Origin of the sequence: Lachnoclostridium sp. An169, assembly GCF_002160525.1 — a bacterium.
GTDB lineage: Bacteria > Bacillota > Clostridia > Lachnospirales > Lachnospiraceae > Mediterraneibacter > Mediterraneibacter cottocaccae.
Map to the genome: position 1 here is coordinate 114,950 of NZ_NFKT01000001.1, position 57,671 is coordinate 172,620.

Below are 57,671 nucleotides of genomic sequence, written 5' to 3' on the forward strand. Positions count from 1 at the left end.
GAGACCGCGGCGGGAAATCATCTGACAGATTACCTCCCTGCGGTGGTGCAGTCGATTGTCCGCCATATTCCGGGAATTTTTCTGCTTATGGTGATCCCCCTGGGATTCTATGCTGTCTGCGTGATTCTTCCCGGTCGGCGGAACAGAATGCGTGCCCGGGACAGCACTGCATCTGTGCGGAAAACGCCGGGAAATCACAGGAGTCCCCGGATCTTAATCGAGATCCTTGTCGAGAAGGCGGGATATTTCCTGAGAAAGAGGAGGATGAGAAAGGGGCTGGCATGTATCCTGCTTGCGTGTTTTATTCAGGTGGTGGGGCTTGGAATTATGAATCTGTTTCCCTGGAGCGGTGATTTCACTCCGGATATGCTGTATCAGGTGGATACCAATGCGGAGGATCAGGTGGAACAGCTCGGACTGGTTACCATGCTCCGCCTTGATATGGTACATTTTCTGCATGGAGGAGCAGACGTGACGCTTCCGGAAATTAACCGGGATGCCGCCCTTGCGGTATCCGGAGAGGATGTCTCAGACAGCGGTGACGGAAAGGAATCCGATGAAACCGGTGATGGTGCGGAGGAAAGCGGAGGGAAAAATGGAACCGGTAATGCCGGAGAAAAAGGAGAGGACGGCGGGAAAAAGGATAGGGTTTATCCCTACAATGCTCTGGACATTGATTTTGAGGCGCTGAAAGCTTCTGCACCGAATGAAGACTCCGCATGGCTTGACGAGTATTTTGAGAGTGTGGTTCCCACCAGACAGAATAAGTATACCGGAATGTTTGAAGGATATAATGTCATATTTATTACTGCAGAAGGATTCAGCGGCTATATGATCGATCCGGAGATTACGCCTACTCTCTACAGACTATCCCATGAAGGTTTCGTGTTTGAAAATTTTTATTCCACACTGCATTTTACCAGTACTTCAGGGGGAGAGTTTCAGAACCTTACCGGTCTGTATCCCAAAGCGGGATTCCCGGTGAGCATGTCGGAGACGGGAAAACAGGGGACAAGCCTTCCGTTTAACCTTGCATCCCAGCTCAACCGGCTGGGATATACCTCCATCGGTTATCATTATAATCAGAATATGTATGGGCGGGAGCTATCTCATCCGAATCTGGGATATAACTGGCGGCAGTTTACAAATTGCGCCGAGCCCTTAAGCCCGGAGACAAACTCCAACGGATATGTCTACTGGCCCCAGTCGGACGACTATATGATTGAGCAGACTTTTTCGGAATATGCGGACCGGCAGCCCTTCAATATCTATTACCTGACAATCAGCGGGCATCTCCCGTACGGATTTTCCGACAGCCAGATGTCTGCCAGGAATGAAGACGCCGTTCAGTCCCTTCCCTATTCGGAAAAGACAAAAGCATATATTGCGGCAAATCTGGAACTGGAAAAAGGACTGACCCGTCTGGTGAACTATCTGGAGGATGCGGGGATTGCAGATAAAACTGTGATCGTGATGGCACCGGACCATATCCCGTATTCTGATCTGGATGTACTGGAAGAACTCTCCGGACAGTCTTTTAATTCGGAGACACTGGAAAACCTGAATGAAAAGAATTTGAATGTAAATGTATACAAGAATACATGGATACTATGGTCCGCATCCATGGAAGAACCGGTAGTTGTTGACAAACCCTGCAGCCAGGTGGATATCCTGCCTACCGTGTCCAATCTCCTGGGGCTTCAATATGACTCGCGGATGCTTGCGGGAACGGATGTGCTCTCAACAAGCGATCCGGTGGTGATTTTCTACTCTCATTCCTGGCTTACGGAGAAAGGAATGTATGACCGGTATTCCGGTACATTTACTCCGGCGCAGGGAGTGGAGATGAGCCAGGAAGAACAGAATGTGTATGTGGAAAATACGAAGTATATAGTAGAAAGCAGGCTGAAGCTCGGACAGCTGATTATCGAAAATGACTATTACCGTCAGGCGGTTCCGTGGTGATGCGGTTTCCGGCGCCGGGGCTGAAAAGCTGCTTGACAGGTCCGTGCCGGGATAGTAAGATTTTTATGTTGGCCGGATATTAAGCTGTCCGGATGCGATGAGACCGGAATTTATGCCGCTCCGGCATTCTGAGTGGTGGAAAGAAATAGTTTTTGAAAAATACGGACTGGAAAGAGAGGTACTGACAATGGCGAATGACCATGGAGAACAGATAAGAATTGTGCAGGAGACTGTGGCGGGAAAAGAGATTACATTTGCACATGTAATGGGCGGCCCGGCTCCGATTATATATCAGAAGCTGGGACTGAATCCCCAGCTGGATTACCGTTCCTCGGCGATCGGGATTATGAACATGACTCCGCCGGAGTCTGCGGTGATCGCCTCCGATATCGCGGTGAAGAGCGGTAATGTATATCTCGGGTTTGCAGACAGGTTTACGGGTACCCTGATTATTACGGGAGAGATCTCGGACGTTACTTCGGCCCTGACGGAAATCGTGGACTACTTCCGGGATTCCCTTGGATATGTAGTGTGCGATATCACGAAGAGATAGAAGTGGGGAGTGCGGCGTATGGCTCGAATGACGAAAGAGGAACTGCTGGAGAAGCTGTTCCACGATGATTATGAACATCTGAAGGGAAAGAAACTTCGTATGACCCGGGTGCGTGTCCCGGGAAAAGAGGTCTGCCTGGCTCATGTGATCACTCCTGACCAGACCTGCATTTATCAGAACCTTGCCCTCCACATCGGGGTGCATGAAGGAGAGGACCACACGGGTGAATCCATCGGACTGATCCGTTTTACTCCGTGGGAATCGGTTGTGGTGGCAGCGGATGTGGCAGTGAAAAGCGCAAATGTACAGATCGGTTTTATGGACCGGTTCTGCGGTTCCCTGATCCTCACCGGCGGTCTGGCGGAGGTGCAGACTGCAGTGGAAGAAGTGGTAAAATTTTTCGACAGGGTTCTTGGCTTTAAAGTCTGTGAGATCCACAAAAGCTGAGAGAGACAGGTGGCAGAATGAAAAAGATATTTCTGATGGGAAGAAGCGAGGCGGGGAAGACCTCGCTGACCCAGGCGTTAAAAGGTGAAGAACTTCATTATATTAAGACACAATATACGAATACCCAGGACGATATGATTGACTCTCCGGGAGAGTATGCCGAATCCAAGCGGTTCAGCGTAGGGCTTGCCTGCTTTTCCTTTGAGGCGGACGTGGTGGCCATTGTCCAGGCCGCAGACGAGCCTTTCAATCTGTTCGGCGACAGCAGCAGGGCCTTTATTCAGCGGCCTCTGATCGGCATTATTACCAAGATTGACTCGCCTTATGCCAATATCCCCATGGTCAGACAGTGGATGCTCAATGCGGGATGTGAGCGAATCTTTCAGGTGGATAATGTGACGAGGGAAGGAATCGATGAACTGTTGGATTATCTGCGGGATGATCTTCCCCATCTGACGATGGAGCAGGCAATGTTCAAGCAGAGTCTGGGATTGAATGAGTGGGATCCGCTTCCGGAGGGAGTGGAATATCCAGAGGAGCCGTCCGGCGTTCCGGTTTGACCGGAGGATGCCGGACGGTTTTTAATATGGCGGATAATGGCGGATAATGTCAGCAACGGGAATTGACACAGGGAAGGATATAGGATACAATAGCGGGAGAACATTTGTTCTTTTGGTAAATCTGCAATAATCCGAACCGATGGGAGGGATGGGATGTGAAAAAGAAAAAGAGGCGGGGCGCTGTGGCCTGTGCCGGAATTGCTTCCTGTATTTTTATTGCCACCGCGGGTTACCTGGCCCTGCATTATCAGAATACATCCCCAGAGCGGCTGCCAGACAGGTTCGGGAAGAGGATAGAAGCAGTATACAGTTCTGTGGATAAAGATAATGACGGATATGACGTGTGAGAAACCTGCAGGTTTATTTTGAGCATACTGCGGTAAAGCTTACTACAGATATATCCGACACAGAACAGTGGCAGGGAGGGGATATTGTGGTATTTCACAATCATATCGGGATTGTCTCAGACAGAAGAAATGAAAACGGAGTTCCTTATGTTATCCATCATAACAGTCCCTGGCAGAAAAGATATGAGGAGGATATTCTGGAAAAGAGGAAGGATATCGAGGGGCATTATCGGGTGACATAAGGCGATTCGGAGCCTGATATCGAGCATCTCAAAAGTCACAAAGGATTACCCTGCGGTATACTGTTATATACTGAAAAGACGGGCAAAGCTGAGGAGAAGATTTTATATGGATCATTTTGAATTAGTATCAGAATACAAACCCACCGGCGACCAGCCACAGGCCATCGAGCAGCTGGTCAAAGGTTTCAAGGAAGGCAACCAGTGCCAGACCCTGCTGGGCGTCACCGGCTCCGGTAAGACCTTCACGATGGCAAACGTCATCCAGCAATTAAATAAACCGACATTGATTATCGCTCACAACAAGACTCTGGCGGCACAGCTCTACGGCGAGTTCAAGGAATTCTTCCCGAACAATGCTGTAGAGTACTTTGTGTCCTACTACGACTACTACCAGCCCGAGGCCTACGTCCCCTCCTCGGACACTTACATCGCCAAGGACTCCGCTATCAATGAAGAAATCGATAAACTCCGTCTCTCCGCCACTATGGCGCTGACAGAGAGGAGAGATGTAATCATTGTTGCCAGTGTGTCGTGTATCTACGGTCTGGGAAACCCGGTGGACTATCAGAATATGGTGATTTCCCTGCGCCCGGGCATGATCAAGGACCGGGATGAAGTGATGGCAAAATTGATCGAGATCCAGTATGACCGCAATGATATGGATTTTCACAGGGGAACTTTCCGGGTGCGCGGGGATGTGCTCGAGATTATACCTGCATACGAGAGTGAGACGGCGATCCGGATTGAGTTCTTCGGAGATGAGGTAGACCGGATCACGGAGATCGATATCCTGACGGGAGAGGTGAAGGACGAACTGAAACATGTTGCTATTTTCCCGGCATCGCACTATGTTGTGGATAAGGAGAATATAAAGAGAGCGGTTCATGATATTGAAGAAGAACTGGATGAGCGGGTGAAAGAGTTCAAGCGTCAGGACAAGCTCCTTGAGGCGCAGAGGATTGCGGAGCGGACGAACTTTGATATTGAGATGCTCAAAGAGACCGGTTTCTGTTCCGGCATTGAGAACTATTCCAGGCATCTTGCAGGTCTGGCGCCGGGACAGCCTCCGTATACACTGATCGATTATTTCCCGGATGATTTTATTATGATGATCGACGAGTCCCACAAGACGATCCCGCAGATCGGAGGAATGTACCATGGCGATCAGTCGAGAAAATCAACGCTGGTGGATTACGGATTCCGACTCCCCTCAGCGAAGGACAACCGCCCCTTGAATTTTGAAGAATTTGAGAGTAAAATCAATCAGGTGCTGTTCGTATCGGCAACGCCCGGACCCTATGAGGAGGAGCATGAGCTTCTGAGGGCTGAACAGGTGATCCGCCCCACCGGACTTCTTGATCCGGAGGTCAGTGTGCGTCCGGTGGAAGGACAGATCGATGATCTGATCGGCGAGATTAATAAGGAAGTGGCGAACAAGAACAAGGTTCTTGTTACCACCCTGACGAAACGGATGGCTGAAGACCTTACAGACTATATGCGCGAAGTGGGGATTCGGGTGAAATATCTCCACTCGGATGTGGATACACTGGAACGGACGGAGATTATCCGGGACATGCGTCTGGATGTCTTTGATGTGCTGGTGGGAATCAACCTCTTAAGAGAAGGTCTGGACATTCCGGAGATCACTCTGGTAGCGATTCTTGATGCGGACAAGGAAGGGTTCCTTCGTTCGGAGACGTCTCTGATTCAGACCATCGGACGTGCGGCGAGAAATGCCGAGGGCCATGTCATCATGTATGCGGACACCGTTACAGAGTCCATGCAGAAGGCGATCGACGAGACACGCCGGCGCCGTGAGATTCAGATGAAATATAATGAAGAACACGGGATCACGCCGCAGACGATTCAGAAGTCTGTCCGCGATCTGATCAGCATCTCGAAGAAGGTTGCTGCGGAAGAACTTCGTATGGAGAAGGATCCGGAATCCATGAGTAGAAAGGAACTGGAGAAACTGATCTCCGATTTGACAAAACAGATGAAGAAAGCGGCGGCAGAACTGAATTTCGAGTCAGCGGCAGAACTGCGTGACAAACTGGTGGACCTGAAGAAGATGCTGAATGACCTCGAATGAATCACGTGAAAATACAAGGAAGGATATACAATGGCAAAGAAAATGGACGCCCGGCAGTACATCAGGATCCGTGGCGCAAATGAAAATAATCTGAAAAATATCGATGTAGACATCCCGAGAAACGAGCTGGTCGTACTGACGGGGTTAAGCGGATCGGGAAAGTCCTCGTTGGCATTTGACACCATCTATGCGGAGGGGCAGAGAAGGTACATGGAGTCACTCTCCTCCTACGCAAGACAGTTCCTCGGACAGATGGAAAAACCGGATGTGGAGAGCATCGAAGGACTCTCTCCGGCAATCTCCATTGACCAGAAATCAACGAACCATAATCCCCGTTCAACAGTGGGGACAGTGACGGAGATCTATGACTATTTCCGTCTGCTCTATGCCAGGGTGGGAATCCCCCATTGTCCGAAGTGCGGACGGGAGATTGCAAAACAGACGGTGGATCAGATGGTGGATCAGATCATGGCACTGCCGGAGCGGACGAAGATTCAGCTTCTTGCGCCGGTCGTGCGCGGACGCAAGGGAACCCATGCGAAGCTGCTGGAGCAGGCGAAGAAAAGCGGTTATGTCCGGGTGCGGGTAGATGGGAATATGTATGAGCTGTCCGAGGAGATCCGCCTGGAAAAAAATATCAAGCACAATATTGAGATTATTGTGGACCGACTTGTGGTAAAACCGGGAATTGAAAAACGTCTGACGGATTCGGTTGAAAGCGTGCTTCATCTGGCGGAAGGGCTTCTGATCGTAGATGTGATCGACGGAGAACCGATGAATTTCAGCCAGAGTTTTTCCTGCCCGGACTGCGGGATCAGTATTGACGAAATCGAGCCGAGAAGTTTTTCCTTCAATAATCCCTTCGGCGCGTGCCCGGAGTGTTTCGGACTCGGTTACAAGATGGAATTCGCAGAGGAACTTATGATACCCGATCCCTCTCTTTCCATCAACGAAGGTGCGATTGCCGTGATGGGATGGCAGTCGTGTGCGGACAAAGGCAGCTTTACGAATGCCATTCTGCGTGCGCTGTGCGAGGAATATCACTTTGATCTGGATACTCCGTTTGAAAAATATCCCAAAAAGATTCACGACATTCTGATTTACGGAACCAACGGGAAAAGTGTGAAGGTACACTACCGCGGACAGAGAGGGGAAGGTGTCTACGACGTTGCGTTTGAGGGCCTGATCAAAAATGTTGAGCGCAGATACCGGGAGACGGGATCCGAGAGCGTGAAGGCGGAATATGAGACATTCATGAATATTACTCCCTGTTCGGCGTGCGGAGGCCAGAGACTGAAACCCGGCGCTCTTGCCGTTACAGTGGGGGATAAAAACATTGCCGAGGTAACGGCGCTGTCCATCGATAAACTTCAGATGTTCCTGGAAAAACTGGAACTGACGAAGACGCAGATGATGATTGGCGGCCAGATTTTAAAGGAAATCCGCGCAAGGATCCAGTTCCTCATGGATGTGGGGCTGGACTATCTTACCCTGGCGCGCGCCACGGCATCTCTTTCCGGCGGGGAGGCGCAGAGAATCCGTCTGGCTACCCAGATCGGTTCCGGCCTTGTGGGAGTGGCGTACATTCTGGATGAACCAAGTATCGGGCTTCATCAGAGAGACAATGACAAGCTGCTTGCCACACTGAAGCATCTCCGGGATCTCGGCAACAGCCTGATTGTTGTGGAGCATGATGAGGACACCATGTTTGCCGCGGACTATATCGTAGATATCGGCCCGGGCGCCGGCGAGCATGGCGGTGAGGTGGTCGCAGTAGGGACCGCCGAAGAAATTATGAAAAACGAGAATTCCATTACCGGGGCATATTTAAGCGGGAAAATCCGGATTCCTATTCCGGAGGAACGCAGAAAGCCGAACGGATTTCTGGAGGTTGTCGGCGCACAGGAAAATAATCTGAAAAACATTAATGTGAAGTTCCCGCTTGGTGTGATGACCTGCGTGACCGGTGTTTCCGGTTCCGGGAAGAGTTCTCTTGTCAATGAGATTCTTTATAAACGGCTTGCCCATGACCTGAATCATGCCAGAACAATACCGGGAAAGCATAAAGCGGTGAAGGGGCTGGAACAGGTTGACAAAGTGATTGCCATTGACCAGTCACCTATCGGGCGGACGCCCAGATCGAATCCTGCTACCTATACCGGTGTATTTGATCTGATCCGGGATCTGTTTGCGGCTACGCCGGATGCAAAGGCACGGGGATACAAGAAGGGCAGATTCAGCTTCAATGTGAAGGGAGGCCGCTGCGAGGCGTGCGCGGGAGACGGTATATTAAAGATTGAGATGCATTTTCTCCCCGATGTTTACGTGCCCTGCGAGGTCTGCGGCGGAAAGCGCTACAACCGTGAGACTCTTGAGGTGAAATATAAGGGAAAGACGATCTATGACGTGCTGAATATGACGGTCGAGGAAGCGCTAGAGTTCTTTGCCCACATTCCCAGTATCCGCAGGAAGATGGAGACTTTAAATGATGTGGGATTATCCTATATCCGTCTGGGACAGCCCTCCACGGAACTCTCCGGAGGCGAGGCGCAGAGAATCAAGCTGGCATCAGAGCTGAGCAGGAGAAGCACGGGCAAGACGGTTTATATTCTGGACGAGCCCACCACAGGACTGCATTTTGCGGATGTGCACAAACTGACGGATATTCTGAGACGGCTTGCCGGCGATGGAAATACGGTGATTGTCATTGAACACAATCTGGATGTGATTAAGACTGCGGATTATATTATCGATATCGGGCCGGAAGGCGGAGACAAAGGCGGCACGGTTGTGGCATGCGGTACGCCGGAAGAGATTGCGGAAAATGAAAAATCATATACCGGAAAATATCTGAAAGGAATCCTTAAGAAAAAATAAAAATACAAAAAGGTCTTTCCATTTTTTGAAAAGTCTATTATACTAGTGGTGCGGATGGACAACAGCAGCAGAAAATGTCCGTCCGGATTTACACGAAAGAGTGCCCCGCGTTTCGGGGAATATACGTTTCCGGTACCGGCAGTGATGCTGTGCCGGAAACGAGTGGTTTAAAGATTACAAAATGTATGTCCGGAGCGGGCCGGGTATATTTGAGAAAAAGGTTTATGCGAGGAACGCAAAGGGAGAAGAGTATAAAGAATTTTGGAAGGGAGAGTCATTATGTCGGTAGATCTTGGAATAGATTTAGGAACAGCCAGCGTACTGGTGTATGTGAAGGGAAAAGGTGTTGTGCTCAAAGAGCCTTCGGTTGTCGCTTTTGACAGAGATACGAATGTGATCAAGGCCATCGGCGAGGAAGCGCGCCTGATGCTTGGAAGGACACCGGGCAATATCGTGGCGGTGCGCCCTCTCAGACAGGGAGTTATCTCGGACTATACGGTGACGGAGAAGATGATCAAGTATTTTGTCCAGAAAGCTCTCGGAAAGCGCACCTTCAAGAAACCGCGCATCAGCATCTGTGTCCCCAGCGGCGTTACTGAGGTGGAGAAGAAAGCGGTGGAGGAAGCTACGTTTGCAGCCGGAGCCAGGGAAGTGCATCTGATCGAGGAGCCGGTGGCAGCAGCCATAGGAGCAGGGATTGACATATCGAAACCATGCGGAAACATGATTGTTGATATCGGGGGAGGTACATCCGATATCGCGGTGATTTCTCTGGGTGGAACTGTTGTCAATACATCCATAAAGATTGCCGGGGATGATTTTGACGAGGCCATAGTCCGCTATATGAGAAAGAAGCACAATCTTCTGATCGGTGAACGGACCGCTGAGGATATCAAGATCAAGATCGGTACCACCTATCCGCTCGTGGAGGAGGAGACTATGGAAGTGCGGGGAAGAAACCTTGTTACAGGGCTTCCCAAGACAGTGACTGTGACTTCTTCCGAGACAGAGGAGGCATTGAGAGAGTCTACAAGCCAGATCGTGGAAGCAGTCATTGCAGTTCTCGAACAGACGCCTCCGGAACTGTCGGCGGATATTCTGGACCGGGGAATTGTCCTCACGGGTGGCGGCTCGCTGCTTCGCGGGCTGGAAGAGCTGATTGAGGAAAAGACGGGAATCAATACCATGACTGCGGAGGATCCGATGAAGGTTGTGGCAATCGGTACCGGACAGTTTGTGGAGTTTATGAGCGGACGAAAGGATTTTTAGAGAAAAGCGGGAATGGGGTGTGCGTGAAGACTGCACCCCTTTTCTGCGTATTTGCGGGAAAAAGCAAGTGAATCTGTACGTGAGAGAGGGATAAAATGTGGAAGTAGTGACAGGCTATGTGGGGCATATCGTATTCCGCAACGAGGAAAACGGCTACACGGTATTCCATCTGGAGAACGATGACGGGGAAGTAACCTGTGTGGGAAATTTTAATTTTATAAATGAGGGGGAGCTCATGGAGCTTTCCGGAGAATATGTCAATCACAGTGTTTACGGAACTCAGCTGAAGGTGGCTTCCCACACGGTGAAAGAACCGGAGGATCTCGTTTCCATTGAGCGGTATCTCGGTTCCGGAGCCATCCGCGGAGTGGGGGCAGCACTGGCCGGCAGAATTGTCAAAAAGTTCCGGGAGGATACATTCCGGATTATTGAGGAAGAGCCGGAGCGCCTTGCTGAGATCAAGGGGATCAGCGAGCGGAAGGCGAGAGAGATCGCGGAGCAGGTGGAAGAGAAAAAAGACATGCGCAAGGCGATGATCTATCTTCAGAAGTACGGAATCTCCACAAAACTTGCTGCAAAAATATACCAGTATTACGGTATACGTGTATACAAAGTTCTGGAAGAGAATCCCTATCAGCTTGCAGACAATATAGAAGGCGTGGGGTTCCGGACAGCAGATGAGATTGCCGCCAAGATCGGTATTCACACCGATTCGGATTACCGGATCCGCAGCGGACTTTTCTATACGCTTCAGCAGGCCGTGGGCGAAGGACATATCTACCTTCCCCAGGATGTGCTTCTGAAACGTGCGGCGGCACTTCTGGAGATTGAGATTCCCAATATTGAGAAATATGTGATGGATCTCTGTATTGAACACAAGACCGTTATGAAAGAAACGGACGGGGAGATCCGGGTCTATCCGGCACATTATTACTATCTCGAGCTGAATACCGCCAAGATGCTCCATGATCTTGACATCGACTGCGAGATGCCGGAGGAGATGATGGAGAAGCGTCTGCGGAAAGTGGAAGAAAACGAGAAGATTCAGCTGGATCCCATGCAGCACAGGGCGGTGATCGAGTCGATCAAGCACGGACTTCTTGTTCTCACCGGAGGACCGGGAACGGGAAAGACTACGACGATCAATACGATGATCCGGTTCTTTGACAACGAGGGCATGAGTATTCTTCTTGCGGCGCCTACCGGACGCGCAGCGAAGCGGATGACAGAGGCTACGGGTTATGAAGCCCAGACGATTCACAGACTTCTTGAGGTAAACGGCAACCCGGAGGAAGAGGGAAATTCCGGCGGTTTTATGCGGAACCGGCAGAATCCCCTGGAAGCGGATGTGATTATCATCGATGAGATGTCCATGGTGGATCTTCCGTTGATGCACGCACTGCTGTCGGCGGTAGTGCCGGGGACACGTCTTGTCCTTGTGGGAGATGTGGATCAGCTCCCGTCCGTGGGACCCGGGAGCGTACTGAAAGATATCATTGCATCTCAGAGATTCCCGGTGGTTACGCTGACCCGGATTTTCCGGCAGGCAGGGGAGAGCGATATTATTGTCAACGCCCATAAAATCAACAATGGCGAGATGGTTGTTCTGGATAATAAAAGCCGGGATTTCTTCTTCCTGAAAAGACAGGATGCAGATGTGATTATCAGCGTGGTAATCACGCTGATTCTGAAGAAACTGCCGAAATATGTGGGGGCTTCGCCCAATGAGATCCAGGTGATGACTCCGACCCGGAAAGGACTTCTCGGGGTGGAACGGCTGAACACGATTCTGCAGAGATATCTGAACCCGCCTGATGCGAAGAAGACGGAAAGGGAGATCAACGGCAGACTGTTCCGGGAAGGGGACAAGGTCATGCAGATCAGGAACAACTATCAGCTTGAGTGGGAAGTGTGTACAAAATTCGGCCTGACTGTGGATAAAGGAATGGGAATTTTCAATGGCGATATGGGGATCGTTACGGAGATTAACGAATATACCGAGACAGTGGAAGTTGAGTTTGATGAATCGCGGAAGGTAAAGTACAGCTTTGATATGACGGAAGAACTGGAACTGGCATATGCCATCACGGTACATAAGTCCCAGGGCAGTGAGTATCCGGCGGTTGTCATCCCGCTTCTGCCCGGGCCGCGGCTTCTGTACAACCGGAATCTTCTGTACACGGCAGTGACAAGGGCAAAAAGATGTCTCACGATAGTTGGGAGTGATCAGACATTTCAGGAAATGATACAAAACAAAAACGAACAGTCCAGATATACCAGCCTGGCGGAACGCATCAGGGAATTCTGATCCGGGGATTCCTGAATCTCCTTTATCCGCCGGTCTGTCCTTTCTGCGGGGAGATTTCGCAAAACGGCATCTGCCCGGCCTGCAGGAAGAAGATTGTCCCCGTGGGCGGCGTGTGCTGCATGCACTGCGGAAAGCCGCTGGAAGACGAGACGGAGGAATACTGCTCAGACTGCAGGAAGAGGAAGTCTTATATTACCCAGGGAAAGGCCCTCTGGCTGCACAGGGATCCGGTGCCGGCGGCTGTTTACCGGTTCAAGTATAAAAACAGGCGCAGTTACGGAAAAGTATTTGCCCGGGAAATGATGGAACAATATGAGAAGCAGATCGGGCGCTGGCGGGTCCGGGAGATTATTCCGGTTCCTCTGCACCGCTCAAAAAGGCGGGAAAGAGGGTATAACCAGGCGGAGATACTGGCAGAAGAAATCGGTGCCCTGACCGGAATTCCTGTGAGAAAAGATGTGCTGTTCCGGATTCGGAAGACGGTTCCCCAGAAAAAACTGGATACAGAAGGAAGAAAGAAAAACCTGCAGGGCGCCTTCGCTGTTTCCGGAAAGTGGAGACCTGTGAAAAATGTTCTTCTGGTGGATGATATTTACACCACAGGGAGCACAGTCGAACATGCGGCAAAGGTGCTGAGAAAGGCAGGAGCCGAAAATGTCTATTTTTTGACCATAAGCATTGGACAAGGTATCTGAGTATATGATATACTAAAACATAATGGACTGAAATAAATGAGCGTCCGGACGGATGCGTGAAGGGTGTACGGTGATCGTTATGCTTGATAAAAGAAGAATAAGGCTGATGACAAAGGCTGCTGTTTATGAGAAGGAACACGCCGAAGAAGATGTAAAGATCAGCAGCTATTATAAAAAAGATTATGCAAGCCTTAATACCTGGATTACACTGATCTGGGTGACGGTGGGCTATATCCTTGCAGGGGGGCTGGCAGTAATCTGTACGGCAGACACACTGATGGAAGACCTTACGATCTTCAAGCTGATTATCCTGGCTGCAACAGCGGTGTGTGCATATCTGGCACTGTTCATTATCTATGGGATCGGAGCAGGAAAGTTCTATAAAAAGAAACATACCCGGGCCAAGCAGCGGGTGAAAAAATACTACCGGGATCTCTCCCGGATTGAAAAGATGTATGAAAAGGAGAACAACAGATCATGAGTACATTACTTGTCTGGAGAGAAAGGCTGCAGAAAGTGTATGCCGCTTATTCCATCTATATTTTAAAAGGACTTCAGTTTATTCTGGGGCTTCTGGTGTTCGGACTGATCAATGCCAACGTGGGATATATGGAGATGGCGTCGTCGGTTTTCTGTACGCTGGGACTTGCGGTATTCTGTACATTTTTCCCGATGATTGTGATGGTACTTGCGGCAGCGGCACTGATTCTGGTGCATTTTTACGCACTGTCGATTCCGATCACGATCGTTTCCCTGCTGATTTTTCTTCTGATGTACATATTTTATTTTCGGTTTACTCCGAAAAAGGCATGGCTTCTGCTGGCTTCTGCACTGGCATTTGCCCTCCATATCCCGTTTGTCCTGCCGATTGTATTCGGACTTCTGGGGACTCCGGTGTGGATTGTGCCTGCGGCCTGCGGAATTATTACATATTACATGGCGGCTTTTGTTAAGACTTCCACAACCGTGCTTCAGGGAGCGGATGCAGACGGGATGGTTACGGGCCTGATGAATTTTGCCAGACAGGTAGTTACAAACCGGGAGATGTGGCTGATGGTCCTTTCGGTTTCTCTCGGGATTCTTGTGGTGAATCTGATCCGCACCAGACCGGTTGAGCATGCATGGAAGATTGCTTCCGCAGCGGGAGCGTGCGTGTGTGTGATTGTGACTGCAGCGGGGAATATAGCGCTGGGAACACATGTATCCTATGTGAGTACAATCGTTAGCTCCGTGCTGGGAGCTTTCGTCGGAATTGTCCTGGAGTTCTTCTTTTTCTCCGTGGACTATTCCAGGACGGAGAATATACAGTTTGAGGATGACGAATACTACTATTATGTAAAAGCTGTTCCGAAGGTTGGAGTTCCTGTGCCGGAAAAGAAAGTCAAGCACATTACGGAACAGAGTGGAAAAGAGACACCGGCAGGTGTGAAAAAAGAAGAGCCTGACGATGCGGACAGTGAAAAAAATACAGAGGAGATCCTTCTGACGAGAAGTCTGAGCAAAGAACTGGGACTGGATCAGAATCAGGATCTCCGGGAATAACAGAGGCGGTGAAGCAGCAGTATGATGGACTGGATCAGGACATTCCTTAAAAATTACACATATTATTTTCCCAACATTCACATCAAGGATGTAATTGAAATCCTGATTGTGACAGTCATTGTATATGAGATCATACTGTGGATCAAAAATACAAAGGCGTGGATGCTGCTCAGAGGGATTATTACACTTGCGGTTTTTATTCTTATCGCATTCCTCTTCGAGATGAATACGATTCTCTTTCTTGCAAGAGAGTCGATCAATGTACTGGCTGTTGCGGCTGTTGTTGTGTTCCAGCCGGAACTCAGGCGCGCCCTGGAAAAGCTCGGCGAGAAGAAGATTCTGAGTACGATCAATCCCTTTGACCGGGGGAAGGAAGATCAGCGGTTTTCCGATGAGACGGCGGATAGTATTGTCCGGGCCTGTTTTGAGATGGGGAGCGTCTGTACGGGGGCACTGATTGTGGTTGAACAGGCGATTCAGCTGACAGAATATGAGATGACCGGAATTGAACTGGACTGTAAAGTGTCGTCCCAGGTGCTGATCAATATTTTTGAGCACAATACACCTCTTCACGACGGCGCTGTAATTATCCGGGGCGACCGGATTACATCCGCAACCTGCTACCTTCCGCTTTCGGATAACATGTCAATCAGCAAGGAACTCGGTACAAGGCACCGGGCGGCTCTTGGCATGAGTGAGGTGTGCGATGCCCTTGTGATTGTCGTGTCGGAGGAAACCGGTCTTGTATCGACGGCACTGGAAGGAAACTTAAACCGCGGCGTGACCCAGGAAGAACTGCGGAAGTGCCTGGAGAAAATCCAGTACAGGAATTCCGAGCCGAAGAAGTTTACGATACGGAAAGGATGGCGCAGAACATGAATAAGTACAAGCTTACAAGAAATCTGGGCCTGAAAATCGTGGCATTTATCTTTGCGTTCTTCCTCTGGTTTATTGTAGCGAATGTGGACAACCCGATTTCGAGAACGACCTTCTCCAATATCCAGGTGAATATAGCAAACGATGATATCATTCTCCAGGGAGGGAATGTGTACCGGGTAGTGGGGAGCCAGACGGCCAGCGTTGTGGTTTCCGCCAAACGTTCGGTTCTGGAGAGCATTGAGCCATCTGACATTGTGGCTACAGCAGATATTTCGGAGATGGATTCATCTACCGGGCTTGTTCCCATCGAGATTACGATACAGGGTTTTGAGGGAGATTACGAGAGTGCGGAGGCTGTTCCGAGAAATCTGCAGATTGTGACGGAAAAGACGAACACGAAAGTATTTACCCTTACAGTTACCACAGTCGGGACGCCGAGAGACGGATTTGAACTTGGGGATATGACTGTGAATCCGGAGCGGGTTACGATAGCCGGACCGCAGTCGACCATTGATCAGATCAGCCGGGCATCCGCCAGCATCTCCGTTTCGGGGATTTCAGAAAGCCAGGAAATCAAAGCGGATCTGGTGCTTTATGATGATGATGGGAATTCCATGGATCAGAACCAGCTCAGCAATAATCTGGGTGATGACGGGATTACCGTGAATGTGGAAGTGTTGAAGAAGAAGAGCGTTCCCATGACGTTCAGCGTTTCGGGAACACCGGCTGGCGGATACGAATACAAAGGCTGTTCCAGTGAACCGGAGCAGGTGGAAATCTGCGGAAATCCGGATGTGGTGAATGGCGTGGATTCGATCGATATACCCGCCGCGGCGCTGAGCATAGAAGGCGCTACGGAGAATGTGGTGCAGACGATTGATATCCGCCCCTATCTTCCCGACGGTGTAGAACTTGTCGAGGAGAGCGCAGGGGATGTTATTGTAACGGCGCTGATCGAACAGGATGGAACGAGAACGATTGATGTACTGGTAAGTTCGATCAGAATTAACAATCTGTCCGAAGACCTTGAGGTGTCCTATCAGGTGGACGCAAAAGTGTCGCTCAGGTTTGAGGGAGAACAGTCCAGGCTGGACGTACTGGATATCAGCAATGCTGTTTCCGTAGACCTTTCTCCCTATACGAGACCGGGAACTTATACAGTTCCGGTCCTGGTGGATGTGCCGGAGGGAATTACCCTGATTGATGAGGCGAGTGTTCAGCTGACCCTTCAGGAGAAGGAGTCAGAACCGCAGACGGATGCGGAAGAAAAGCCGTCAGACACTACGGCAGAAGAATAACGGCGCTTTTTGCCCGTATGAATGAATACAAGGAGTTGATACAGGATGGTTAGCGATAAAGTGGCAATCAAGAATCCGACCGGTCTTCATCTGCGGCCGGCGGGGCTGTTCTGCAAAACTGCCATGCAGTTCAAAAGTAGGATTACCGTGCAGAAGAGAACAAGACATGAAGATGTGACGGCGAACGCAAAGAGCGTACTCAGCGTGCTGGGGGCGTGCATTAAGAGCGGAGACGAGATTACGATTATCTGCGAGGGGGAAGACGAGCAGAAAGCACTGGACAAGATGCTGCAGATTGTAAAAGACGGACTCGGCGAGTGAGAAAACAGCGGAAAAGTGGACAGCTTCCGCAATTGACAAATACCTGAAATACTGCTAGAATACGGTTTTGTATGACTGATACGGGAATGGGATATATTAAGCAGCAAATAAGTTGTATTCAGAGATGGGAACCGGTCGTCGGGGAGACGGGTTCTTGAATAAACGAAAAGGAATTTTGTTATGTCAAAGAAGCAGAGAACATCCGATAAGACAGGACGAAGGAGCAAACAGAGAGGAAGGTCGAGAAGAAATCAGAATAATAACAGGTTCGGAGCGTTCTGCATTATACTGCAGACCATATTGAGCCTGGCATTTATGGCGGTTCTGATGATGATCAATATACTGCCGCTGAAATATCTTTCTCTGATTGCGATGGTGCTGGTTTTCCTCTGGTGTATTACACTGAATACCCAGATTGCCAGAAAAAGGCGGGGGATTGCCGGTAAAGTGTTCAGTCTTGTCCTGGTCGGCTGCCTGTCGATGGGAACGTTCTATATTGCACAGGCAAACGGCGTGCTGGGGATGATTACAGATGGAAATTTCCAGGTGAATAATATGGTGGTGGCTGTTCTGGCAGACGATCCCGCTGAGAGCATAGAGGGAGCGGCAGATTACAACTTCGGCGTTCAGTTTGAACGGGGCGGAGATAATATGCAGGCTGCAATTACAGATATCCAGGAGGAACTGGGGCGCGACATTAATATGACGGAATTTGATTCTGTCCAGGACCAGGCGACGGCTCTCCATGACGGAAAGGTAGAAGCGATCCTCTATAATGATGCGTATACCGATCTTCTGGAGGAAGCTTTTCCGGGATACAAAGACAGCGTGAAGATTATTTACCAGCATTCGATCCGTGTGGAACTCAATCTGGGAAATTCCTCTTCCGATGACAGTCTGACGAAAAAGCCGTTTACGGTGTATATCAGCGGTATTGATGTCTATGGTGATATTTCACAGACAAGCCGGAGCGATGTAAATATTATTGCGGTAGTGAATCCGACGACCCATCAGGTGCTTCTGGTTACTACTCCGAGAGATTATTATGTGGAGATCCCGGGGATATCAAAGGGAGAAAAAGATAAGCTGACTCATGCAGGTATTTACGGAGTGGATGCTTCCATGGATACGCTGGCAGAGCTGTATGAGACGGAGATTAATTATTACGTCCGTCTGAACTTTACATCCATGATTGATATCGTAGATATTCTCGGCGGAGTGGATGTGTATTCCGAGTATGAGTTTACGACAAGCAAGGATTCGGGATATGTGATGGATGTTAAGAAAGGAATCAACCATTTTAACGGCGAACAGGCGTTGGCGTTCAGCCGTGAAAGACAGAATGTTCCGGATGGTGATAATACAAGAGGAAAAGATCAGCAGGCTGTTATCACTGCCATGCTGAAGAAGATGCTTTCCCCGACTATGCTTCTTAAAGCGGGAAGCGTTATGAATCAGGTAAGCCAGAATGTGGATACGAATGTCTCTCAGGCTCAGCTTACAGGACTCATACGTAATCAGTTGGGAACAAATGCAACATGGACGATTAAATCTGTTGCGGCTGAAGGAACCGGGGCAAAGGATGTCTGTTATTCGTCCGGAAAACAGCAGCTCTATGTTACAAAACCGGATAGGAACAGCATTGATTCGATTATAGAAGAGGTGAATATAGTTGAAGAAGGCGGCATATTAGAAGATGCAGAACCGCTTAACTGATTTTGAGGTCTGGAATTTTCATAAAAAATGAAAATTCCAGACTTTTTATATAGATTATTTTTGTCTTTTGCATTAAAATAGTAAAGTATTCATGAAAAATGAAATAGGAGGGGCAATAAGATAATGAAGAAAAAGTTTTTGTATCTGCTTCTGGCGGCAAGTATGATCACTGTTAATCTTGGTTCTGTAGCAATGGCAGCAGATGGCGAAACTACATCACAGATAGCGGCGGAAGCAGAGAATGAAAATGCAGCCGATAACAACGCAAGTGAAAGTACGGTACCTGATGAAAATGTGGCGCAGGATGTGAAAGAGAACATCGAATCCACCGGGGACGATGTGGAGGAAGATAACGCTGCTGTTTCCGAAGAAGATGGTGGAGAAAAAGCGTCTTCCGAAGAAAACGCTGCGTCGGATTTGGAAACTCCGGATATCGATTCAGCAGAAAATACTGTTGCGGAGCAAGAGGATGAAAGTGTATCAGAAGATGCATCCATAAATGAGGAGCCGGATGTTCAGAAAACGGAAAGCCCGATGGTTGAAAATAGCTGGCGTTATACGGACGGAGTCTGGACGCCTTCAGAAATCATGACGTTCAGTGACGATCCCAATGCCTGGGGTAAAGTAGATGGATATTTTGTTAACAATCTGGGAGACAAGATTGAAGGAGCAGTTGCAAGGGGAATTGATGTATCTCATCATCAGGGAGAAATCGACTGGGAAAAAGTAAAAGATTCGGATATTGACTTTGTAATTATCCGTTGTGGCTATGGTGGAAATGATTCATCACAGGATGACAAATACTGGGAAAGAAATGTTTCGGAGTGCGAAAGACTCGGTATTCCATATGGCGTGTATATTTATTCATATGCGATGAATGTGGAATCTGCAAAAAGTGAGGCGGATCATGTCCTTCGCCTTCTGAAAGGGCATAATCCGGACTATCCGGTTTATTATGACCTGGAAAACGAGGGGACAGGTTATGATCAGTCAAAACTCGGAGCCAAGACCCTTGGGGATATGGCAGAAGCGTTTTGCAATAAGATCACTGCAGCAGGTTATGATGTCGGTATCTATGCAAACAAGAACTGGTTTACCAATATACTTACAGACTCCAGATTTGCCCAGTGGGATAAATGGGTGGCGCAGTATAACCCGAAGTGTACATATGAGGGAGAATATGTAATGTGGCAGGCAACCGCTTCGGGTCGGATTGACGGCATAGACGGTCCGGTTGATATTAATTTTGAATTTGAAAACTGGCAGGTGAATACGATCAAGACGGATATAGCTTCTCCGCAGACTGCGGGAAAGGATATCACATTATCTGCTGATGTGTCCGGAGCGACGTCAGGTCTGGAGTACAAATTTGTGTGGATGAAAGATAACTGGCAGTCCTGGGATGTGATTCAGGCGTTTTCAAAGAAAAGTACAGCAGTGTGGACTCCGAAAGAAGACGGCGATTATACATTATATATGGATGTGCAGAATCAATGGGGAAAGATTGTTACGGTAACTATTCCTTATAAGATACAAAGCTGGCATCATGGAGGCGTGACCACGAATATTGCAGCACCGCAGGTGAAAAATCAGGGTATTACTGTAAAAGGAAATGTTGAAGGTAATTCGGATGGACTGGAATATAAATTCGTCTGGATGAAAAATAACTGGCAGTCCTGGAATGTAATACAGGATTTCTCGAAAAAGAATACGGCAGTATGGACGCCGAAAGAGTCCGGAAAGTATACACTTTATGTGGATATCAGAGACAAGAACGGAGTGATAGAAACCAAGACGGTGGATTTTGAAATACTGGACAGGAATTGGAAACTTTCCGATATTCAGCTCTCTACTACAGGTAATGCAGAGGTGGGGAAAGGTATTCAGATTATTCCACAGATTACACAGGTATCACAAAATGCCGGAAACGCTGATCTTGAATTTAAATATGTATGGATGAAAAACGGATGGAATGCCTGGGGAGTGATTCAGGATTTCTCAGACAGTAAGTCTGTGACGTGGATACCTACCGAGACAGGAGATTATTATTTCTATGTTGATGCACAGGATCAGAATGGTTACAAGGAAACTGTCTATGTACATATGAAAGTGTCTGCACAGAGTTGGAGTTATAATTCTGTGAAAGCGAATGTTTCTTCGCCACAGGTTAAAGAAACCAGGATTACGGTTACTCCACAGCTGAGCGGAAACCTGTATGGTCTGCAGTATAAGTTTGTATGGGAGAAAGACAATTGGAATAAGTGGGGTGTATTCCAGCAGTTTTCGAACAAGAATTCTGCTGTCTGGCAGCCTGATGAACCCGGAAATTACACAATCTATGTCGATGTCAGGGATATAGCCGGGAACATTATCACAAAGACCATGGATTTCGAGGTGTGGGACAAGGAATGGAAGATTGAAAGTATCAATTTCTCGCCTGAATCATCACAGACGTATGGAGAGTCGTTTGTGATAACACCGGTTGTAAAATGGATTGACGAAAGTAAACAGTCAGCACTGGAGTATAAATATGTCTGGATGACGGACGGATGGAAGAAATGGGATGTTCTTGCCCAGTTTTCCGGAAGAACCAGTATGGAATGGATGGCAGCAGAGCCGGCAGAATATGGAATCTATGTGGACGTCCGGGACAGTGAAGGAAATATGGAAACTATGAGTGCTGATTATACAGTAGCACAGGGTGAGTGGAAATATGAAGACCTTGTAATCAGCCAGGTGGGAAATGACGCCCAGGTAAAGATCGCTCCTCAGATTTCCGGTAATACATATGGTCTGGAGTACAAATATGTCTGGATGAAAGACGGATGGCAGAAGTGGGGCGTAATCAAATCTTTTTCGGATCAGTCAAGTATTAACTGGACAACAGATCCGGGCGAATATGAGATTTATGTAGATGTGATGGACAAGACAGGAAGCATAGTTACTTTGCATAAAGAATTTACAGTGAATTGACGGGAGGTGGACAGATATATGAAAAAAGGAAGAGTGTTGAGTATAATTCTGGCTTTTGCTCTTTTCAGCAGTGCTTTTCCGGTCAATGCCGCTGAAAACAGCCAGAGTATAGAAATTCAGGCAGACGAGACACAAGAAGTGCTGCCCGAAGAAAGTTCAGTTTCAGAAATAGGAAACAGTATAGCTGATGATGACGAGCAGTATAATGCAGAGGTGCAGAAAGAGGAAAAAACGGATTCTGTAGAAACCCGGGAAGAGGAAAATGATGGGGCTGCAGAGCCGGACCAGAACAACATAGAAGAATATTCCAAGGCTCAGACCGCATGGAATTTTGAAAAGGTCACTACAGATCTGAAAAGTCCTCAGCCGGCGAATACAGATGGAATTACAATTTCACCCGAAATTTCCGGTGCGCCGGAAGGGCTTCAATATAAGTTTGTCTGGATGAAGAACAACTGGAAGGAATGGGGCGTGATTCAGCCTTTTTCAAAAGCATCAGAGGCGGTCTGGAAACCCCGGCAGACAGGGAAGTATTCTTTATACGTGGATGTAAAAGATGCTACAGGAAAAACTGTGACGAAGACGCTTGAATACCAGATCTCGGATGTCAACTGGAAGTATGAAGGGCAGGATGTTGTTCCTGTAAATGCACAGAATCCCGGAGAAGAGATAGATGTAACTGTCAATGTCAGCGGTAATACGAAAGGAATGCAGTATAAATTTGTGTGGATGAAGGATAACTGGGAAAAATGGGGAGTCCTTCAGGCTTTCTCAAGCAAGAATACTGCAAAATTTACTTTATCAGAGCCGGGAGATTATAAAATTTATGTGGACATAAAAGACTGGAAAGGTGAAATTACCACAAAGATCTTTGACTATAAAATTATGACCCACATATGGTCGTTTGACAGTATATCGACGGATTTGCCGACCCCCCAGGAAAAATATACGGTTCCCATTACGATAACCCCACAGGTTTCCGGTGATACAGAAGGCTTGAAATACAAGTTTGTATGGGAAAAAGATAACTGGAAAAAATGGGGTGTCATACAGAAGTTTTCGTCGAAAGCCTCTGCTGCATGGTCTCCCGATGAAGAGGGAAACTACAATCTATATGTAGATATTCAGGATGTGGATGGCAGAATTATTACAAAACATATTCCATATCAGATAACAAAAGTTAACTGGAAATATGAAGGCATTGAGACGACTCCGGAAGATGTCCAGAAAAAAGGAAATAAAGTAACGATTAAGGGAATCGCTTCAGGAAACACGGAAGGACTCCAGTATAAATTTGTCTGGGAGAAAGATAACTGGAAAGAGTGGGGCGTAATCCGAAAATTCTCCGACAGTTCTGAATGTACATGGAATACTCCGAAAAAAAGTGGAGAGTATAAGATATATGTAGATATAAAGGACAGAGATGGAGAAATACGGACGCAGTATATTGACTATTATGTGGCAACGCAAATCTGGAAACATGAAGGGGTTGATGTCAATGGAGGTGTCTCTGAACAGGTTTATACGAATATTCCGATTACAGCATCAGCATCCGGAGAAACAAAGAATCTGAAATACAAATTTGTCTGGATGAAAGATAACTGGAAAGAATGGGGGGTAATTCAGGATTTCAGTACAAAAAATACTGCAACATGGTATCCGAAGGAAGCAGGAACTTACGAGATCTATTCAGATATAAAAGATGTTGACGGACGAATTGTTACGCTTACTCAGAAATATGTCGTGAATAAAGCGCCCTGGAGTATGAAGAGTCTGGAGAAAGAAGGCACGGGATCCTATTTTGTAGGAGATACCGCTACAGTAACAGCAGTGACTAGCGGGCAGACGAATGGACTCAAATTTAAGTTTGTCCAAAAAAATGGAGAAAGCTGGGATGACTGGAAGGTTCTGAGAGATTTCAGTACCAATAATAGCGTAAATGTTAAAATTAACAAGTCAGGAAACACCTATATTTATGTTGATGTAAAAGATCAGCGCGGGGTAATATTCGATCCTTTTGTCATCAAACTTACAGGGCTTAACTATAGCTCTGCCAGCGTGTCTTCCAGTAAAATTTCACTGGGCAAATCAGTTCAGGTATATCCTAATATTTATGGAGGGTCAGCGCCTGGACTTGAATGTAAATATGTCTGGATGAAGGATAATTGGAGCAGTTGGAATGTAATTAAGGATTTTTCGGGTTCAAAAAGCGTGACCTGGACACCGAGTGAAGAAGGAACGTATTACATTTATATTGATGCGCGACTGAATGGAGTTGTGAAAACGAAAACAGTTAAAGTTGTTGTCGAGAAGCAGAAAAATGGCTGGTATTATGAAGGCGGTTATAAATTCTATTATATTAATGGAGTTAAACAGCTTGATCTGGATGGAATACTTCCGAAACAGTCCAGCTACTATATAAAAGTAAACAGGACAACATGCTCGGTAACTGTTTATGCAAAGGATGGAAGCAATGGTTATATAATCCCGGTGAAAAGGTTTGCTTGTTCGGTCGGACTTCCGTCAACGCCAACACCTGCAGGAACGTATTACACTTCCAACAAATACAGATGGCATACTTTGATAGGTCCGTCATATGGACAATATTGCACAAGAATTGTCGGCGGTGTTCTCTTCCATTCTGTGGCAGGAAGAAATATGACCAGTTACAATTTGAATGCGCGTGATTATAATAAACTTGGTTCTCCTGCATCACATGGATGTGTTCGATTATGTGTGCGTGATGCAAAATGGATCTATGACAACTGCAGTCTTGGAACAAAGGTTACGATATATGACAGTTCTGATCCGGGACCGCTGGGGAAACCCGCTACCATAAAGATACCGTCTGGACAGACCTGGGATCCCACAGATCCTAATATTTAACAATTATTGTTTACGCCTCTGCCTACATTAAATCAATGCAGGCAGAGGCGTATTTGTCAAAAATGTGAAAGGATTGTGTGCGGCAGAAGGAATATGGTTGTATTTGGAGAGCAGATGTACTATAATATTCAGCGAATGTATTCTTGTAATAATGTGGATATTCTGGTATTATAAAGCGTATGTTAATAAAATGTTAAATTTTGAAACAAAGAGGACATAATTTATGAAGAAGTTGATTAATTTTAGAAATTCAAGAACAAGAATGATTTTACTCTGCCTCGTAGATATACTTACTCTTACAGTGCATCCTTTTCTGGCAATTATTATGCGATATGAGATGCATTATTCGTGGGTGCCTGCGGATTATCTGCACAGTATAAGGTCGTATTTAATTATTAATATTGCCACTACGCTGATTATTTTTCTGATTTTGAATCTGTATAACAGTATCTGGAGTTTTGCAGGGATGAATGAGCTTGCGCTGATAGTGATCGCCTGCGGGTTGTCAACTGTAATACAGGCATTTGGCATGCAGATACTGGCTCTCAGTGTTCCGCGAAGTTTTCATGTGTTTTATTTTTTCCTTTTGACAATGACTACAACCATTACCAGGTTCTCTTATAAAGCCCTTCGTGCCATAAAGAGCAGTTGGAAGAAGCAGAGCGGACATGTGTATCAGACTCTTGTGATCGGTGCGGGAGAGGCTGGCAGCATGATTATCCAGGAATTGAAATTCAGTTCTCATCTGAACAGCAGAGTTGTCGGAGTGATCGATGATAATCCGTCGAAAAAGGGAAAATATATTCATGGCGTAAAGGTGCTTGGAAACAGGGATATGATCATTCCGGTGGTGGAAAAATACGGCGTGGATGAAATTATCCTTGCCATTCCTTCAGCAAGTCCGAAGACAACAAGAGAGATCCTTGAAATCTGCAATCAGACATCGTGTAAATTGAAGATTCTTCCCGGAATGTATCAGTTCATTACGGAAGAAGTGAATGTCTCAAAACTGCGTGAGGTTTCCATAGAAGATCTGTTGGGAAGAGACCCGATTAAGATTGATATGGACAGCGTAAAGGGATATATAGAAAATAAAACAATCCTTGTAACCGGAGGCGGCGGTTCAATCGGAAGCGAACTTTGCAGACAGGTTGCAAAATGTAACCCTCGGAGACTGATTATCTTTGATATCTATGAGAATAATGCATATGACATTCAGCAGGAATTGAAACATGATTATCCGCATCTTGACCTTGTTGTACTGATCGGCTCAGTTCGTAATACAAAGAGAATAGAATCCGTAATGGAATCATACAGACCAGATGTAGTATATCATGCTGCTGCACATAAACATGTGCCTTTAATGGAAGACAGTCCAAATGAAGCGATTAAAAATAACGTGTTTGGAACGTATAAGACTGCCCGTGCAGCAGATAAGTTCGGCGTGCGGAGATTTGTTCTTATATCCACAGATAAGGCAGTGAATCCGACGAATATCATGGGCGCATCAAAACGAATTTGCGAGATGGTGATACAGACTTTTAATCGCTATTCGAAAACAGAGTATGTGGCAGTGAGATTCGGAAATGTGCTGGGAAGTAATGGAAGCGTAATTCCGCTGTTCAAAAAGCAGATGGCAGCAGGTGGACCGGTTACGGTAACTCATCCGGACATTATACGTTATTTTATGACTATTCCGGAAGCTGTTTCTCTGGTAATGCAGGCAGGAGCGTATGCAAAAGGCGGAGAGATATTTATTCTTGATATGGGAAAACCGGTTAAGATAGCAGATCTGGCAAAAAATTTGATCAGGCTTTCCGGGTATACTCTTGGCGTTGACATGGAAATAAAGTATACTGGTCTCAGACCGGGAGAAAAACTGTACGAGGAATTGCTTACAAAAGAAGAAGGAATTACAAAAACGGACAATGATCTTATCTTTATAGGGAAACCGCTTGTGTTTGATGAAGTTCATTTCCTGAGCGAACTGAAAAAACTTGAGAAGGAAGCGGCAGATGAAAGTCCCTATGTCAAGCAGATTGTATCCAATATTGTTCCTACCTATCATATCAGGCAGGAAGATAAAGAACGCGATGCAAGAATATATAAAGAGCTTCATGAACTGGGAGAAGACAGCCAGGAGAAGCCGGTTATGGAATAGAGGTGTTTGATAAAATGAAAAATATGCATATTGCATTTTCACCTCCGGATATTACGGAGAAGGAAATAAATGAAGTGGTTGATACTCTGAAAAGCGGTTGGATTACTACTGGACCAAAGACAAAAGAATTTGAAAGAAGGCTGGCGGCTTTTATAGGGACGTCCAGGGTCGCCTGTCTGAATTCTGCTACAGCGTGCGCCGAGATGATACTCAGAATTCTTGGTATCGGAGAGGGAGATGAAGTGATAACTTCAGCGTATACCTATACTGCATCAGCGAGTGTTATCGCACATGTAGGCGCTAAGATTGTATTAGTCGATACGGCTGAAGATTCTTATGAAATGGACTACAACAAGCTTGAAGAAGCTATTAACGAGCGCACAAAAGCAATTATTTGTGTTGATATTGGCGGAACAGTATGCGATTATGACAGAGTGTTTGAAATTGTAGAACAAAAAAAAGCTTTGTTTAAGGCTTCCACAGATATTCAGAAGAAAATAGGACGTGTTGCTGTTCTGGCAGATGGCGCGCACGCACTTGGAGCAGAGAGAGATGGTGTTCGCTGTGGGAAAATCGCTGACTTTACGAGCTTTTCATTCCATGCGGTTAAAAATCTGACTACAGCTGAGGGCGGCGCTGCAACCTGGAAAGACATCGAAGGGGTTGATAATGATGAGCTGTATAAACAGTTCATGCTGCTGTCTCTTCATGGACAGTCAAAAGATGCACTTGCAAAGACACAGCTTGGCGCATGGGAATATGATGTTGTGGCGCCTTATTTCAAATGTAATATGACTGATATTATGGCAGCGATAGGTCTGGCTCAGCTTGAGAGATACCCGGGAATGCTTGCAAGAAGAAAACAGATTATTGAGCGTTACAATGACGGTTTTAAGGACCTGGATATAAGTGTGTTAGACCATTATCATGACCATATGGTGTCGAGTGGACATCTTTATCTTGTTCGGGTGAATGGGTGCGATCGTACAGCAGCTAACAGAATTATTGAAAAGATGGCAGAAGCTGGGATTGCAACGAATGTCCATTATAAACCGCTGCCGCTTTTGACAGCGTACAAAAATCTGGGATTTAGGATTGAAGACTATCCGAACGCCTATCACATGTTTGAAAATGAGATTACTTTACCACTTCATACAAAGCTTACAGATGAAGAGGTAGATTATATTATTTATTATTTCAGAAAAATAGTATTGGAACAGGTAGCAAAATGAAACCTTGGAGTGAACTTCCCGAAAACATGCAAAATGATGCAGTGCGGAAATATTATCAGATACTGGAAAAACATCGAAAAGGCCTTGTCATAAAACGCCTGTTTGATATTTGTGTATCTCTGATTTTGATAATTATTCTTTCCCCGATATTGCTTATTTTGAGTTTGATGATAAAATTAGACTCAAAAGGACCGGTTTTATTCAGGCAGGTGAGAGTTACTCAGTATGGAAAAGAATTCCGAATCTGCAAATTCCGCACGATGGTAAATGATGCGGAGAAGAAGGGAACACAGGTGACGACAAAGAATGATTCCCGTGTAACCCGTGTGGGTAAAATGTTAAGAGGATGCCGGCTGGATGAGCTTCCGCAGCTTTTTAATGTGTTGAAAGGCGAGATGACTTTTGTCGGTACAAGACCGGAAGTGGTTAAATATGTAAATTGTTATACCGAAGAAATGCTGGCAACTCTTTTACTTCCTGCGGGGATTACATCACAGGCAAGTATTGAATATAAGGATGAAGAAAAATTACTGGAAAATGCTGAAAACGCAGATGAAGTGTACGTGGAGAAGGTTCTCCCGGATAAAATGAAGTATAATTTGAAATCGTTGGAGGAATTTAGCGTACTAAATGATTTAAAAACAATGATTCTTACAGTTATTGCTGTGGTGAAATGATTGTACAGGAGTGGATATGATAGTTTCAGTTTGCGTCATTGCATACAATGAAGAAGAATATCTTGGAAATATTTTAGAAAATATAAAAGAACAGACTTTTCCTCATGATCAGATGGAGATTGTCCTTGTTGACAGTATGTCCAAAGATGGAACAAAAGCGATTATGGAAAAGTTTCAGAAAGAAGAAAAAGACTTCAAATCGGTTATTGTTTTGGATAATCCAGGCAGGCGGCTCCCTGCCGGCTGGAATGTGGCATTAAAAAACTACACAGGAGACATTATTTTAAGAGTTGACGCGCATTCTATGATTCCAAAAGATTTTGTGGCAAAGAATGTCGCTGTTTTAGAAAGCGGGGAATATGTTTCCGGAGGAATACGGCCTAATATTATTCAGGGGAGTACTCCTTGGAAGGAGACACTCCTGATGGCGGAACAGTCTATGTTTGGAAGCAGCATTGCTTCTTATCGGCGCAGCGGAAAAAAAGGGTATGTGAAGACTCTGTTTCATGGAGCTTATCGGCGCGAAGTGTTTGAAAAAGCCGGTGAATTCAATGAAAAACTCGGCAGGACAGAGGATAATGAAATGAATTACAGAATCAGAAAAGCCGGGTATAAACTTTGCTATTCACCCGAAATCATTTCTTATCAGTATACCAGAAGTTCTCTAAAAGCCATGCTGAAGCAGAAGTTTGGAAACGGATACTGGGTTGCGCTTACACTTAAAGTATGCCCGGGCTGTCTGTCTTTATACCATTTTATTCCAGCAGCATTTGTATTTGGTATATTGATTACTACTTTATTGGGAATTTTGGGGTATCCCCAATTTGCTGCAGTTATGTGGGGACTGTACTGGCTTATGGCTATTATTATGTCAATACAGGCAGTTATCGGCCATCGTAAGTTCTGGCAGGAATTACTTCTGCCTATCCTTTTCTTCCTGCTTCACATCAGCTATGGAATCGGAAGCTTCGCCGGACTTATTAAACTGCCGTTTTGGAAGGCAAAATAGATAAGGAGAGAAAGATGGAAATTTTGTCCGAACAGGAACTGAAAAAACTGCAGAAGATAAGCATTGATATGGCAAAATGTTTTGCTGATTTCTGCAGGAAACATGGACTTACCTGCTATCTCTGTGGCGGCGGATGTATCGGCACAATCCGTCATGGAGGAATGATTCCATGGGACGATGATCTTGATTTTTTTATGCCGCGTGACGATTATGAAAAAGCATGGCGTTTATGGAAAAAGGAAATGAAGGACAGCAGGTATGTATTGGAAAAATCCGATGCCTCCCATGTTGATCACAATTTATTTTTTACACTGAGGGATAAAGAGACGACTTTGATCAAGCCATATCAGAAAGATCTGGATATTACACACGGAGTTGCACTCGATGTGCTTCCTTTAGACGGGTATCCGGATAAGAAATGGCAGAGAAGGCTGCAGTGTTTCTGGGCACTGATCTATTCGCTTTACTGTGCGCAGCTTGTGCCGGTAAATCATGGGAAAAAAGTCGAAATGCTTGGGAAAATCGCTCTGGCAGTGGTCCCCTCCAGAAAAATACGTTATTGTATCTGGAGAATGGCAGAAAAGAAGATGACAAAATATAAAATTAAGGAATGTAAAGGTATTACAGAACTTTGTTCTGGCCCGGGATACATGAAGAACTGGTATCCAAGAGAAGCATTTGCAAAAGCTGTTTATCGGCCGTTCGAAGACACCCAGATGCCGATTCCGGTGGGATATGACGACTATTTGAAAATTGCCTTTGGAGATTATATGCAGATGCCTCCGGAAGAAAAACGGGTCGGACATCATGAGGCACTGTTTATGGATCTGGATAATAGTTATGTGAAATACAGGGGAAAGTATTATGCACAAAATTAGTGTTATTGTACCGGTTTATAACGTTGAAAAATATCTGGAAAAATGTGTAGAGTCTATTATTGCACAGACGTACAGCAATCTGGAAATTATTCTGGTAGATGACGGAGCTACAGACAGTTCAGGGGTGATCTGTGACAGATACGCAGAAAATGATAAAAGGATAAAAGTGATCCATAAAGAAAACGGAGGTCTGAGCTCTGCAAGAAATGCCGGAATTGTTGCGGCAGAAGGTGAGTATATCGGGTTTGTGGACAGTGATGACTATATTGAAAAAAATATGATAGAGCTTCTGGCAGAAGAGCTTATCTCAAATGATGCCGATATGTCTGTGTGTGGGGTTTATAATGTTTATCAGGAAAGAAAAATACCCCAGTGCAGTAAAATTGAACGGTTTGTATGTGGGGGAGAGGAAGCATATAAACTGTTGATGATAGGAGAAAAAATTCCGGGAACAGTGTGCAATAAATTATTTAAAAGAAAAATGATTCAGCAGCTGCGTTTCCCGGAGGGAAAGCTTTATGAAGATGCATTCTTTCATATCAATCTTATGCCGTTAATAAAAAAAGTTGCTGTTAATACCACGCCGATGTATTTTTATGTACACAGAAAAGGCAGTATAACTACAGCAAAGTTTAACAGTAGAGGTATGGATGTAATTGAAGCATACGAAAAGAATTATCTGTCAGTTAAGCAGAATTACCCTGCAATTATTGATGTGGCAGAATTTCGGGTCGAGTGGGCTTATTTTGTTGTAATGGACCGCATGATGGAATGTGACCATTACTGGACCATACCGGAATATAAAAAAGTAAAGAGGTTTTTAAAGAAAAAAGCACCTGCTATACTGACAAGCAGATACTTTAGGAAATCAAGACGAATCGGGGCATTAGCGTTGATGCTTAATATAAAATTATATTGTTTGTTATCCAGGATTAACAGGGCTCAAAGAGAAAAACTTGCATAAGAGGTTAATGTGTCGATGAGAATATGTTTTGTTGATTATGATATTACTGTAACAGGCGGAGCAGAGCAGGTCAGTGTCTCTCTGGCGAATGAACTGTGCAAAAGCCACAAAATATATATTTATTCTATTAATGCTGAAAACGATTCTATTCCATATACGCTTGACAAAAGCGTTTTATGTGTGTGGGGGCCAAAAGGGAAGAAACGTTTAAATGAAATGATCAAGGCCAATTTTTCTCCTTTTATAAAATTTGTGAAACGGGAAAAAATCGATATTGTACTGTCAATGGGAAACTATCCTGCATTAATCGTATCGCTTACCCGCTTTTTTAATAAGGCAAAGTATGTTTTCTGTGATCATGGAGCGTTGATTAATCAGTGGAAGCAGAAAGATGTCACAGCTATTCGGTTTTGGGATATGCTTCTCGCTGACAGAGTGGTTGTACTGACGGAAAGAACAAGGGATGATTACTGCAGGCTGTTTTATTGTCCAAAGAAAAAAGTCAGATGTATATATAACTGGAATGACGTCTTGCCGGCAGCAAAAGACTACGATGCTGATAGTAAAAAAATTATTTCGGTTGGCAGATTCGGAAAGGAAAAAGGGTATGATATGCTTCCGGATATTGCTGAAAAGATTTTTCGAAAGCATCCGGAATGGGAATGGGATGTATATGGTGACGGGGAGACCTTTTTATCAGTGAAGGAAGCGATTAAGGAAAGAGGAATAGATGACAGAGTACATTTGCGCGGAAACCAGAAAAATGTGAAAAGTCTGTATCAGGACTACGCTTTTCTGATCCTTCCCTCATATAGAGAAGGAATGCCTCTTGTTCTGCTAGAGGCAAAGGCAAACCGGCTTCCCCTGCTCAGTTTTGACATTTTAACCGGTCCGAGAGAAATCATAAGAGATGGGATCGATGGTTATCTGATTCCGCCGTATAATGTAGAGAAAATGGCCGAGAAAGCCGTGAGGCTGATAGAAGATAAAGAATTAAGGAAGAGAATGTCGGATAATTCCCAGGATAATCTGGATAAATTCAGTAAGGAAGAAATTGAAAAGAAGTGGATGGCACTGTTTGCGGAACTCAAGAAAAAATAATAGTTGGAATTAAAACAAAAGGAGAATGAAAATGATTTTTGGAGCTATTTTGGCCGGTGGAAAAGGTACAAGGATGGGAATTGATAAGCCGAAGCAGTTTTTGATGCTTGGAAATAAGCCGATTATTATTCATACGATAGAGAAGTTTCTGGTTTGCGACAGAATTGATAAAGTTTTTGTTGGAGTACATCCCGACTGGGTTGATTATACAGAGGATTTAATCGGGAGATATATCCATACGGATAAAGCATTGTCAATTGTTCCGGGAGGAAAGGACAGAAATGGAACGATTTTTAATATTGTAGATCAAATTGAAAGTGAATATGGAGAAAACGACAGTCACATTATTGTCACTCACGATTCGGTAAGACCTTTTGTGACGTTGCGAATTATCGAAGAAAATATAGATGCGGCTTTACAGTATGGTGCCTGCGATACAGTTGTCAATGCCGTAGATACTATTGTTGCATCAGATGATGGAAATATGATTTCTGAAATCCCAGACAGAAGAACAATGTTTCAGGGGCAGACACCACAGTCATTTAATATGAGTCTGCTGAAAAAAATGTATCTCGACTTAAATGATGGAGAAAAGGAGATTCTTACAGATGCCTGTAAGATCTGCGTGGTGAGAGATATTCCAGTTAAACTTGTGCGGGGCGAGACTTCGAATATTAAAATAACTACAATTGATGATATGAAAATTGCAAAAGCGATGATATAGGGAGTTTCATATGTTAAATTATGTATATCAGTTGATCAATCCGAAAACAATCAGTGTAAAATATGAAGAGATTGACTGTGACAGCCGGGTAATTGTAAAGCCTGAGTACATGGCGGTATGCCATGCGGATCAGCGCTATTATCAGGGAAAACGCGATGTGAAGATTTTGAGGAAAAAGCTGCCGATGGCATTGATCCATGAAGCATGCGGAAAGGTGCTCCACGATCCGACCGGTACATTTAAGCCGGGAGAGAATGTGGTTATGATTCCGAATGTTCCGGGTGAGAATTTCAATGGAGAAGTGTATGAGAATTATACAGGCGGTGGTTTCCTCAGCAGTGGTAAGGATGGGTTCATGAGAGAGCTGGTTGATCTGCCACCGGATCGACTGGTCAGATATGGAGAGATTGACAAAAGAATTGCGGCAATCACAGAGTTTGTCAGTGTAGGAATGCATGCTGTCTCAAGATTTGAATTATTGGCCAGAAAATCAAAAGAGAGAATTGGTATCTGGGGAGATGGAAGCCTTGCATTTATTGTGAGCAGTATTTTAAAAAGGAAGTATCCGGAGAGTAAAATTTGCGTAATCGGTCGAAATATCAATAAACTTCATCAGTTTTCTTTTGCAGACGAGCTTTTTCTGGTAGATGAGCTGAATGAGAAGTTTACGATTGACCATGGTTTCGAGTGCGCCGGAGGGGATGGAAGTTATTATGCCATTGATGATATGATTCGGTATATAAATCCACAGGGGACTGTGGTTTTAATGGGAGTATCAGAGAGCAAAGTTCCTATAAATACCAGAGATATACTGGAGAAGGGCCTGATTTTTGTAGGATGCAGCAGGTCGGGACGTGAAGATTTTGAGAATGCGGTGTCTTTTTTGCAGGATAAAAAGATTCAGCGCAGACTGAGAACAATTATTTATGAAACTGAGGCTGTAAAGGATATTGCAGATATACACCGTGTGTTCAGTGTGGATATGGACACAGATTTTAAAACCGTTTTTCGATGGGAAATTTAGAAATATATGGAGGATCGTATGAGAAAAAGCAGAGTTATAGCTGTAGCGTTGGCGATGGGAATTGGCTTGGCAGGCTGTTCTCCTACAACTCGAACAGTTGCAGAAATACCGGAGACAGAATATACACAGGCAGGATATTCCGTAAAAGCAGAAGTTGAAGAAGATGGTACTGTAAAAATCACTTACGGATTGATTGGTGTAAAAGATGATAAAATAAAATATATTTATTTGGATCAGATTGAAGAAAATCCGGCCGAGGACAGATTTTTGATGACAAATAAAGAAATGGAAAATGCATATGGCCTGTCGTACATTTCTGATCATGGAGAGTGGAGTACCCAGGTGCGGGCTCTTGAAAATTATATTGCAGGACATACAATGACCATAGAAGAAGTAAATGCGATACCGACATATGAAAAAGATGAAGATAATCTGAATGTACCAACAGAAGGATCTGACCTGGAGGCCGGATGTGAGTTAGATATTACGGATTTTCTTGACGTGATTAATGATGCGTACGATAATCTCGAAGATACCAATGCGACAAGGCTCGGAATTGGCGAAGATGTTCGAATTCATAATGCGGACAATCGTATTGATGTGACATTTTCATTTGTGGGAACAGACTATAGATATAAGATTTGTTATGAACATTTAGATACTTATTCAGTATATGGAGAACCGGGGGCAGATATCCGGTCTCAGAAGGAAAAGGCGGAAGAACAGCCTGAGCTTTTCGAGTGGCGGAAGGGGATTGAAGGCTTCGAAGAGTACATTATGGGGCTGAATATGACGGAAGCTTATGGTGTTGAGACATATGATCCGGGAAACGGCATAGAAACTGCACTTCCAAAAGCGGGGACGGACCTGGCAGAGGTATGCAATATAGATTTGGATAAATTCATTATTACTTTACGTGAAGCGGCAGGCAGATTATAAGAAGAAAATTTTAGAGGATTAATAATGATAAATAAGTTTTTTTTACAATTTAGTAAAAAGGAAGCGGCAGGCTACCTTTTTGGTGCAGTATGGAGCGTTCTTTCACTTGTAGTGGTTAACTGTGCAAGTGCATATGGTCAGTATAATCTTATGTTAGTGGGAATGTTGCTTCTGTTTGTGGGAATGGCTGCATTTTGTCTGCTTGAAATTAAGCGGAGAATAATGTTTTTTCTATTTTATCTTGCAATGTTTCTTTTTTTGATAGGAAGGATTTTGATTCCTGCGTTGCAGGGATCTGCGTGGTGGAACAATTATTCGGTCAGTGCCAATGTTTTTGCAGTACGGGCAATAAGTTATTCAATGGTGGCAATTGCGGGCGGAGCTGTATTGACAGAAATAATAGTTCGACTGTTTAATAATAAAGAAAAGGTGAGCAAAGTTCAAAAGAAGCACTTTGTGAGTCATGAGTCTTTGATTTTTGTCCTTCGTATTATTCTACTAATATGTATGATATGCTTTTTTATAAGAGAGGCAGATAAACTGCTTTTTATGCGGGGGAAAGCTTATGAAGATTATTTTTCTTTATATCATACAAGAATGCCATTTTTTGTTACATTTCCTGCAAGTTGCATGCAATTTTTTCTGTGTATGTTTCTGGCACTAAAGCCATCTAAAAAAGAATCATTTCTTTGGCTTTTTGTTTATATTCTTTCTGCTGTTCCAATGTTACTTATTGGAGTTCGTAATAACATTATTCTTAATTGCCTTTTTGCATTTGTTTATTATTTTTTACGCGATGCAATAAGGGGGCGGCAGGAAAAGCCGTGGATTGGCAGAGTAGAAAAAGGAATTGTTATTTGTGCGATCCCTGTTATGGTATTGTTCCTGGGAGCATATAATTATATCCGTGATGACAAGGCAGTAACACTTTCACCGGTTAATTTAATTGTAGATTTTGTGTATAAACAGGGGACCACTTATGACACGGTTCTACAGGGATATGTTTATCAGAATCAATTACCATGGCGGGAAAATCAGGTGTATACTTTAGGAGCTGTTACGGATTCATTTTTTTACAGCTCGTTGGGAAAAGAAATTTTTGACCTTGAAGATATAGGAGAGGGGAATGGATTGCGTCAGGTTTATAATGGACATACTTTTACACATGCGATTTCTTATGTTGTTTTAGGCAAATATTATATAGGAGGAGAAGGCAGAGGATCTTCGTATATTATTGAAAATTATCTGGATTGGGGGTATCCGGGTGTTGTCTTTTTCAGTATGCTTATAGGAGTGATTTGTTCGGTTATTCCGCAGTCGTTTGGCAAAAAGTGGTTGTGGTCGACGATCTGTCTTAATATTGCTTTAAATATCTTTTTTACACCAAGAGCGGAATCGACTGCCTTTATCACGTTTATTTTTTCGTATAGATTTTGGGTATGTATTGCGGGCTGTGTTTTTGCGGCAAAACTGTGGGAATTATATTTCAGTAAACTTAAGATATTTAGAAAATGGGTGAAGTAGAGTGGCTTTTACAAATTTAATTTTTTTCTTTGTGTTTTTTCCATGCTGTCTTGCGGGATACTATGTAATTGAAGCAGTATCCCGCAAATGGAAATTTTTAGAAAGAGCACGGGTCAGGGATATATTTCTTTTGGCTGCAAGTATTGCTTTTTATGTATGGGCAGGACTGGACAATATATTTTTTATACTCGGGTATATCCTGTTGGTGTTTGTGGCAGGCTGGCTTGTATATATGCGGGATGTTACCAGATCTCACCGGTTCTGGATTGTAATATCACTGTTTACACTTGTGGCAATACTTTTTATATACAAATATACGGGATTTGTATATGAAATTTTTACGAGGGGTGAGGCTCAGTTCAGTATTACGGCACCGTTGGGACTTTCCTTTATTACTTTTTCAGCGATATCTTATCTGGTGGATGTTTACAGAAAAGACGCTGAAGCAGGAAACATACTTGATGTAGCACTGTATCTTACATTTTTCCCAAAAGTGAGCTCTGGTCCCATACAGCTCTGGAAGGATTTCAAGCCGCAGATAGAAAGAAAGAATCCGGATCTTGAGCGTGCAGTGAACTGTGTTAACCGGATTATAATAGGCATGTCTAAAAAGCTGATTCTTGCTGATACATTCGGAAGTGTGGTCTCTGATATTTAGGGAAATGTAGTGTATGGTATTGATACATGGACCGCGTGGGGCGGTGCATTTCTTTACATGCTTCAGATATATTATGATTTTGCAGGGTATTCGGATACTGCCATTGGTCTGGCAGGACTCTTTGGATTTCAGGTAAAAGATAATTTCAATTTCCCTTATGTTTCAAAGTCGATTTCAGAGTTTTGGAGAAGGTGGCATATTTCTCTCGGTACCTGGTTCCGGGAATATATCTATATACCTCTCGGAGGAAACCGCAAAGGAATGTTGAAAACACTTTGCAATTTGTTTACGGTATTCCTTCTGACAGGCATATGGCACGGCGCAGGTTGGAATTACATATTGTGGGGTGTGCTGAATGGTGTTTGCGTTGTTGTGGAACGCTGTGTCCGTGAAAAAACGTGGTATATAAAAATACCTGGAGTCATTAAATGGGCAGTTACAATGTTTGTCGTATATATCAGCTGGGTATTCTTCCGTTTGACCAGTCTTTTGGATATTAAACAATATTTTAAGATTATGCTGGGAATGGTGAGCTTTGAATATATCGACCTGTCATTTTCATATTTTTTTGAGTTTAAAATTGTAATACTGATGATAATTGCTGTATTAGGCGCTACAGTGTTTTCTGCTAAAAAATTGAAAAAGGCTGCTGAGATGGCGAATCAACAACCTGTACTTTTTGTTATTCAGGAAGCGTTTCTGATGATTTTATGCGTGGTTAACATAATGTGTATGGTCAATGCAACTTATAGTCCGTTTTTGTATTTTCAGTACTAGAAAGAGAGATGTTGTTACTAATGAAAAAAATCAGAATAGCAGTTCTCGTTTTGTTTTTTGCCATTATTCTGATCCCTGTCGCTGCATTTAACCGGGAAGAAAATGTCGTCTCTGAAATTGACAACAGAGCTTTGATGAATAACCCGTTCGGAGAAAACTATAATACAGAGGGAGAAGACAGAGACCTTACAGACGATCTGGAAACATATGTCCAGGATCGAATTGGTTTCCGGGATGATATGATTTTGGGATACACATTGCTTAATGATAAACTTTTCCATAAAATGGTTCATCCCACATATGACTATGGAAAGGATGGATATGTTTTCTTTAAGACCGGAAGAAATACTCGTTTCGGAGAATTCCATTATGCCTTTGCCCAGTTTATTAAAAAGGTGCAGGATTACTGTGATGAGAGAGGGGTGCCATTTGTCTTTGTTTTCAACCCGGCAAAAACTACGGTTTTGTCAGATGAGCTTAGAGAAGGAATTAATTATGATGCAGAATGGGTTCAACAGTTTTTGGAATGTCTGGATGAACTTGGAGTGAATTATATCGATAATACTCCTCTGATGGAAGAAAAAACGGAAGAGGGAGAAGCGGTTTATAATAAGGTGTATAATGCGGGACACTGGAATGATCTTGGCGCATTTTACGGATGTAATGCTATTCTCGAATATTTTACGCAGTTCTTTCCGGATTTGCATATTAATTCGAAAGAAGATTTTACAATTGAAGAACATTTAAACACCTCGCTGATGGTTTCGGAATTTCCGATTTATGAGTATGAGCCTGTATTTGAACCGATTGATCAGGTAGAGAACATTGCCGATCAGTATGTGGACGAGCTTGAAATGGATAGCCAATACAGAACGTTTGCTTATTATTTAAATCCGAAAAGAATATCAGAAGGAGCTCCAAAGGTATTATCATTTCAGGGAAGTTACATGAATGGTATGGGATATAAGTTTCTGGAAAATAGTTTTGGCGAGTATATTGTTGTCCATGATTACCAGAATACTTTAAATCTGGATTACTATTTTAATATTTTCCAGCCGGATTGTGTTATATTTGAGACTGCTGAGTATACATTGACGTCCGGTTATTATAACTTGGAAAATATGGTAGAGGTTTCTTTTAATGAAGGACTTTCAGAGGAAAGTTATTCAGAGGCCCGCTCTGAGCAGATGCCTGCGAATATGATTGAATTTGTACAAGGAAACCGCCTGACAGAAATCCATGTTTCGGGACTCCCTGAAAACACCAGGTATGCGTATGTTTCAAATGGTTCGCAAATTTTTGATCTCATCAGAGATGAATCGTCATATACGGCTACTGTGGAGAAGGCAAATGTAGACGAGAATGAAATACAGATTATTGTTATTCTGGACACAGGAGAAAGGATTTGCTATACTGAGTAGAATCTTTTAAGAGAATTGGGAAAACAGCTTCATGCAAAGGGGTTACTATGGAAAAACATGCGTATTTAATAATTGCCCACCATCAGTTAGAACTCTTAAAAAAACTTCTGGCACTTTTGGACGACAGAAGAAATGACATATATATCCATTTGGGAAAAAATATGTGGGACGATAAAGATATACTGCAGGATACGGTAAAAGAGTCTGCGTTGTATTTTGTGTCTCCAATGCAAGTGAATTGGGGCGGATACAGTCAGATAGAATGTGAATTACGACTTTTTTCGGAGGCTTCAAAAAGGAAATATAGTTATTATCATCTTTTGAGTGGAGTGGATCTGCCCTTGAAGACACAGGACGAGATACATGATTTCTTTCAAAAGCATAACGGAAAAGAATTTATATATTTCTGTCCCCAGTCGTTCTGTAGAAAATCGCTGTTTAAGTGCGCACAATACCACTTCCTTCAGGAAAAGATTGGAAGAAGACAAAAGGGCATTCTGTATCTGATTGAAAAAGTGTTACTGACAGTACAGAAGAAATTAAGAATATCCAGGTTAAAGGAAAATATTGAATATGCGATGGGAGCAAATTGGGTCAGTATAACACATGAGCTGGTGTGCTATATTCTAGATAAGCAAAAAGATATCTATGAAATGTTTCATGCGACGCTTTGCTGTGATGAATTTTTTATTCAGACATTGGTGTGGAATTCGCCATACTTTAAGGCCCGGGTGTTTTCTTTGGAGGATGACTATTTTGCATGTCTGAGGTTAATAGACTGGTCACGGGGGAAGCCGTATATTTGGAGAAAGAGTGATTACGAACAATTGATTCGAGCTCCGCATCTGTTTGCAAGAAAATTTGATGAGGAGACCGATTCGGAGATAATTGATTGTATATACGATTTTGTCGGAAAAGACAAAATAAAAGGTGATGGTATATGAGGAGCAAATTAGCTTTTAGCAATATGGCAGCAAGCTTGCTGCTTCAGATAACAGTATTTATTTCAGGCATTATTCTGCCGAGATTTATCCTTGAAGCGTATGGTTCTACAGTAAATGGAATGATTACTTCGATTAACCAGTTTTTAACGTATCTCGGACTGGCAGAAGCAGGTGTGGGAACTGCAACAGTGGTTGCGCTTTATACCCCATTGGCTATGAAAAGAACCGGCGAGGTGAACTCAATTTTGTCAGCATGCCGGCGGTTTTATAATCGATCGGGTATGATATTTCTTGTTTTAGTACTCGCCCTGGTATATGTTTATCCGTTTTTTATCTCGAATCAGTTGGACACCAGCCTGGTTCGCTGGATGGTAATTGTTCTGGCAGGAAGTACTTTGGTGGATTATTTCTTTCTGGGGAAATACAGAGTACTGTTGAATGCTAATCAGGAAGGGTATGTTGTCGCTTTGGTTCAGGCCGCAGGAACGATAGTCAATATGGCGGTTTCCATTCTGCTGATTTATGTTGGAGCAAGCGTATTGATCGTAAAGTCTGTTGCAACAGGTGTATATATGTTGCGGCTGCTTCTCATAAAAAGTTACGTAAAAAAGAAGTATCCTGATCTGGATTTGCATGCTGAACCGAATAATGGGGCATTAAAGCAGAGAAACGCAGCTCTTTTACATCAGGTTGTCGGGATTATTACAAATAATACCGACACAACAATTTTGACGATTTGCCTGGGAGCACGATCTTTGCTGGAGGTCAGCGTATACGGGACATATATGCTGGTAGTAAATGCGGTAAACCAGCTTCTTACTGCATTTTCAAACGGATTAACAGCCGGATTTGGGGAAGTAATAGCGAGAAAGGAAGATGATGTATTATTAAAGAGCTATTCTTCCTATGAGTATATGTATATGGTTATTCTTTTCATAGCGGTAGCCTGTATGTCTGTACTGATTCTTCCGTTTATTATGGTGTATACGATTAATCTGGAAGATGTGAATTATGTTCGCCCGATACTGGCAGTATTGTTTACGCTGGTTGTATTGATGCAGAATATCAGAATCCCAAGTCTGACAATTATTTGTGCCGCAGGACATTATAAAGAAACACGTTACCAGGCAATTCTGGAAGCTGTGATCAATTTGGTTGTTTCCCTTTCGCTGGTGTGGAAATTCGGAATATCAGGCGTACTTTTTGGAACGGTGTGTTCTTATGGTTATCGCTCGTGTGAAATGTTTTTATATAATAACAGGCATTTGTTAAAAGGTACTATCAAGACTTCCTTTATCCGTATCCTCCGCAATCTTATTGCCGTGGCTGTGCTGATTGCTGCCGGGCTGTGGATCATACCCCAGACGATGGATTCCTTTGTCACATGGTTTATCTATGCAATGGGAATGGGAATTGTAAGCTGTGCAGTGATTGTGGCGGTTAATTATGTTGCCGAGCCGGAAGAATTTAGAAGCCTCTGGGAGAGAGTGAAGGGAATTCTGGGAAGATAATGACAATATTCTGGACATTTCTACACAAAACGTGTATGATAATAAACGAGTGGCGCGCTGGTATTTTATTCCGCGCCGGAAAACGAAAAGAAATCACAAAAGAAGGGGTAGTTACATGAAAGCATTAAGAAAATTGTCTGCCGTTCTGCTGGCTGTTTTTCTGGCGGTTCCGATGTTCGGTATGATCGCCAGCGCGGCGGACGGGCGTCTGCTGTTTACAGATCCGCAGACGCAGGTCGGAGAAAATTTTGAAGTTGAACTGGTGATCCGAAGCGGTGAAGGAGATGTCGGTGATGCGGAAGTCACGATGAGCTATGACACATCCTACCTGGAGTTTGTCAGCGGTGACGGGTTTACTGCGGATGGTTCCGGCAGCCTGACTTTTTCCGGAAATGCGGATGATCAGGGAAGGGTTGGCACCGCGTCGGGATTTCGTGAAATCCATGCAACAATGCAGATGAGAGCTCTCCAGGCAGGCAGTACAAAGATTTCTGTGGAAGACAGCTCGGCGTCAATGGCTTCCGGAGACACGATCAACATGGAAGTCGGTTCCTCAGCTGTGACCATCAGTGCTGCAGCAGACGGAAGTACAACGGCGGAGCCTTCGCAGACGACACAGACCTCCGGCTCTGTGACGGACATTGTTGTTTCGGTAAACGGTACGGATTACAATTTCTCAGAAGCCTTTACAAGCGCGGATATCCCCAGCGGTTATGCGGAGACGACTGTGAATTTCAATGGCGCAGACCACAGATTTGTGGCGAATGACGCGGGAATTTATCTGGGATATCTGGTTGATGCGGAGGGAGCAGGGCGCTTCTTCCTGTACAATACAGATAACAGTACATTTGAGCCGTATGTGGAGATCAGCATTTCCGGTACGACTTCCATCATTCCGCTCAATGAGCCGGATCAGGTGACGCTTCCGGAATCGTATCAGGAAGTGGGACTTACCGTTCTGGACCAGGAGTATCCGGCATGGTCAGACCCGTCGGAAGACAGATACTGTCTGATCTATGCGCAGAACACAAATTCCGGCGAGAAGCAGCTGTACCGCTATGATATGCAGGATGGAACATACCAGAGCTTTGCTGTGGCAGCGGAAAAGGATAATACTTCTGAAAGCAGCCTTCCGGGACAGCTCGGAGCGTTTGTCACCGGGCACATCCTCGTAGTCCTGACAGCGGCAGCTTTAGTGATCCTGATCCTTCTGATTCTCATGATCGTTTTCGCGGTGAAACTCGTGCATCGCAACCAGGAACTGGATGACCTCTATGATGAGTATGATATTCCTTACGATGATGAGGAAGAGGAGGAGGAAGAAGAGCCTGCTCCGCAGAAGAAGGAGAAACGCGGATTCTTCGGGCGTCGTGCGAAGAAGGAAGAGGAAGAAGAAAACGAGTACGACGAAGAAGAGTACGAAGATGATGACTACGATGAAGACGACGAGTATGATGAAGATGACGGCTATGAAGACGAAGAAGATGACGAAGACGACGTTGAGGATGACCGTCATGGAAAGACGAAAAATGTCAGAAAGTCGAAGAAGTCATCGGATGAAGAGGATGACTACGAGATAGATTTCATCGATCTGTAGAAATATGTGGCAAATAACAGTTTGCCGCCGTGAAAATTCTGATTAAGACAACATGCGAACCGCAGCGGGGGAAACCTGGCTGCGGTTTTCAATATTTGTTAATCGATTGAACACACATTTATCACAATGGGAAGGTATTATATAACCATAAAATAAACGAGAAAGCAGGTAATCTTTATGGAGAATCAATATAATTATTATAATCCGGAAGGATCAAACGGAAATTATCAATACGGAGGACCTCAGATGAACCAGAGCTATGAGCCTCCCAAAAAGGAGAAAAAGCCTCATAAAAAAATGCCGAAGGCTGTAGCTGTTACAGGACTGGCGCTGCTCTTCGGCGTAGTTTCCAGTGCGACTTTCCTTACTTCCAATATTATAGGAAGCAGAATCCTTGGCCTGGAAACTTCATCCGGCTCTTCCGAACCGGCTAAAACAGTGAGCAATGGCACAGCCCTTTCCACATCGACCAGTGTTGTTACCTCCGATGTATCTGACATTGTCGAAAAAGTGATGCCGTCTATCGTTTCGATTACGAATATGAGTGTGGAAGAGGTACAGAGCTTTTTCGGCGGTGTGACGCAGCAGAAGAGCGAGAGTGCCGGAACCGGAATTATTATCGGGCAGAATGACACAGAACTCCTGATTGTGACAAACAACCATGTGGTTGAGGGAAGTGATACACTGACTGTTACATTTGATGACGGCAACAGTCTGGAGGCGAATATCAAGGGTACGGATTCCGAATATGATGTGGCGGTGATTGCAGTGCCTCTGGATTCGATTTCAGATGATACAATGGATGCGATTACCATTGCTACATTAGGCGATTCTTCGGCACTGAAAGTCGGTGAACCGGCGATCGCTATCGGAAACGCACTGGGATACGGACAGTCTGTCACAACGGGTGTGATCAGCGCCCTGAACCGTTCCGTTTCGGAAAAGGACGGACTGACAGGCGAGACTGTTGAGAGCGATGCAAAACTGATCCAGACCGATGCTGCAATTAATCCCGGAAACAGCGGCGGGGCACTTGTGAATGCAAGCGGAGAAGTCATTGGTATCAATTCATCCAAACTTGTGGGCGAGACAGTGGAAGGAGTCGGCTATGCGATCCCGATCAGCGATGTATCTGATCTGATCCAGAATCTGATGAATCAGGAGACAAAGACAAGAGTGCCCGAAGCACAGCAGGGAGCGCTTGGCATTACAGGCGTCAATACGGATGATGTAATCTCCCAGCAGCTTGATGTCCCGCAGGGTGTCTATGTATATGAGGTTACGCCGGGCGGCGGGGCAGCGGCTGCAGGTATGACCAGAGGCTGCATTATCACCGCGATTAACGGCAGCAGAGTGGATTCCATGGATGCTCTGCAGGAACAGCTTGAGTATTATGCAGTGGGAGATACCGTTACTTTGACGATTCAGATCCCGCAGACGAATGGAGAATATAAGGAAACCACCCTTGATGTGACGCTGGGGGTAAAACAGGCGGATTGACGAAATAAGAAAGCCCGGAGCAGGAATGTCCTGTTCCGGGTTTTGTTATCAGTCGGGCGTACCGGATCCGGAGAAACCGTGCAGGATTCGCAGAATCCGGATTATCTGTGCGGAATTCAGCCGTTCTGGCAGCCGCAGGGGTTGTCGAATTCCGGGTTGAGTGCATAGAAGTTCCTGCTGTCCAGTTTATCCTGTACGATCCGGAGGCTTTCCCCGAATCTCTGGTAGTGGACGATTTCCCTTTCACGGAGGAAGCGGATCGGCTCGCAGACTTCCGGGTCTTTTACAAGACGCAGGATGTTATCGTAGGTGGTGCGGGCTTTCTGTTCTGCAGCCATGTCTTCATGGAGATCTGTGATGGGATCGCCCTTGGACTGGAAGACGGTGGCTGTCCACGGCATTCCGCTTGCAGCCTGGGGCCAGAGGGCGAGCGTGTGGTCCACGTAGTAGGGAGCGAAGCCGGAGCGCTCGATCTCCTCCGGGGTCAGGTCTTTGGTGAGCTGGTAGACGATAGCGCAGATCATCTCCATGTGGGCGAGTTCTTCCGTGCCGATATCCGTCAGTGTTCCGGTCACTTCTTTGTAGGGCATTGTGTACCGCTGCGACAGATACCGCATGGACGCCGCCAGTTCTCCGTCCGGACCGCCGAACTGGGAGATGATGATCTGGGCGATTTTCGGGTTGGTCTGGCTTATCTTTATGGGGTACTGGAGTCTTTTTTCATAATTCCACATAAATCAGCAGCCTCCTTCCTGCCAGGGCCATGGCTCGTTAATCCAGTTCCAGCGCTCCGTACATGACTCGGAGGCTGTGTCAATGGTGAGAGGACCGTAAGCGCGGGCGTACTCATTTAACGCCTCGTTCCGTTTCCGGCTGTACTCGTGAAAGTAGACGAGAGCCTCCTGGTCGCAGGGATGGGTGTCGAGATAGAGTTTTACCTCATCAACGGCGAAGCTGACCTGGTTGATATGGTTCAAAAGTTCCTTGCGATTCATCTGTCCGGTCATCGGCAGCGCCCTCCTTTCCAGAGAAACGGTTTGTCGAGATCCTGAAAAATAGTTCCGCTGTGGAAAGCTTTGTCTGTATTATAGATGTTCTGCCATTTCTGCCATGGTACATATGCCATGGCGGGAGGCATCTGGGAGAGCGGATCTCTTCCGGTACATGGGCAGCCGTCCATTCTCCGCGGGGCGGGTACAGAAGTCTGCGGCGGCATGGACGGCATCGGAGAAGGGCGTCTCCCACAGCGCATATTATTCTGACAATTTGCCATTTTTTTGCGTGCTCCTTTCCTTAAATTGATACATAATTATAGTATGGAAAAAATTTAAAAATGTTCTGCTTTACATTTGGACAAAAATTATATATAATATATGAGTCGGCGGGGTGTGGCTCAGTTTGGTTAGAGCGCACGGCTGGGGGCCGTGAGGTCGCAGGTTCGAATCCTGTCACCCCGATTTTTGTCAGACAGAGCAGCCGGATACATATTTTGTGTCCGGCAGCAGTACATAACAGAGACTGTGATGGGACAGCAGGCGCAGAGACATGGATGAGGATAAGGGATCAGACCGGGTACGTTTTCCCGGAGACTGGTTCCTTCTGTTTTATAGGGAAATATTACAACTGCTGTACAGAAAGGGGATATCTGTCCCCGATGATCTGACAGGATTAAGCAAAAAAGGTGGTCGCATATGAGAAGCAGAACAGTGCAGCCGATTAAGCAGAAGAAGCCGGACAGAAGGAGAGGGCGGGAAAATGGGAGAGGAAACGGGAGAAGGCGTCCCGGTGATGAGACTCAGCCCATGCGCCCGGTGGAGGCTGAAGAGAGGCGTTACGGGAGACCGGGGCCGTCCGGGATCCGCTCCGGTTATGAACGGTACCAGAGGACAATCGACCGGCGGCAGCGTGTGGTCCGTACCCCGGCGCCCGAACGGGCAAGGAGACCGGGAAAGGTCCGCAGGTCAGCATTCGCTGAGCTGATTATCCGGCTGAGGAGGAAGAACGCGGAGAAGGCACAGTATTTTGACTATGACATGCTCTTCATCATTATATTTCTGATGTGCTTTGGCCTGGTCATGCTCTACAGTACCAGTTCCTACACGGCGCAGACAGAGCTGGGGGACGGCATGTATTATTTTTCCAAACAGGCGCTGATCGGTCTTCTGGGCTTTGCAGCGATGTTTATCGTATCCAGGATCGATTATCATCTGTACGGGGCATTTGCAGTCGAGATATACATTTTTTCCCTGATTATGATGGCTCTTGTGCAGACGCCTCTTGGGATTACCCTGAACGGTGCCCGCAGGTGGATCCGCCTTCCGGGCAACATGACTCTGCAGCCTGCGGAGATCACGAAGATTGCAGTGATTCTTTTTATCGCCTATGAGCTCTGCCGCCTGGGGAAAAAGGCATATACCTGGGAGGGAATGGTGCGGGTGTTCGGCCTTGGAGCGATTGCATCTGCCGGAGTTCTCTTTCTGACAGACAACCTGAGTACGGCGATTATCGTCATGGCGATCACCTGTATCCTGATTTTCATGATCCATCCGAAGACGAAACCGTTTATCCTGTTCCTTGTGATTGCGGCAGCAGTGGCGGCAGTCGGGATTATGATTCTGGCGAACATCGCCGCGGACAGCGACAATTTCCGCCTCCAGAGGATCATTTCCTGGCTGAATCCGGAGGCAACGGCGGATGACGGAAGCTATCAGGTTATGCAGGGGCTTTACGCCATCGGTGCGGGCGGGCTCTTTGGCAAAGGCCTGGGAAACAGCACCCAGAAGATGGTGATTCCCGAAGCCCAGAACGATATGATCCTTGTAGTGATCTGTGAGGAGCTGGGGATTTTCGGTGTGATTGTGATTCTCATCCTCTTCGGGCTTCTTCTCTACCGGCTGATGTTTATTGCGAGGAATGCGCCGGATCTGTACGGTTCGCTGATCGCATCCGGAATCTTTGCCCATATAGCGCTGCAGGTTGTTCTGAATATTGCGGTTGTCACGGGGATGCTTCCCACCACCGGAATCACACTCCCCTTTATCAGTTACGGGGGCACGGCAGTGGTGTTCCTCATGACGGAGATGGGGATAGCTCTTGGAATTTCAAGAAAAATCCGTCTGGAAGATTAAAAAAAGGTTTCCATTCATGGAAAAGTATGTTATATTTTAATGTAGTATTCAAAACTATGTTTGATAGAATAATAAAATATACGATAAAACATGGAGGGAACATCATGAGTTATAAAATAATTGTTGACAGCTGCGGAGAGCTTACGCCGGAGATGAAGGAGAGCGGAGTGTTTCAGACTGCATCGCTGAGCATGCAGGTGGGCGGCGTAACAATTGTGGATGATGAGGCTTTTGATCAGGCGGATTTCCTGAAGCGGGTTGCCGCCTGCCCGGAATGTCCGAAGTCATCATGCCCTTCCCCGGAAGAATATATGAAGCTGTATGACTGCGGGGCTGAGCGCGTCTACGCGGTGACGCTGTCATCGGAGCTGAGCGGCTCCTACAACAGCGCGCAGCTTGGGCGCAAGCTCTATGAGGAGGAGAAAGGTTCTGCGAAAATCTACGTGTTCAACTCCCGCTCCGCTTCCGTGGGTGAGACTCTGATCGCCCTGAAGATCCGGGAGTGTGAGGAGAACGGGATGAGCTTCGAGGAGACGGTTGCTGCGGTGGAGTCATATATTGCCGGCCAGAATACTTATTTCGTCCTGGAGAATCTTGACACGCTGCGCAAGAACGGCAGACTCACGGGAATCAAGTCTTTTGTGGCAAGCGCCCTGAATATCAAACCGGTTATGGGATCGACCCCGCAGGGGACGATCTGCCAGCTCGGGCAGGCAAGAGGGATTAAGAGGGCACTCGCAAAGATGGTGGATTACATTGCAGGAGATGCGGAGAATCCGGAGGGAAAGGTGCTGGCGATCTCTCACTGTAACTGCCTGGAACGCGCCAGGGAAGTGGAGAGGATGCTGCTCGAAAAGCTCAATGTGAAAGCAAGTTTCATCGTGGACACAGCGGGAATCAGCTCCATGTATGCCAATGACGGCGGAGTGATCGTTGTGCTGTGAGATTGTTCCGGGATTTTGGGATGAAGCTTGCCAACGGCCGTGTATTGTGTTAAACTGGCGGTAGTGCAGTGAAAGGAGCTGGAAAGATAAGATGAGTCAGGAAAAGGTTGACCGTTATAAAAAGGAAAAGGCGAACAGAAAGCAGATCATGAGGAAACAGCGGATCATGAGCGTTGTGCGCAAATGTGTGCTTGCCGTTGTGGCGGTGGCTCTGGTGGGGTGGCTTGCCTTTTCAGCCTATGATATCCATGAGTCCAATCGGGAGAGAGTGGTTGCAGAGGTCAATTACGATGCAATTACCGACTACTTGAACAGTTTATCGGAAAATGCGGAATAAAAAATAAATATTGTTTCTGCCACAAGATGTGGGGTACGGGATTTTTCCCGTACCCCACATTTTTTGCTTTTCAGGGAAATTTTCTGCTTTGAGTGCGGGTGAGGAAGCTTTTTCCATCCTGAAAAAAAGAAAAAAAGGGGTTGAAAAAGGGGGGAGTGTGGTTTACAATGGAGTCAAGTGGTGAGAAGTGGTGAGTAGTGGTGTAAAGTGGGGAGAGATGTGGAGGCTCACTTTAAGAGAAAGGGTTCCAGATGTTACTAGGAGAGTTTAACCATAGCATTGATGAAAAGGGAAGACTCATCATCCCGGCAAAGCTAAGGGATGATCTGGGTGACAGTTTCGTTATCTGTAACGGACTGGAAGGATGCCTCTTTGTCTACTCCATGGAAGAATGGAAGAAATTCGTCGCCGAACTCGAGACTTTACCACGGATGAACAAGGATGCCAGAATTTTCAAAAGGTATTTCTTTGGAAGCGCTTCCGAGGGCAGCTTTGACAAGCAGGGGAGAGTTCTTGTACCGCCGTCTCTTCGGAAGGCAGCACACCTGGAGAAAGATGTGGTCCTGGTGGGAGTCCAGGATCGTGTGGAGATCTGGGACAAGGCACTCTGGGAAGAGAGAAGCCAGGTCAGCGAAGAAGATCTGGATGCGATCGCAGAGCGCATGGAAGCCATCGGAATACGGATTTAGGATTTTGGATTAAGAGGAGGAAGTTATGGCATTCTCACATACATCCGTTCTGCTGCACGAGACAGTGGACGGGCTTAATGTCAGGCCGGACGGCATATACGTGGACGCCACTCTTGGCGGGGGCGGTCATGCCTATGAGGTATGCACAAGGCTTGGCGAAAAGGGGAGATTAATCGGTATAGACCAGGACGCCGATGCGATAGAAGCGGCAGGAAAGCGCCTGGAAGGCTTCGGGGAGAAGGTCACGATAATCCGGAGCAATTATCGTGATATGAAGCCAAGGCTCCGCGAAATCGGGATTGACAGGGTTGACGGGATCACTCTTGACCTGGGAGTTTCCTCCTATCAGCTTGACACTGCAGAACGCGGTTTTTCGTACCGCGTGGATGCACCGCTTGATATGAGGATGGACAGGCGTCAGAAGATGACCGCCAGAGATATTGTCAATACCTACAGTGAGGCGGAACTTTTCCGCGTGATCCGTGACTATGGGGAAGATCGCTTTGCGAAGAACATTGCAAAGCATATTGTCGCGGAGAGGCAGAGAAGTCCGATTGAGACGACAGGACAGCTTAATGAGATTATCCGGCATGCCATTCCCATGAAGATCCAGAAGACGTCGGGACATCCGTCGAAGAGGACGTTCCAGGCGATACGGATCGAACTGAATCATGAGCTTGACGTGCTCAGGGACTCACTGGATGAGATGATCGACATGCTCACTCCGGGAGGGCGGATCTGCATTATCACATTTCATTCGCTGGAAGACCGGATTGTGAAAAGTGCATTCCGCAAAAATGAAAATCCGTGTACCTGTCCGAGTTACTTTCCCGTATGTACCTGTGGAAAGGAATCCAGGGGGAAAGTAATCACAAGGAAACCGATCCTTCCGTCGGAGGAGGAGATGGAATCCAACAGCCGTTCAAAAAGTGCCAAGCTGCGCATTTTTGAACACATTTAAGCAGCAGGGAGTATTTTTAAATATGATCCGTACACCATGCGGCAGGCTGGGGGAGCAGTGCCGCAGGGCAGTGCGGAAAAACGAAACATGTCCGGGAGGGAAGGGGAGAGCCCGAACGGACAGCAGGAAATGAAAGGAGCTTTTGCATAATGGCAGCAGGAAGAAGAGCGACAGCTTACAGACAGCAGAGAAACGGTGGGAACAGAGGACAGTTTTATGTATATGGGAACACTGTACGCCAGGCGGAGGCTCTGCCGGAGAGAGCGCCGAAGCGCCGGCCGGCACAGGTGGAGAGACCGAAGCGCCAGACAGGGACAAGCCAGCAGGTAAAGAGAAACAGGAACCGCGCCATGACGATCAGTCCGGTATATGCGGGATTTCTTTCAGTGGCGGCTGTCTGTGCGGTTGTGGTCTGTACGATGTACTTGAGCCTCCAGGCAGAGGTGGTAAGCCGTTCGGAGAATATTTCAGCGCTTCAGGAGCAGCTCGCAGAACTGACTGAGGCGAACGACACGGCATACAATGCAGCGGTCAATTCCGTGAATCTGGAGACCGTGCGCAACAGAGCCATGAATGAGATGGGAATGGTTTATGAAGCGCAGGGAACGGTGATTGAGTACGACAGCCCCACCAGTGATTATGTGAAGCAGTACAGCGATATTCCGGAGAGCGGAGTGCTGGCGAAATCTGCGGATGTTTCTGAATAAAACGGGAAAGCCCGGAAAATCAGACAGGTATAATTAAATAATAAGGAATAATGATGACTGGAAGAAAGAAAAAGAGAAACAGATTTGAATTTTTGACAAGGCGGTTTCCGGTCAGAATGCAGCGAAAACTGGTAATGATATTTTTGGCGGTCTTACTGGTTTTTGTTGTTTTAATCGGAAGAATTGCATATATCAATATCGCCCGGGGAGAAGATTATTCGAAAACAGTTCTCGACCAGCAGAACTACGGAAGCCGGGCGATCCCCTACAAAAGAGGGGATATCGTAGACCGGAACGGCACCAGGCTTGCCACCAGCGAGCGCGTGTACAATGTGATCCTGGATGTGGTTGTCCTGACCGAGAAGGAAGCTTATCTTGAGCCCACGAAAGAAGTCCTTCAGGAGTGCTTTGGAATCGATCCGGATACGGTGGACCAGGTGATTGAAAAACGTCCCAACAGCCGGTATGTCATCCTGGAACAGGATGTGGACTATGAAACGGCACAGAAGTTTGAAGCCATTGATGAGGATAATGAGAATTATCCCAATGTGAAGGGCGTGTGGCTGGAGGATGATTACATCCGGACATACCCCTACGGCAGCCTTGCAAGCGACGTGGTGGGATTTACCTACTCCGGAAATGTAGGGGCGATCGGGCTGGAGAGCGCCTACAACAGTGTGCTCAACGGCACGGACGGCAGGGAGTACGGATATTTTGACGATAATGCCACCATGGAGCGCACGGTAAAAGCCGCAAAGAACGGCAGTACCGTTGTTTCTACCATTGACGTTACCCTGCAGAGCATTGTGGAAAAATATATCCGCGAGTTTAACGAGGCCCATGCCGGTGAGGCAAGGGAAGGGGAGCTTGGGAGCAGCAATACGGCTGTGATTATGATGGATCCCAATACGGGAGAGATTCTGGCCGAGGCTTCCTATCCAAATTTTGACCTGAACAATCCGCGGGACCTGTCCCTTCTCTACTCTGAGGAAGAGTGGAATTCCATGGACGAGGAGGCGCAGCTTGACGCCATGAACAACCTGTGGAGAAACTTCTGCGTCAGCGATGCCTACGAGCCTGGTTCCACGTTCAAGCCCTTTACCATTGCGGCGGGACTGGAGACAGGCGCTCTCACGGGAGATGAGACTTATTACTGCTCCGGATCCCTGCACATTGCGGATTATGACATCGGCTGTCATCTGAGATCCGGACACAAATATGAGACCGTGCAGGATGTGCTGGCGAATTCCTGCAATGTAGGTCTGATGGAGATGGCGGAAGCCATCGGAATCGATAATTTTATCCGTTACCAGCATGTATTCGGTTTCGGAGAGTATACGGGAATTGACCTTCCGGCGGAGGCGTCCACATCGGCGCTGCTCTATACGGCGGACCGCATGACGGAGATTGACCTTGCCACCAACTCATTCGGACAGAACTTCAATGTGACAATGACCCAGATGGTTTCAGCGTTCGCCTCCCTGATTAACGGCGGGTACTATTATGAACCCCATGTGGTAAGGCAGATCCAGGATGAGGACGGAAATGTGATTGAGACGAAAGACCCGGTCCTTCTGAGAAAAACAGTTTCCCGGGAGACATCGGATCAGGTGAAACAGTACATGAAAGCGGTACTGGATTACGGAACCGGTCAGAATGCCCAGGTGGAGGGGTACGATATCGGAGGAAAGACGGGAACGGCAGAAAAGCTGCCCCGCGGAAACGGCAACTATCTGATCTCCTTTATCGGATATGCACCTCAGGAGAATCCGGAGATCCTGATCTATGTGCTGATTGATGAGCCGAACGTGGCAAGCCAGAGCAACAGTGCTCTTGTCCTTGAACTGGCGAAAAATATTATGTCAGAGGCTTTCCCCTACCTCGGGATTACGACGATCGCCGAGAGCGGGGAGACGCAGACGGCAGAAGGACAGAATTTCGGGAACACAGAGTATACGGATTACGATGAGAATTATGAGGACACCTACGATAATCCGGACGGAGAATACGTGGATGAATCCTACGACCCGGATCTTGATGACTGGGCGACCGGAGATGCTTCAGAATAAGAGACTTTGTAAGAAAATTCCCCGGCACGGCAGTGATAAGACAGTAAAATAAGAAAAAGATATACGAATAACCCTGCAGAAGATGTAATAAGCTGTAAAAACATCTTTTGCAGGGTATTTATTTCCCATGAAAAACAAAACATATAATAAGAAGAAAATACTTGTGGTATTTCTCTGCGCGGTCGCGGTCATTATCGGGCTGATCGGCAGGCTCGTCTACCTGATGGTTTTTGATGCCGAGTACTACCAGGAACTGGCCCAGGATCTCCATGAGAGGGAGCGGGAGATCAAGGCCGCCAGAGGAGAGATTGTGGACCGCAACGGAGTGGTGCTTGCCACCAACGAGACGGTGTGTACCATATCCGTCATACACAGCCAGGTGGAGGATCCGCAGACCGTGATCCGTATCCTCGCCGAGGAACTGGAGCTGGAGGAGAGCACGGTCAGAAAGAAAGTGGAGAAAGTCTCTTCCATGGAGCGGATCCGGACGAATGTGGACAAAGAGACAGGAGACCGCATCCGCAGTTATGATCTGGCCGGCGTGAAAGTGGACGAAGATTACAAGCGGTACTACCCGTTTGACGAACTGGCGTCAAAGGTACTCGGCTTTACCGGGGCGGATAATCAGGGCATCATCGGCCTGGAAGTAAAATACGAGGATTACCTGAAGGGACAGAACGGAACGATCCTGACAGTGACAGACGCCCGGGGCATTGAACTGGAGGGGGTGGCGGAGGACCGGATCGAACCTGTGGCAGGGGAGACGCTTCAGGTCAGCCTGGACTACAATATTCAGGCGTACTGCGAGCAGGCGGCGCTGAAGGTGCTGGAAGAAAAGCAGGCGCAGAGTGTCTCGATTATTCTGATGAACCCGCAGAACGGCGAGATTTACGCCATGGTAAATGCTCCGGAATTCAACCTGAACGAGCCTTACGAGCTCAATGACGGAACCGATACTTCCGGTCTTTCCGACGAGGAACTCCAGGATGCCCTGAACCGGATGTGGCGCAACGGCTGTATCAACGACACTTATGAGCCGGGATCCACCTTCAAGATTATCACGGCGTCCGCCTGTCTGGAGGAAGGCGTTGTATCTCTGGACGATACATTTGTCTGCCCGGGCTACCGGATTGTCGAGGACCGGAAGATCCGGTGCCATAAAGTGGGAGGACACGGGACGGAGACGTTTGTGGAAGGAATACAGAATTCCTGCAACCCGGTATTTATCGATATCGGACTGCGGCTGGGGGCGGAGCGGTTCTATGACTATTTCAAAAAATTCGGGCTCTTCTCCCTGACCGGCATCGATCTGCCGGGCGAGGCGGGGACGATCATGCACCGGGTGGAAGATATCGGTACGGTGGAACTTGCCACCATGTCTTTCGGACAGTCCTTCCAGGTGACGCCCATCCAGCTTATGACCACTGTAAGTTCGATCATCAACGGGGGCAGGAGAGTTACGCCTCATCTGGGCGTGGCGGTTCTCTCGAAGGAGGGGGATCTGATCGAGGAATTTGACTATGAGGAGGAGAAGAAAATTGTCTCGGAGGAGACCTCGGAGACAATGCGGATGCTTCTCGAGAACGTGGTATCAGAAGGTTCGGGAAAGAATGCGTATATCGAGGGGTATTCCATCGGCGGAAAAACCGCCACCTCCCAGACGCTGCCAAGAAGCGCGAACCGGTATATCTCTTCCTTTATCGGTTTCGCTCCGGCGGAAGATCCGCAGGTGATCGGCATCGTCCTGATCAACGATCCCCAGGGGGTCTACTACGGAGGAACGATCGCTGCGCCGGTCCTGAGAGATATTTACGACAATGTGCTGCCCTATCTCGGGATTGAAAAAAACTAGGTGATGGGTTATACTGTATAGGATGCTGCGGGAGGGGCCTGCCCGGTTTCTCCCGCCGAGACAAAAGAGATGAAGAGGTGTGTTTATGAGCAGTCATGTAGTGATTCCGGTGCTGATTTCCTTTGCGGTCAGTCTGGTGCTGGGACCGGTGGTTATTCCTTTTTTAAGGAAACTGAAAATGAGACAGACAGAGCGTGTGGAAGGAGTTCAGTCGCATCTGAAGAAAGCCGGAACGCCGACCATGGGAGGCATTATCATTCTTGCTTCCGTGATTGTTACTTCGCTGTTTTACGTGAAAGATTACCCGAAGATCATCCCGGTGCTTTTCCTGACCGTGGCATTCGGGCTGATCGGTTTTCTTGACGATTATCTGAAGGTTGTGCTGAAGCGCTCCGACGGACTGATGCCCATGCAGAAGATGGCTCTGCAGATTGTGGTCACAGCCATCTTTGCCTATTATATTGTGGAGGTGGCAGACATTCCGCTGACGCTTTTGATCCCCTTCTCCGGCGGATATTACTGGGATATCGGCTGGCTTGCCGTTCCGGTGCTGTTCTTCGCGGTGATCGGCACGGTCAACGGGACGAACTTTACGGATGGTCTGGACGGGCTGGCTTCCAGTGTCACCGTCCTGGTGGCAACGTTCTTCACTGTGGTTGCAGTGGGGACAAACAGCGGGATCGAGCCGATCACCTGCGCGGTGGTGGGAGCCCTGCTCGGTTTTCTGCTCTTTAATGTCTATCCCGCCAGCGTATTTATGGGGGATACGGGATCCCTTGCCCTTGGCGGCTTTGTGGCCGGGACGGCATATATGATGCAGATGCCGCTTTTTATCATTATTGTGGGATTCATTTATCTCGTGGAGGTGGCTTCGGTCATTATCCAGGTTGCATATTTTAAGAAGACCGGCGGAAAAAGAATCTTTAAGATGGCGCCGATCCATCATCACTTTGAACTCTGCGGATGGTCGGAGACGAGAGTGGTGGCAGTATTCTCGATCATCACGGCACTGCTGTGCCTGATCGCATTAATGGGGGTATAGGACAATGGAGTTAAACGGGAAAAAAGTACTGGTATTCGGTTCGGGAATCAGCGGGGAGGCTGCTGCGCGCCTGCTTCTTGGGGAGGGGGCACAGGTAGTCCTCTACGATGGAAATGACAAGCTGGACCGGAAGGAAATCCTTGGGAAAACCGGTGCTGCAGAGGAAGGCAGAGAGATGCAGGTCATTCTTGGCACGCTGGATGAGGAACATGCCCGGGACATGCTTTCCGGTGTGGAACTGGCGGTTTTAAGTCCCGGGGTTCCCACGGATCTGCCCCTTGTGGAGATGATGAAAGAGATGGGAATCCCGGTGTGGGGCGAGATCGAACTG

General features: G+C 46.3%; 50 protein-coding genes and 1 tRNA gene (2 of these 51 running past the window's edge). 48 read left to right on the forward strand and 3 right to left on the reverse strand.

Going from position 1 to position 57,671, the window contains the following annotated elements; all coding sequences use genetic code 11:
* The 37 genes from B5F07_RS00545 to B5F07_RS00720 form a co-directional block, all read left to right on the forward strand.
* A protein-coding gene (locus B5F07_RS00545; RefSeq protein ID WP_087159328.1) for an LTA synthase family protein crosses the window boundary here: on the forward strand, window positions 1-1,965 show its 3' portion. Its footprint begins 294 nt before the window's first position; only the last 1,965 of its 2,259 coding nucleotides appear in the window; its start codon lies beyond the left edge, outside the window; it ends in the stop codon at window positions 1,963-1,965.
* Between the two features lie 187 nt (window positions 1,966-2,152).
* A complete protein-coding gene (locus B5F07_RS00550) occupies window positions 2,153-2,518 on the forward strand; it encodes a BMC domain-containing protein (protein WP_087159530.1) in 366 nt (121 codons plus the stop codon).
* Window positions 2,519-2,536: 18 nt separating this feature from the next.
* Complete coding sequence (locus tag B5F07_RS00555) at window positions 2,537-2,965, forward strand: BMC domain-containing protein (protein ID WP_087159329.1); 429 nt, start codon at window positions 2,537-2,539, stop codon at window positions 2,963-2,965.
* Between the two features lie 17 nt (window positions 2,966-2,982).
* Window positions 2,983-3,525, forward strand: coding sequence for a EutP/PduV family microcompartment system protein (locus B5F07_RS00560; RefSeq protein WP_087159330.1), 543 nt, complete (start codon window positions 2,983-2,985; stop codon window positions 3,523-3,525).
* A gap of 155 nt (window positions 3,526-3,680) precedes the next feature.
* Window positions 3,681-3,872: a hypothetical protein gene (locus tag B5F07_RS00565; protein ID WP_087159331.1), complete on the forward strand. Its 192-nt coding sequence runs from the start codon at window positions 3,681-3,683 to the stop codon at window positions 3,870-3,872.
* A complete protein-coding gene (locus B5F07_RS00570) occupies window positions 3,869-4,114 on the forward strand; it encodes a DUF1287 domain-containing protein (RefSeq protein WP_087159332.1) in 246 nt (81 codons plus the stop codon). The genes B5F07_RS00565 and B5F07_RS00570 overlap by 4 nt, the downstream gene beginning before the upstream one ends.
* A 106-nt stretch (window positions 4,115-4,220) precedes the next feature.
* Entirely contained in the window at window positions 4,221-6,206 is a 1,986-nt protein-coding gene (uvrB, locus tag B5F07_RS00575; RefSeq protein WP_087159333.1) for an excinuclease ABC subunit UvrB, read from the forward strand.
* A 30-nt stretch (window positions 6,207-6,236) separates the two neighbouring features.
* A complete protein-coding gene (gene uvrA / locus B5F07_RS00580) occupies window positions 6,237-9,083 on the forward strand; it encodes an excinuclease ABC subunit UvrA (protein WP_087159334.1) in 2,847 nt (948 codons plus the stop codon).
* 279 nt (window positions 9,084-9,362) lie between these two features.
* Window positions 9,363-10,352: a rod shape-determining protein gene (locus tag B5F07_RS00585; protein ID WP_087159335.1), complete on the forward strand. Its 990-nt coding sequence runs from the start codon at window positions 9,363-9,365 to the stop codon at window positions 10,350-10,352.
* 97 nt (window positions 10,353-10,449) lie between these two features.
* On the forward strand, window positions 10,450-12,660 hold the full coding sequence (gene recD2 / locus B5F07_RS00590; RefSeq protein ID WP_087159336.1) for an SF1B family DNA helicase RecD2: 2,211 nt from the start codon (window positions 10,450-10,452) through the stop codon (window positions 12,658-12,660).
* A gap of 11 nt (window positions 12,661-12,671) precedes the next feature.
* Complete coding sequence (locus B5F07_RS00595) at window positions 12,672-13,355, forward strand: ComF family protein (RefSeq protein ID WP_330397698.1); 684 nt, start codon at window positions 12,672-12,674, stop codon at window positions 13,353-13,355.
* 52 nt (window positions 13,356-13,407) lie between these two features.
* Window positions 13,408-13,836 carry a hypothetical protein gene (locus B5F07_RS00600; protein ID WP_087159338.1) on the forward strand — a complete coding sequence of 143 codons (429 nt, stop codon included), beginning with the start codon at window positions 13,408-13,410 and terminating at the stop codon, window positions 13,834-13,836.
* Entirely contained in the window at window positions 13,833-14,897 is a 1,065-nt protein-coding gene (locus B5F07_RS00605) for an MARVEL domain-containing protein (protein ID WP_087159339.1), read from the forward strand. The genes B5F07_RS00600 and B5F07_RS00605 overlap by 4 nt, the downstream gene beginning before the upstream one ends.
* Window positions 14,898-14,918: 21 nt before the next feature.
* Entirely contained in the window at window positions 14,919-15,776 is an 858-nt protein-coding gene (gene cdaA / locus B5F07_RS00610) for a diadenylate cyclase CdaA (RefSeq protein ID WP_087159340.1), read from the forward strand.
* Entirely contained in the window at window positions 15,773-17,074 is a 1,302-nt protein-coding gene (locus B5F07_RS00615; RefSeq protein WP_191404488.1) for a CdaR family protein, read from the forward strand. The genes cdaA and B5F07_RS00615 overlap by 4 nt, the downstream gene beginning before the upstream one ends.
* A gap of 45 nt (window positions 17,075-17,119) precedes the next feature.
* Window positions 17,120-17,395, forward strand: a complete 276-nt coding sequence (locus tag B5F07_RS00620; protein WP_087159342.1) for an HPr family phosphocarrier protein — start codon at window positions 17,120-17,122, stop codon at window positions 17,393-17,395.
* A gap of 180 nt (window positions 17,396-17,575) precedes the next feature.
* On the forward strand, window positions 17,576-19,111 hold the full coding sequence (locus tag B5F07_RS00625; RefSeq protein ID WP_087159343.1) for an LCP family protein: 1,536 nt from the start codon (window positions 17,576-17,578) through the stop codon (window positions 19,109-19,111).
* 123 nt (window positions 19,112-19,234) lie between these two features.
* Window positions 19,235-22,084 (forward strand): GH25 family lysozyme, encoded by a 2,850-nt coding sequence (locus tag B5F07_RS22535; RefSeq protein ID WP_162613024.1) that lies wholly within the window; start codon window positions 19,235-19,237, stop codon window positions 22,082-22,084.
* A gap of 444 nt (window positions 22,085-22,528) precedes the next feature.
* Window positions 22,529-24,970, forward strand: a complete 2,442-nt coding sequence (locus B5F07_RS22935; protein ID WP_242972380.1) for a L,D-transpeptidase family protein — start codon at window positions 22,529-22,531, stop codon at window positions 24,968-24,970.
* A 223-nt stretch (window positions 24,971-25,193) separates the two neighbouring features.
* The gene (locus B5F07_RS00640; protein ID WP_087159344.1) at window positions 25,194-27,131 is read left to right on the forward strand and encodes a polysaccharide biosynthesis protein; all 1,938 of its coding nucleotides are present in this window, start codon (window positions 25,194-25,196) and stop codon (window positions 27,129-27,131) included.
* A 23-nt stretch (window positions 27,132-27,154) separates the two neighbouring features.
* Window positions 27,155-28,363, forward strand: coding sequence for a DegT/DnrJ/EryC1/StrS family aminotransferase (locus B5F07_RS00645; protein ID WP_087159532.1), 1,209 nt, complete (start codon window positions 27,155-27,157; stop codon window positions 28,361-28,363).
* The gene (locus B5F07_RS00650; RefSeq protein WP_087159345.1) at window positions 28,360-29,040 is read left to right on the forward strand and encodes a sugar transferase; all 681 of its coding nucleotides are present in this window, start codon (window positions 28,360-28,362) and stop codon (window positions 29,038-29,040) included. Before B5F07_RS00645 ends, B5F07_RS00650 begins: the two co-directional genes overlap by 4 nt.
* A gap of 16 nt (window positions 29,041-29,056) precedes the next feature.
* Complete coding sequence (locus B5F07_RS00655; RefSeq protein ID WP_087159346.1) at window positions 29,057-30,049, forward strand: glycosyltransferase family 2 protein; 993 nt, start codon at window positions 29,057-29,059, stop codon at window positions 30,047-30,049.
* 14 nt (window positions 30,050-30,063) lie between these two features.
* Window positions 30,064-30,927 carry a LicD family protein gene (locus B5F07_RS00660; RefSeq protein ID WP_087159347.1) on the forward strand — a complete coding sequence of 288 codons (864 nt, stop codon included), beginning with the start codon at window positions 30,064-30,066 and terminating at the stop codon, window positions 30,925-30,927.
* Complete coding sequence (locus B5F07_RS00665; RefSeq protein WP_087159348.1) at window positions 30,914-31,891, forward strand: glycosyltransferase family 2 protein; 978 nt, start codon at window positions 30,914-30,916, stop codon at window positions 31,889-31,891. Before B5F07_RS00660 ends, B5F07_RS00665 begins: the two co-directional genes overlap by 14 nt.
* 15 nt (window positions 31,892-31,906) lie before the next feature.
* The gene (locus B5F07_RS00670) at window positions 31,907-32,992 is read left to right on the forward strand and encodes a glycosyltransferase family 4 protein (RefSeq protein WP_087159349.1); all 1,086 of its coding nucleotides are present in this window, start codon (window positions 31,907-31,909) and stop codon (window positions 32,990-32,992) included.
* A gap of 31 nt (window positions 32,993-33,023) precedes the next feature.
* A complete protein-coding gene (locus B5F07_RS00675; RefSeq protein ID WP_087159350.1) occupies window positions 33,024-33,716 on the forward strand; it encodes an IspD/TarI family cytidylyltransferase in 693 nt (230 codons plus the stop codon).
* 10 nt (window positions 33,717-33,726) lie between these two features.
* On the forward strand, window positions 33,727-34,740 hold the full coding sequence (locus tag B5F07_RS00680) for an alcohol dehydrogenase catalytic domain-containing protein (protein ID WP_087159351.1): 1,014 nt from the start codon (window positions 33,727-33,729) through the stop codon (window positions 34,738-34,740).
* Window positions 34,741-34,758: 18 nt separating this feature from the next.
* Complete coding sequence (locus B5F07_RS00685; RefSeq protein WP_087159352.1) at window positions 34,759-35,679, forward strand: hypothetical protein; 921 nt, start codon at window positions 34,759-34,761, stop codon at window positions 35,677-35,679.
* A gap of 24 nt (window positions 35,680-35,703) precedes the next feature.
* Window positions 35,704-37,203, forward strand: coding sequence for an O-antigen polysaccharide polymerase Wzy family protein (locus tag B5F07_RS00690; protein WP_087159353.1), 1,500 nt, complete (start codon window positions 35,704-35,706; stop codon window positions 37,201-37,203).
* A 1-nt stretch (window position 37,204) separates the two neighbouring features.
* On the forward strand, window positions 37,205-37,861 hold the full coding sequence (locus B5F07_RS22940; RefSeq protein WP_242972381.1) for a hypothetical protein: 657 nt from the start codon (window positions 37,205-37,207) through the stop codon (window positions 37,859-37,861).
* A gap of 9 nt (window positions 37,862-37,870) precedes the next feature.
* Entirely contained in the window at window positions 37,871-38,638 is a 768-nt protein-coding gene (locus B5F07_RS22945; protein WP_242972382.1) for an MBOAT family O-acyltransferase, read from the forward strand.
* A gap of 20 nt (window positions 38,639-38,658) precedes the next feature.
* The gene (locus B5F07_RS00700; RefSeq protein ID WP_087159354.1) at window positions 38,659-40,059 is read left to right on the forward strand and encodes an alginate O-acetyltransferase AlgX-related protein; all 1,401 of its coding nucleotides are present in this window, start codon (window positions 38,659-38,661) and stop codon (window positions 40,057-40,059) included.
* Window positions 40,060-40,106: 47 nt separating this feature from the next.
* A complete protein-coding gene (locus B5F07_RS00705; protein WP_087159355.1) occupies window positions 40,107-41,003 on the forward strand; it encodes a beta-1,6-N-acetylglucosaminyltransferase in 897 nt (298 codons plus the stop codon).
* Window positions 41,000-42,514 (forward strand): polysaccharide biosynthesis C-terminal domain-containing protein, encoded by a 1,515-nt coding sequence (locus B5F07_RS00710; protein WP_087159356.1) that lies wholly within the window; start codon window positions 41,000-41,002, stop codon window positions 42,512-42,514. Before B5F07_RS00705 ends, B5F07_RS00710 begins: the two co-directional genes overlap by 4 nt.
* Before the next feature lie 115 nt (window positions 42,515-42,629).
* The gene (locus B5F07_RS00715; protein ID WP_087159357.1) at window positions 42,630-44,111 is read left to right on the forward strand and encodes a cohesin domain-containing protein; all 1,482 of its coding nucleotides are present in this window, start codon (window positions 42,630-42,632) and stop codon (window positions 44,109-44,111) included.
* A gap of 177 nt (window positions 44,112-44,288) precedes the next feature.
* On the forward strand, window positions 44,289-45,611 hold the full coding sequence (locus B5F07_RS00720; protein WP_087159358.1) for a S1C family serine protease: 1,323 nt from the start codon (window positions 44,289-44,291) through the stop codon (window positions 45,609-45,611).
* Between the two features lie 116 nt (window positions 45,612-45,727).
* Here B5F07_RS00720 and B5F07_RS00725 read toward each other — a convergent pair whose 3' ends face one another.
* Genes B5F07_RS00725 through B5F07_RS00735 form a run of 3 tightly spaced genes read right to left on the reverse strand, consistent with a single transcriptional unit; the run spans window position 45,728 to window position 46,884 of the window.
* Window positions 45,728-46,345 (reverse strand): manganese catalase family protein, encoded by a 618-nt coding sequence (locus B5F07_RS00725; protein ID WP_087159359.1) that lies wholly within the window; start codon window positions 46,343-46,345, stop codon window positions 45,728-45,730.
* A 3-nt stretch (window positions 46,346-46,348) separates the two neighbouring features.
* On the reverse strand, window positions 46,349-46,618 hold the full coding sequence (locus B5F07_RS00730; RefSeq protein ID WP_087159360.1) for a spore coat protein CotJB: 270 nt from the start codon (window positions 46,616-46,618) through the stop codon (window positions 46,349-46,351).
* A complete protein-coding gene (locus B5F07_RS00735) occupies window positions 46,615-46,884 on the reverse strand; it encodes a spore coat associated protein CotJA (RefSeq protein WP_087159361.1) in 270 nt (89 codons plus the stop codon). The genes B5F07_RS00730 and B5F07_RS00735 overlap by 4 nt, the downstream gene beginning before the upstream one ends.
* A gap of 109 nt (window positions 46,885-46,993) precedes the next feature.
* On the opposite strand from B5F07_RS00735, the gene B5F07_RS00740 reads away from it, so the two are divergent.
* The 11 genes from B5F07_RS00740 to murD form a co-directional block, all read left to right on the forward strand.
* A tRNA-Pro gene (locus tag B5F07_RS00740) sits at window positions 46,994-47,068 on the forward strand.
* 234 nt (window positions 47,069-47,302) lie between these two features.
* Window positions 47,303-48,739 carry an FtsW/RodA/SpoVE family cell cycle protein gene (locus B5F07_RS00745; RefSeq protein WP_087159362.1) on the forward strand — a complete coding sequence of 479 codons (1,437 nt, stop codon included), beginning with the start codon at window positions 47,303-47,305 and terminating at the stop codon, window positions 48,737-48,739.
* A 104-nt stretch (window positions 48,740-48,843) separates the two neighbouring features.
* Window positions 48,844-49,683: a DegV family protein gene (locus B5F07_RS00750; protein ID WP_087159363.1), complete on the forward strand. Its 840-nt coding sequence runs from the start codon at window positions 48,844-48,846 to the stop codon at window positions 49,681-49,683.
* A 91-nt stretch (window positions 49,684-49,774) separates the two neighbouring features.
* Entirely contained in the window at window positions 49,775-50,020 is a 246-nt protein-coding gene (locus B5F07_RS00755; RefSeq protein ID WP_087159364.1) for a hypothetical protein, read from the forward strand.
* A 251-nt stretch (window positions 50,021-50,271) separates the two neighbouring features.
* Entirely contained in the window at window positions 50,272-50,709 is a 438-nt protein-coding gene (mraZ, locus tag B5F07_RS00760; RefSeq protein WP_087159365.1) for a division/cell wall cluster transcriptional repressor MraZ, read from the forward strand.
* 25 nt (window positions 50,710-50,734) lie between these two features.
* Window positions 50,735-51,670, forward strand: a complete 936-nt coding sequence (gene rsmH, locus B5F07_RS00765) for a 16S rRNA (cytosine(1402)-N(4))-methyltransferase RsmH (protein ID WP_087159366.1) — start codon at window positions 50,735-50,737, stop codon at window positions 51,668-51,670.
* Between the two features lie 149 nt (window positions 51,671-51,819).
* The gene (locus tag B5F07_RS00770; protein WP_087159367.1) at window positions 51,820-52,377 is read left to right on the forward strand and encodes a hypothetical protein; all 558 of its coding nucleotides are present in this window, start codon (window positions 51,820-51,822) and stop codon (window positions 52,375-52,377) included.
* A gap of 53 nt (window positions 52,378-52,430) precedes the next feature.
* Entirely contained in the window at window positions 52,431-54,446 is a 2,016-nt protein-coding gene (locus tag B5F07_RS00775; RefSeq protein WP_087159368.1) for a peptidoglycan D,D-transpeptidase FtsI family protein, read from the forward strand.
* A gap of 127 nt (window positions 54,447-54,573) precedes the next feature.
* Window positions 54,574-56,298 carry a peptidoglycan D,D-transpeptidase FtsI family protein gene (locus tag B5F07_RS00780; protein WP_087159369.1) on the forward strand — a complete coding sequence of 575 codons (1,725 nt, stop codon included), beginning with the start codon at window positions 54,574-54,576 and terminating at the stop codon, window positions 56,296-56,298.
* 85 nt (window positions 56,299-56,383) lie between these two features.
* Complete coding sequence (gene mraY / locus B5F07_RS00785; protein ID WP_087159370.1) at window positions 56,384-57,340, forward strand: phospho-N-acetylmuramoyl-pentapeptide-transferase; 957 nt, start codon at window positions 56,384-56,386, stop codon at window positions 57,338-57,340.
* Window positions 57,341-57,344: 4 nt separating this feature from the next.
* Window positions 57,345-57,671, forward strand: the 5' end (the start) of a protein-coding gene (murD, locus tag B5F07_RS00790; protein ID WP_087159371.1) for a UDP-N-acetylmuramoyl-L-alanine--D-glutamate ligase. It continues 1,047 nt past the right edge of the window; only the first 327 of its 1,374 coding nucleotides appear in the window; the start codon lies at window positions 57,345-57,347; its stop codon lies off the right edge, out of view.

Bases quoted from the DNA above. Each gene is read 5' to 3' on its own strand.
- B5F07_RS00715 (WP_087159357.1), top strand. From the start codon at position 42,630: ATGAAAGCATTAAGAAAATTGTCTGCCGTTCTGCTGGCTGTTTTTCTG.
- B5F07_RS00705 (WP_087159355.1), top strand. From the start codon at position 40,107: ATGGAAAAACATGCGTATTTAATAATTGCCCACCATCAGTTAGAACTC.
- B5F07_RS00770 (WP_087159367.1), top strand. From the start codon at position 51,820: ATGGCAGCAGGAAGAAGAGCGACAGCTTACAGACAGCAGAGAAACGGT.
- B5F07_RS00605 (WP_087159339.1), top strand. From the start codon at position 13,833: ATGAGTACATTACTTGTCTGGAGAGAAAGGCTGCAGAAAGTGTATGCC.
- B5F07_RS00620 (WP_087159342.1), top strand. From the start codon at position 17,120: ATGGTTAGCGATAAAGTGGCAATCAAGAATCCGACCGGTCTTCATCTG.
- B5F07_RS00555 (WP_087159329.1), top strand. From the start codon at position 2,537: ATGGCTCGAATGACGAAAGAGGAACTGCTGGAGAAGCTGTTCCACGAT.
- B5F07_RS00780 (WP_087159369.1), top strand. From the start codon at position 54,574: ATGAAAAACAAAACATATAATAAGAAGAAAATACTTGTGGTATTTCTC.
- mraZ (WP_087159365.1), top strand. From the start codon at position 50,272: ATGTTACTAGGAGAGTTTAACCATAGCATTGATGAAAAGGGAAGACTC.
- B5F07_RS00775 (WP_087159368.1), top strand. From the start codon at position 52,431: ATGACTGGAAGAAAGAAAAAGAGAAACAGATTTGAATTTTTGACAAGG.
- B5F07_RS00755 (WP_087159364.1), top strand. From the start codon at position 49,775: ATGAGTCAGGAAAAGGTTGACCGTTATAAAAAGGAAAAGGCGAACAGA.
- B5F07_RS00650 (WP_087159345.1), top strand. From the start codon at position 28,360: ATGAAACCTTGGAGTGAACTTCCCGAAAACATGCAAAATGATGCAGTG.
- B5F07_RS22935 (WP_242972380.1), top strand. From the start codon at position 22,529: ATGAAGAACAACTGGAAGGAATGGGGCGTGATTCAGCCTTTTTCAAAA.
- uvrB (WP_087159333.1), top strand. From the start codon at position 4,221: ATGGATCATTTTGAATTAGTATCAGAATACAAACCCACCGGCGACCAG.
- B5F07_RS00670 (WP_087159349.1), top strand. From the start codon at position 31,907: ATGAGAATATGTTTTGTTGATTATGATATTACTGTAACAGGCGGAGCA.
- B5F07_RS00745 (WP_087159362.1), top strand. From the start codon at position 47,303: ATGAGAAGCAGAACAGTGCAGCCGATTAAGCAGAAGAAGCCGGACAGA.
- B5F07_RS00640 (WP_087159344.1), top strand. From the start codon at position 25,194: ATGAAGAAGTTGATTAATTTTAGAAATTCAAGAACAAGAATGATTTTA.
- B5F07_RS00655 (WP_087159346.1), top strand. From the start codon at position 29,057: ATGATAGTTTCAGTTTGCGTCATTGCATACAATGAAGAAGAATATCTT.
- B5F07_RS00615 (WP_191404488.1), top strand. From the start codon at position 15,773: ATGAATAAGTACAAGCTTACAAGAAATCTGGGCCTGAAAATCGTGGCA.
- B5F07_RS00680 (WP_087159351.1), top strand. From the start codon at position 33,727: ATGTTAAATTATGTATATCAGTTGATCAATCCGAAAACAATCAGTGTA.
- B5F07_RS00625 (WP_087159343.1), top strand. From the start codon at position 17,576: ATGTCAAAGAAGCAGAGAACATCCGATAAGACAGGACGAAGGAGCAAA.
- B5F07_RS00645 (WP_087159532.1), top strand. From the start codon at position 27,155: ATGCATATTGCATTTTCACCTCCGGATATTACGGAGAAGGAAATAAAT.
- uvrA (WP_087159334.1), top strand. From the start codon at position 6,237: ATGGCAAAGAAAATGGACGCCCGGCAGTACATCAGGATCCGTGGCGCA.
- B5F07_RS00560 (WP_087159330.1), top strand. From the start codon at position 2,983: ATGAAAAAGATATTTCTGATGGGAAGAAGCGAGGCGGGGAAGACCTCG.
- B5F07_RS00665 (WP_087159348.1), top strand. From the start codon at position 30,914: ATGCACAAAATTAGTGTTATTGTACCGGTTTATAACGTTGAAAAATAT.
- B5F07_RS00600 (WP_087159338.1), top strand. From the start codon at position 13,408: ATGCGTGAAGGGTGTACGGTGATCGTTATGCTTGATAAAAGAAGAATA.
- B5F07_RS00675 (WP_087159350.1), top strand. From the start codon at position 33,024: ATGATTTTTGGAGCTATTTTGGCCGGTGGAAAAGGTACAAGGATGGGA.
- B5F07_RS00550 (WP_087159530.1), top strand. From the start codon at position 2,153: ATGGCGAATGACCATGGAGAACAGATAAGAATTGTGCAGGAGACTGTG.
- B5F07_RS00720 (WP_087159358.1), top strand. From the start codon at position 44,289: ATGGAGAATCAATATAATTATTATAATCCGGAAGGATCAAACGGAAAT.
- mraY (WP_087159370.1), top strand. From the start codon at position 56,384: ATGAGCAGTCATGTAGTGATTCCGGTGCTGATTTCCTTTGCGGTCAGT.
- rsmH (WP_087159366.1), top strand. From the start codon at position 50,735: ATGGCATTCTCACATACATCCGTTCTGCTGCACGAGACAGTGGACGGG.
- B5F07_RS00730 (WP_087159360.1), bottom strand. From the start codon at position 46,618: ATGACCGGACAGATGAATCGCAAGGAACTTTTGAACCATATCAACCAG.
- B5F07_RS00700 (WP_087159354.1), top strand. From the start codon at position 38,659: ATGAAAAAAATCAGAATAGCAGTTCTCGTTTTGTTTTTTGCCATTATT.
- B5F07_RS22535 (WP_162613024.1), top strand. From the start codon at position 19,235: ATGAAGAAAAAGTTTTTGTATCTGCTTCTGGCGGCAAGTATGATCACT.
- B5F07_RS00750 (WP_087159363.1), top strand. From the start codon at position 48,844: ATGAGTTATAAAATAATTGTTGACAGCTGCGGAGAGCTTACGCCGGAG.
- B5F07_RS00725 (WP_087159359.1), bottom strand. From the start codon at position 46,345: ATGTGGAATTATGAAAAAAGACTCCAGTACCCCATAAAGATAAGCCAG.
- B5F07_RS00685 (WP_087159352.1), top strand. From the start codon at position 34,759: ATGAGAAAAAGCAGAGTTATAGCTGTAGCGTTGGCGATGGGAATTGGC.
- B5F07_RS00735 (WP_087159361.1), bottom strand. From the start codon at position 46,884: ATGGCAAATTGTCAGAATAATATGCGCTGTGGGAGACGCCCTTCTCCG.
- B5F07_RS00660 (WP_087159347.1), top strand. From the start codon at position 30,064: ATGGAAATTTTGTCCGAACAGGAACTGAAAAAACTGCAGAAGATAAGC.
- B5F07_RS00585 (WP_087159335.1), top strand. From the start codon at position 9,363: ATGTCGGTAGATCTTGGAATAGATTTAGGAACAGCCAGCGTACTGGTG.
- cdaA (WP_087159340.1), top strand. From the start codon at position 14,919: ATGATGGACTGGATCAGGACATTCCTTAAAAATTACACATATTATTTT.
- B5F07_RS00710 (WP_087159356.1), top strand. From the start codon at position 41,000: ATGAGGAGCAAATTAGCTTTTAGCAATATGGCAGCAAGCTTGCTGCTT.
- B5F07_RS00690 (WP_087159353.1), top strand. From the start codon at position 35,704: ATGATAAATAAGTTTTTTTTACAATTTAGTAAAAAGGAAGCGGCAGGC.